This is a genomic window from Colwellia sp. SU-HH00943 (assembly GCF_057546125.1).
Genome location: NZ_BAAJLW010000001.1, coordinates 1 through 57,671 on the forward strand (window position 1 = coordinate 1; position 57,671 = coordinate 57,671).

A 57,671-nucleotide genomic window follows, 5' to 3' on the forward strand; every position below is an offset into this window, starting at 1 on the left:
AGCTTATTAGAAGGAAAATTTATCGCTTTAAACAAGGATAAAATCCCTCTTTCTAAATTTTAAAATATAAACATACGTTACTTATTTAAACAGTACAACACCTTACAACAAGTTCATTCTTGTTATTCATAATGAAATAAAGAAAATATCTTCTTTACTGGCAAAAGTTGGAAATAACACTACACTGTATTTATACACAGTATCAAGGAGGATTATTTTATGGGGCAATCTAACTCACCTTTCTTAACGTTAATCAAGGAAGATATGTGGACGAGAAGGTATGCAAAACGCACAATTGAGTCGTATTTATTTTGGATTAAAGCTTTTATCATTTTTAACGATAAACGACACCCAATTAACTGCCATAATGCTGAAGTTGAGGCATTTCTATCACATTTAGCCAACGTGGCAAATGTTGCCCCAAAAACTCAAGCATTGGCACTTAATGCGCTTGCCTTTATGTATAAATTCATCATAAAGAATGAATTAACGTTTGACCTCAATTTTAATAAAAGCCATATCCAGCAAAAACTTCCTGTTGTATTAACTACCAATGAAGTTGCAAAATTGCTTCCACAAATTAGCACAAACTATCAGTTAATTTGCCAACTTATGTATGGCAGTGGCTTGCGATTAATGGAAGCAGCGCGTTTACGGGTTCAAGATATCGACTTTGATTATCTCACCGTTAGGGTATGGCAAGGCAAAGGCTCAAAAAATCGTTGTGTCACGCTAGCTAAAGAGCTTATAGAGCCATTAAAATTGCAAATAAACTCTGTAGAATTGCTTTTTAGCATGGATATTAATAATGAACGCTATCAAGGCGTTTACTTGCCTTTTGCCTTAAGCAAAAAATATCCAAGTGCCAGAAAAGAGTTAGGTTGGCATTATTTATTTCCTTCCAAAAGGCTGAGTATTGATCCGGAAGTTAACGCCCTTAGACGGCATCATATAAACGAAACCGCCATCCGAAAAGCGGTAAAAAATGCCGCCGTGCTAGCGGGCATTGAAAAAAACGTAACCTGTCATACCCTACGTCATTCTTTCGCAACGCATTTATTGCAGCGCGGAGCAGATATACGCACAGTGCAAGAGCAACTAGGGCACAGTGATTTGCGTACTACACAAATATACACGCATGTCATTGAACACGGTGCTAATGGCGTACGCAGCCCACTATCCGATATTTTATAATCTAATAGTAACTAGCCTGAAGCTACTCTTCCGCGCCATTGAGTAGCTCAGCAAAGTTTTCAAGTTTCTCTAAAGCGAGTGCATGCACTGATTTTCGAGGGTATCTACCGGCACAATTTAAATCGCCAGACTTAGTTGCCATTAATATCTCTAATGCCTGATCTATACTTTCAACAGCGTATATAGCAAACTGCTTTTTAGCTACCGCTTCAATCACTTCACTATCAAGCATTAAGTTGATCACATTCGTTTTAGGAATGATCACCCCTTGTTTCCCTGTCAGACCTTTGTCTTTACATAGCTGAAAAAAGCCTTCAATTTTCTCATTAACACCACCAATAGATTGCACTTCACCATGCTGATTTATTGACCCCGTAATGGCGATACCTTGCTCAATAGGCAACAAAGTAATAGCAGAAATTAATGCACAAAGTTCGGCCATTGAAGCACTATCTCCGTCGATATGGCCATAAGATTGCTCTATTGCGATATTCGCAGAAACAGTTACAGGAAAGTTCTGACCATATTTATGGCCTAAATATCCTGTTAATAACAACACACCTTTCGAATGAATAGATTTACCTAAATCCACTTCTCTTTCTATATCCGTAACCCCTTGGCTTCCCGCATAAACAGTTGCGGTAATACGTGCTGGCGTACCAAAAACGCTATCGCCAATTTCTAAAACGGTTAAGCCATTTACTTTACCAACAAACTTGCCGTCAGTATGAATCAGCACTTGCTGCTCTTTTATTTCATCTAGCCAAGTTTCACTTAACCTGCCTGTGCGCCTTTTTTTAGCTGCCATAGCCAAGGCAATATGCTCAGCAGTTAATTTACCTTTTGCACCCGCTTTGCTCCAACAATAGTTAGCTTCATCTAGTAAATCATTCACTTGCACTATATTGGCTGAAATTTTGTGTTGATGTTCTGCGCGCCTTAAGGCGTAACGCACAAGTTCAAGTACCGCTTGATCTTCAATCTCTGGATAATTATGTTTAAAGGCCCGTTGACGAATTAAATTACCAAAAGCCACTAAATTTTTATCGGTTTTATTTAAGTGACGATCAAAATCTGCGAGTACGCGAAACAGCTCTGTAAACTCTTGATCGTAATCTTGCAGGGTATAATAAAGATCAGCATTACCAAGTAACACTACTTTGACTTGTAACGGAATTTTCTCAGGTTGTAAGCTGTAAGCACCCGGCTGGCTTAGTTCTGAGTATGGTGTTTCTATGGTAATTTGTCCGGTTTTTAATGCCAGCTTCAATCTGCTCCACACTAAAGGTTGCGACAGTAACTTATCTACATCAAGTAGCAAGTAACCACCATTAGCTTTATGCAAGGCTCCAGGGCGAATTAATCGATAACTAGTGTAGCTGCCACCTTGAAAACTTGAAAAATCGATATGACCAAATAAATTTTGATACGTTGGATTTTGCTCATAAACAACAGGCGCACCATCATTAATGTCTCGTGGTACTAATAAATTAGGTAGAAAACGTTCTACCATTAACTTACGTAAATCTTTATCGTTAACCGAGTCTTCTTCTTCGGTTACTAAAATTTCTAAAACCGCATCAACAATATGGGCTTTTACTTTCTCTAAATACTTTAAAACACCGTTATTGGTAGAAAATTCTTGCTCAAGCTCTTTTAGGTAAGGGGCAATTGCCTGCTCTGCAGTATCGTATTTAAGTTTGCGCATTTGATCTGATGAAGTGCGTTTCCATAACGGCAGTTCAAGTAATTGCTCCGATAACACATTCTCAAGCTCAGCAAGTAATTGATAAAACTTTGCGCGCTCAGTTTCGTCAACATTAGCAAATTCTTTATCGTTAAGAGGTTTGCCGTCAACCAAGGGTGAAAAACCAACTTCGCCTTTTTCTTCATATAAAGCGACATTATTTTTTAAAGCAATCTCTTCAACAGCAGCAATAGCTTGGTCATACTTTTCATTAAACTCACGATCAATGGCAGATTTTTGTCTCTGATAGCCGGGGTTATCAAATATTTCTGGAAATAAATCTAACAGTTCATCAATAAACTTATTGATGCGCGATAAAAGTTGCTTGCCATCGCCAGGGTTCACATACAGCTTAAAAGGGGCATGGCTTTCATCAAAGTTATTGATATAACACCATTCTGGTGGTGTTGGTTGCTCTTTAGCTAAACTGGTGAGCATTTGTTTAATGAGGGTTTGCCTCCCTGTGCCATGCTCACCCATGGCAAACACGTTAAAACCAATAGCCGACATGGCTAAGCCAAACTCTAGAGCCTCTTTTGCACGTTCATGGCCAACAAACTCTTGCTTTATATGGCTCGCACATTGCGATTGAGAAAATAACTGTGATGAAAGGGTTGAACTCAGTTGAGATGGGTTAAGTGTGCAATCTAAAATAGCCGTTGTGCTCATGAATATCCTTGAAGAAAAAATGCGTTAATAAAGCGACAATACTAGTGTACTCGTTAACGTCTTTGCTAACAATAAAAAGCCATAACAACAATACATTAGGGATTTAACGGCAAGCGAACAAAACGGTTTCCGCCACATTGTGCGCACACACCTAATTCACTGGCATGCATCACGGTAATTGTGGCTTGGCAATCCTGACAAGAAAGCTCTCCAAAGCCAATAATATCGCCAGCATGATAAATACCGTCATGCTCAAAATCATCTAACAACTCCGCCCATTCTACTTGCGACTTATCAGTTAATTGTGCAAGGTTCGCCCACATAGATTCATTTAACAAGCCTAAGTAAATTGAGTGCTTAGCTTGCGATTGTGTTTGCTGATAAAAATCATGTAAATCATAACGTAAATTGTCAACAAACTGTTTGAGCTTTTCCTCTGACATATCCTCAAGAGCTTTTGCATAGAGCTTACCTTGCGATAACAATTCTTTCACTTTAGGTTTTTGAATTTCCTTTACTTCATTAAGCCAAGCATTAAGGTTTTGATAAACTTCCATTAAATATTCTTTTTTCTGGTTCATCACCCACTCCTGTTTACTCTGTTTTTTGCTCTTTTTATCAGTATAGACAAAATCAGCAATTAAGCTTGTTGTTACAGGGTGAGATAAGGTATTCTATCGCGATAATTTAAACTCAAGTTTATTGCGTTTTTTTAGCTGATTTTCACACATATTAAAAAGCTAAAACCAACAAAATAAGACCCGAAAAATAGTGTTCGAGACCCCATTAATGGAAGCCATTTATAATCCCCAAGCAATTGAAGAAACAGTACAAAAATTTTGGACTGACAATAACACCTTTAAAGCGGTAGAAGATGAAAGCAAAGAGAAGTTCTACTGTTTAGCTATGTTCCCATACCCAAGTGGTCGTCTCCATATGGGTCATGTACGTAACTACAGTTTGGGTGATGTAATTTCACGTTACCAACGTATGCAAGGTAAAAATGTCATGCAACCTATGGGTTGGGATGCGTTTGGCTTGCCTGCTGAAAATGCCGCCATTAAAAATAAAAGCGCTCCAGGCAAGTGGACTTATCAAAATATTGATTACATGCGTAATCAGTTAAAATCACTGGGTTTTGGTTACGATTGGGACAGAGAATTAGCAACCTGTAAGCAAGATTATTACCGCTGGGAGCAGTGGTTTTTCACTAAGCTTTATGAAAAAGGCTTAGTGTATAAGAAAAATGCTACTGTTAACTGGGATCCTGTCGATCAAACCGTACTAGCAAACGAGCAAGTCATTGACGGTCGCGGCTGGCGTTCAGGTGCCATTGTTGAGAAAAAAGAAATTCCACAATGGTTTATTAAAATTACCGATTATGCACAAGAGTTACTTGACGATTTAGACCAACTAGACGACTGGCCTGAGCAAGTAAAAGCAATGCAACGTAACTGGATTGGCCGCTCACAAGGCGTTGAGATGACTTTCCAAGTTGACGGTTTGGTGGCTGGCAAGCAAGAAAGCTTTGATATTTATACTACTCGCCCTGACACCTTAATGGGTGTTACTTATGTTGCACTGGCAGCTGAGCACCCACTTGCACTAACTGCTGCTAAAGATAACCCAGAGTTAGCCGCTTTTATCGAAGAGTGTAAAAGTAATCAAACCACTGAAGCTGACATGGCTGCTATGGAGAAAAAAGGTGTAGATACAGGCCTTAAAGCTATTCACCCGATCACTGGCGAAACGGTTCCAGTTTGGGCTGCCAACTTTGTGTTAATGGATTACGGCTCTGGTGCAGTAATGTCAGTACCAGGTCATGATCAACGTGATTTTGAATTTGCCACTAAATACGGTTTAGATATTACTCAAGTCATTGCAGGGCAAGCTGAAGATGACATTAGCAAAGCGGCTATCACAGAAAAAAGCACCTTGATTAACTCTGGTGAGTTTGATGGCTTAGACTTTGAACAAGCGTTTAAAGCAATCAGCGATAAGCTGATTAGTGAAAATAAAGGCAAAGTTACCACTAATTTCCGCTTACGTGACTGGGGTGTTTCACGCCAGCGTTATTGGGGCACACCAATCCCAATGATTAACTTAGCAAATGGTGAGTCAGTACCCGTACCTGAAAACGAACTACCGGTAGTATTACCTGAAGATGTCGTGATGAACGGTGTTACTTCCCCAATTAAAGATGATCCACAATGGGCGAAAACCACTTATAACGGTGAAGAGGCTTTACGAGAAACTGATACCTTTGACACCTTTATGGAATCTTCATGGTATTACGCGCGTTACTGTTCACCAAATGATGATACCCAAATGCTTGATCCTGCAAAAGCCAACTACTGGTTACCCGTTGATCAATACATTGGCGGTATTGAACATGCCATTTTGCATCTACTTTACTCGCGCTTTTTCCACAAATTATTGCGTGATGTTGGCTTAGTTAAATCAGACGAGCCTTTTAAAAAGTTACTTTGCCAAGGCATGGTATTAGCAGATACCTATTATCGAGAAGCAGATAACGGTGCCCAAGACTGGATTGCGCCAAGCGATGTTAGCGTTGAGCGTGATGAGAAAGGTCAAATCACAGCAGCTGTTAGTAAACTTGATGGTGAAGCAGTTATTTCTGCAGGCATGAGTAAAATGTCTAAATCGAAAAATAACGGTATTGATCCACAAGAAGTAATCAATAAGTACGGTGCAGATACTGTTCGTTTATTTATTATGTTTACTTCACCACCAGAGCAAACTTTAGAGTGGTCTGATGCAGGAGTTGAAGGTGCTCACCGTTTTGTTAAGCGTGTTTATAAAATAGTGCATGACTTTACTGAAGCAACCCAAGGTGAGTCACTAACCACTGAAGGTTTAACATTAAATGCCGATCAGAAAAAACTTCGCCGCGAGTTACATAAAACCATCACGAAAGTGACTGATGATGTGGGTCGTCGTAATACGTTCAATACTGCCATTGCTGCCATCATGGAGTTAATGAATCACTTAAACAAAGCGCCACTGACAACAGCAGAAGATAAAGCAGTAATGCTTGAATCACTGCGTGCGGTAGTATTGATGCTAGCGCCAATTACGCCACACATGTGTCATTATTTATGGTCTCAAATTGGCTCAGGCGAGCAAGTTGAAGATGCCCAATGGCCAGCAGCTGATGCTAGCGCCCTTGTTGAAGATGAAAAACTGATCATTGTACAAGTCAACGGTAAGCTAAGAGCTAAAATCACTGTTGCAGCAGATGCAAGTAAAGAAACGGTTGAAGAAATTGGCTTGGCGGATAGCGGCGTTATCAAATTTACCGATGGCAAAACCATTCGCAAGGTAATTTATGTGCCTGGTAAGTTATTAAACATTGTGGCTAATTAAGGTGAACATGCACTTTTTAATGGCTCTGTTTAACACTAACAAATTGAGAAGGCTAACTTTGCTACTTTGCTTAACCAGCTTAGTAGCAAGTTGTGGTTTTCAACTTAGAGGTGATTACTTGCTCGATGATGAGCTGCAAACATTATATGTCAGCTCAAGCGATGTTCATGGTGAATTAACCCGTTTAGTTAAACAGCACTTAACACGTAATCAAGTGAAGGTACTTAAACAAAGCCAAGTTGATGCGCCTGAGCTGCGTATCATGCCTGATAAGCTTGATAGACGTACCTTGTCGGTTTTTCAAAATGGACAAGTGGCGGAATACGAGCTTATTTATTCTGTGCATTATCAGTTACGTTTTAATAACGAAGATCCGCAAGATTTTCGTTTTGAGCTTAATAGAGATTACCAAGACGATCCCAACTTAGCTCTGGCAAAATCCCGTGAATTATCATTACTTTTAAGCGAGTTAAGAAAATCAGCCGCTGATAAGATTTTACGCGATATGGCTAGTGTGCAACGCTAAAGGTAACGAATGAAAATTTATCATAACCAATTACCCCAAACATTGATGCAAGGTTATAAACCTGTTTGGTTAGTTTTTGGTGATGAGCCTTGGCAAAAAAACAATAGCTTAACCACAATAAAAAACCACGCAACCCAACAAGGCTTTAGTGAATTAATCCGCTTTAGTAGTGACAATAAATTTGATTGGCAACAGCTTATCGACGAATATCAATCGATGAGTTTGTTCGCCAACCAACGCATAATTGAAGTGGAATTCACCACGGTAAAAATTGGTGATAGCGGCAATAAATTTTTATTAGCATTAAGTGAAATCATTAAAAAAAATGCTGATTTACAAGATATTATTTTTATCTTCCATGGTCCTAAACTTGATGGCCCTACTGCCAATCGCAAATGGTTTAAAGCCTTAACACAACTTGGTTGCTATTTACCTTTATACGATATTGACGCGAAAACGCTACCACGTTGGCTACAAACGCAAGCCAAAAGCTTACAACTAAACTTATCTTCAGAATTATCATTGTTATTAATAGAGTTATTTGAAGGCAACTTACCAGCACTCGAGCAAGAGCTACAAAAACTCTCGTTATTATTCCCGCCAAATCAGGCAATTAATTTAGCAGATGCTGAACATTTAGTGATTAACCAAGCTAAATTTAACCCGTTTCATATTATTGATGCCTTATTACAAGGAAACTGCAAAAAGTGCATCACTATGCTAGATCAAATGCAGCAAGAAGGCACAGCCGCTGGACAGCTTATTTGGGTATTTCATAAAGAAATCAGCCAACTTTACGCTATGCTAACCAAACTCAACAGTGGCGCACAACTTAATGATATTTACAAAGAATATCGCATATGGGATAAACGTAAACCTTTATATCAGCATGCCCTAACGCATATTAGCCTGAGTAATGTAAAGCGAGCTTTATCTCGATTAGCTGACATTGATCTACTGGTAAAAACGAGCAGCGACTTTAATAGTTTTATTTTATTAGCCGATCTTTGTTTAACGCTTTATCAGGGTGAAACCACGCAGCAATTTTCGCTAAATTATGAATATAATTAATCAAAGAGAATTTCTTCTTGTCTAAGTTAATGCATTCAAATATTGGCATTTTAGGCGGTACATTCGACCCTATCCATATCGGTCACACTGAGCCCACTAAAATCGCCGCTGAATACTTATCGCTTGATAAGGTATTACTGATCCCTGCCAATGTTCCTTACCATAAAGAAAGTCCCAATATTAGCGCTCTAGAACGGGCAAAAATGGTCGAGTTAGTGTGTGAAGAAGAAGTGCTTTTCTCCTGTGATGTACGTGAGCTCGACCGCTCAGGAAACACCTACACTATTGATACGTTAACGTCATTAAAACAAAGCTACCCAGAGCAAGCGTTATATTTTATTATCGGCGTTGACTCTTTACTGACCTTCACCCAATGGCACCAGTATCAAGATATCCTTTCGTTGTGCCATCTAGTGGTCAACACTCGCCCTAATTATCTATTGAACAACCTAAATGAAGAAACCGAGCAATTAATTGTTAAACATAAGGTTCATGACTTATCACAGTTAACTTCTCAAAAAAGTGGCGGAATTATTTTCATCCCTAATAACGTAGAAGACTTACAGAAAAACATAAGCTTAATTGCTGCTGAAGAGATTAAAAATAAAATCGATCTGAACATTTCGTCCACCGACATTCGCTCGCGTATCGCTAACAAACAAAACTGCCAGCATTTGCTTAATGAACGCGTATTAGATTTTATCAACAAAAATCAGCTTTACCGTTAACCTATTGGCGAAATAATGTTAATATTTAACGATTGGGCTTTACTCATCGTTAAAACAACGACTCGAGCCTCAAGAGTACCCTCTTAACCCTTTGTAAAAAATATAGGAAGAACACTTTGCAAACCGAAGCACTTAACGCATTTGTAATAGAAAAAATTGAAGACATGAAAGGTCGAGATATTGTCTCCATTAACATCACTGACAAAGCCAGCTTTGCTGATTATATGATCATCTGCTCTGGTAACTCTAACCGACATGTAAAATCAATTGCACAATCAGTTGTTATCGAGTGTCGTGCACAGGGTTGTGAGCCAAAAGGTATTGAAGGTAATGATGTTGGTGAATGGTCTTTGGTCGATTTAGGCGATATTATTGTGCATGTGATGACAGATGAACAGCGCGATAAATATAACCTAGAACAATTATGGGCTGAAGATTAATTATCTCCATTCAAAAAGTCTTGAGAATAGGATTAATTTTACTTGCAATAGCAAGCCACTTCATAATTGTTAACTAAACTCCTGCAACTTTTTCCGGCATGATCACTCAAAGCATTGTAAAACGAATCCAGCTTAAGTAAATTGTAAGTTTATGTTGTTCCCACACAAGGCGTAATATATTTATTTATGAAATTAACGTTGTATGCCGTTGGTACAAAAATGCCTGCTTGGGTTACCCAAGGCTTTAGTGAATATGCCCGTCGCTTCCCACGTGATTTAAGTTTCGAATTAGTTGAAATTACCGCCGGTAAACGAGGTAAAAATGCTGACATTGCCCGCATTCTAGAAAAAGAAGGTGAGCTTATCCTTGGTGCAATTCCCAAAGGAAGCCGTATTGTCACGCTAGAAGTCACAGGTAAACCTTGGGATACTCCTCAACTTGCTAAACAGCTAGAGCGCTGGCAATTCGATGGTCGAGATGTCGCGTTACTTGTGGGTGGGCCTGAAGGCTTGGCGCCTGCTTGCATTAAAGCAAGCGAACAAAAATGGTCATTATCACCATTAACGCTACCACATCCTATGGTAAGAATTTTGATCGCTGAAAGTTTATACCGAGCATGGAGCGTTAATAATAACCATCCATACCATAGGGAGTAACCATTGGCTCCTCGTCGGGTAATTATCAGAAATCACAGCGCGGAAGCGAACCTTTTCGCCAGACGTACTTTTATCGCTTTTGCGGGCGTGTTGGCTTTAGTTATTCTTCTTTTTACAAACGTTTACAGCTTGCAAGTTAACTCGTTTGAAAAATATCAAACCCGCTCTAACTCTAACCGTATTAAACTATTACCTGTCGCACCAAACCGCGGTTTAATTTATGATCGCAATGGTGTAATACTCGCCGATAATAAGCCAGTATATAGTTTATCTGTTATCCCTGAAGATGTAGAAAACATTGAACAAAGCATTACGGCCGTTAGTGAGTTGTTATCGATCAGTAAAGACAGGCAAACTCGTTTTTTCAATGCAGCAAAACGCAAACGACGCTTCAAACAAGTTGATTTACATCCAAGGTTAAGTGAACAACAAGTTGCTTTATTCTCTGTGAATCAGCATAAATTTCCCGGTATTTTCGTCAGTGCCCGACTAAAGCGATATTACCCGTTTAGCGACTTAACCACTCACAGTTTAGGATACGTAGCGCGTATCAATCGAAAAGATGCAAACAAATTAGAATTAGACGGAAAATCAGAAAACTATGCCGCAACGCATGGTATTGGCAAACTGGGAATAGAGAAATATTACGAAGATATTTTACATGGCACCATAGGTCACCAAGAAGTTGAAATAAACAACCAAGGTCGAATTATTCGTACCTTAGACTATACACCCCCAACACCGGGTAAAGATTTAACCTTAACGCTTGATATTGAATTACAAATGATCGCCAAACGTGCGCTTTCAGGCAAGCGTGGTGCCGTAGTAGCTATGGACCCTCGCACGGGGGGGATTTTAGCCATGTATTCAAACCCGAGTTATGACGGTAATTTATTTGTGCATGGCATCAGTACAAAAAACTATAACAAATTACGTAACTCAAAAGACTCTCCTTTTATCAACCGTGGCGTGCGTGGTTATCCACCAGCCTCAACGGTAAAACCTTTTCTAGCACTTACAGGGTTAGAAGAAAAAATCATTTCTCCTAGCACTAAAGTTTGGGACCCAGGTTGGTATCAACTAGAGGGCTTACCTAATAAATATCGCGACTGGAAAAGATGGGGTCATGGCTGGGTTGATTTAAACAAAGCGATTGAGCAATCCTGTAATATTTATTTCTTTGATTTAGCGTTTAAATTGGGTATTACAAAAATTAATACCATGATGGAAAAATTTGGTTTTGGCGACTATACCGGCGTAGATATTCATGAGGAAAGCAGAGCTATTATGCCCAGTGTAAGTTGGAAACGTGCTCGTTATAACCAGTCATGGTATACCGGAGAAACCTTATCGGTTGGTATCGGGCAAAGTTATTGGACAGTAACACCACTACAATTAACGCAGGCTTTAACAACCTTAGTTAACCATGGTCATCGTAAAGTGCCGCACTTTTTACAAAAAACCAGTGAATTAATTACAACCCCAGAAGGTGAAACTAAAAGTACCTTTGTCAACGTTGATTATGAAGAACAAGCGCCGTTAGTGTTACAGCAAGAAAAAAACTGGGATACAGTTCTTAAGGCTATGCATAGAACAGTGCAAAGGCCTAGTGCTACCGGTTATCCAGCCTTTGAAGGGACTAAATACGATGCTGCCGGTAAAACTGGCTCTGCACAAGTTGCCCGTATCAAGCAAGATGAGAAGTACGATGCTGAGAGCATCCAAGAAAATAAGCGAGACAATGCAATGTTTATCGCTTTCGCTCCCTATAACAACCCTGAAATTGTGGTAGCAGTTGCCATAGAAAACGTTGCCAAAGGGGGCGGTGGTACCAATGCAGGCCCTGTTGCTCGACAAATAATGGATCAATACTTTGGCTCACGCGTAATTACTTCAAGTATCGACCAATCAGAAATAAAAACTGAAGACCTTACAGAGCATCAGCACCACCATGCTCAAACAAGTCCACTTATAGTTATGAATGAGGCAGATTAATGCGTAGCAGTGGCGAAGACCAACAAAAAGTACGCAGTTTTTGGCAAAAGCTTCATATTGACTTGCCATTATTGTTAGGCATTTTATCCTTAATGGCACTTGGATTATTCATTGTGTACAGTGCTGGCGGCCAAGATATGGCAATAGTTTACAGACAAGCTATTCGCTTAGGCGTGGCCCTAGCGATTATGCTTGTGATCGCCCAAATCCCTCCGTTATCTTACAGAAAATGGGCCGTTCCCGTGTTTGTGTTAGGTATTTTAATGCTAATTTCCGTACTGCTTTTCGGACATGTTGGCAAAGGTGCACAACGCTGGTTAGATTTAGGTTTTATGAAGTTTCAACCTTCTGAAATTATGAAACTTTTTGTACCTATTATGATTGCTTGGTTTATTAGCCAAGAAAACTTACCGGTAAAACTATCAACCATCATTCTTGCTTTTATTTTAGTATTGATACCAACATTACTGATTGCCAGACAACCAGATTTAGGAACTTCATTACTGATTGCTAGCTCAGGCATTTTTGTTATTTTTCTCGCGGGCGCCAGCTGGAAGCTGATCAGTATCTGCGCAGGCCTTGCTTCAGCCTTCGCGCCGATTTTATGGATTTTCTTAATGAAAGATTATCAAAAACAGCGGGTCATGACTTTCCTTAACCCTGAGCAAGATCCGCTTGGCTCTGGCTACCATATTATTCAATCTAAAATCGCTATTGGCTCAGGAGGACTAGAAGGTAAAGGCTACTTACAAGGTACTCAATCACAGCTGGAATTTTTACCAGAAAGGCATACTGACTTTATTTTTTCTGTGTTTAGCGAAGAGTTTGGCTTAGTCGGTGTTGGAGTTTTATTATCGGTTTATTTGTTTATTGTTATGCGCGGTTTGTGGATTTCAATCAATGCACAACATGCTTTCACTAAACTACTCGGTGGCAGTATCACCCTCACCTTTTTTGTTTATGTATTTGTGAATATTGGTATGGTATCAGGGCTATTACCTGTAGTTGGGGTTCCCTTACCTTTAGTAAGTTACGGCGGAACTTCTATGGTGACATTATTAGCAGGATTTGGCATGCTAATGGCAATTGGAACACATCGTAGGTTCCACGTTTAATAGCCAAACAAGTTGATGACGTTATTCTTTACGGAAGCATTAATGAAAACAAATAACTTAATATTATTAATTTTAATAATATCAACCTTAACAGCTTGCAGTAATAACGGACGTTATAAACAGGCTAAAGATAGCATTCCCAGCAGGTTACCGAATCAAGCTGAGTTAAAAGACGCATTAGCCCGCGCCGAGCCTCATAGTCGAGGTGGCAATAAACATTACAATGTTCGTGGTATAGATTATAAAGTACTAAAAACTGCTCATGGTTTTGAACAAGTGGGAATAGCTTCTTGGTATGGCAAAAAGTTTCACGGTCACCTAACTTCAAATGGTGAAATTTACGACATGTATGGCATGAGTGCAGCGCACAAAAACTTACCCTTACCTACCTATTTAAAAGTCACAAATCTCGCGAACAATAAAAGTGTCATTGTTCGTGTTAATGACCGTGGTCCATTTCATCAAGATAGAATTGTAGATTTATCCTATAGTGCCGCTTATAAGTTAGATATGTTAAAAACGGGCACAGCCAAGGTCAAAATTACCGCCATCACTGAGTTTGGTGAGAAAAAACAAGCACCGAATCAAGCTAACTCTCAAACTGCAACAGTCAGTCAAACCACTATTCAAGCAACGAGCAATTCAGGACCCCAAAAAATTATTCAAGTATTAGCCACCAGTAAACAATCACTGGCACAATCATTAGCAAAAAGTTTTGAAAAAAAATATTCTCAACCCGTTAATACCCCTGAAAAAAATGGTCTTTATCGTATTCAAATAGGGCCTATTGCCGATGAGCAATTACAAAATAGTTTATTAAAAAAATTACAAGAAAATGGCTATCCTCAAGCTTATTTAAGAACTTTATAAATTTTGAAACAATAAAACTACAAATTAGCTAACCCCTAGCATAACCAACGGCTATACAACGGCTATAGAAGTGATATACTTTCTTGAAGATTTTTTGTTCTGTTCACCTAACTTATAAAAATTACCTGATAAAAATTATGCCTAAAATATTTAATCGCTCTCCCCGTAAACTTATCAAATTTATCAGCACGACTATAGTGAGCTCTGTTATAGCTTTTGCGCCTTTAAGCCATGCCGTCACTATTATTCCCGATGCACCGCAAATTAATGCCAAAGGCTTTATATTAATTGACCACACCACAGGTAAGGTGATTGCTGAAGGTAATGCTGATATGCAGTTAGCGCCTGCGAGCTTAACTAAAATGATGACTAGCTACATCATTGGAAAAGAGCTAGAAAACGGCAATATATCTAATGATGATAAGGTGATGATAAGCGAAAATGCTTGGGCGAAAAACTTCCCGGAATCATCGAAAATGTTTATTGAAGTAGGTACCGAAGTATCTGTTGATTTGCTCAATCAAGGCATTATTGTTGCCTCTGGTAACGATGCCTGTGTTGCTATGGCAGAGCATATTGCTGGCAGTGAAAGTGCCTTTGCTGATTTAATGAATGCCCATGCAGAACAGTTAGGTATGTCGAGCTCTTTCTTTGAAAATAGCCATGGTTTAGACAGTTCATCGCATATGACAACACCTCGCGATATGGCCGTTCTTGCTTCGGCAATCATTAGAGAAGTGCCACAAGAATATGCGCTATATAAACAGAAATCTTTTACCTATAACAATATTAAGCAATATAACCGTAACTCGCTATTATGGGACAAAAGCTTAAACGTTGACGGTATGAAAACAGGTCATACTTCAAATGCAGGTTATAGTTTAGTCACCTCAGCAACTAAAGGTGATATGCGTTTAGTCACTGTCGTCATGGGAACAGAAAGTGAAAGAGCTCGTAAAATAGAAAGCAAAAAATTACTTAACTATGGCTTCCGTTTCTTTGAAACCATTACCCCTTATAAAGCGGGTGAAAAATTTGCCAGTAACCGTATTTGGTTTGGTGACAAAGAGCAAGTGAGCTTAGGTATCATTGAAGACACTCCTATCACTATCCCACGTGGTCAACGTAAAAACTTACAAGCGCACTTTGAGTTAACGCAAGAGCTCGAAGCACCTATTGCCAAAGGTACTGTGGTAGGAAAACTATTTTTACAACTTGATGGTGAAGATATCGCACAATACCCGTTAGTAACGTTAGAGGAAGTTAACGAAGGCAGTTTATTTTCTAAGTTACTTGACTATATCAAACAGTTATTTGCCCAATGGTTTGGCTAATAACTGATAGTAGCTAATCACCGGCAGTAGCTAGTCAAGGAAATAAATAAGGCGTAAGTTTAAAAAAATTTCTATACCAAAAAAGAACCATAAAAAACCAGTCAATCGACTGGTTTTTTTATGGCTATTTTTTAAGGCTGTAATTTAAGGTTATTTGTTATTGTTTATCATGATTACAATTAACACCAAAGTTAACTAAAACCATTAATTTTTAGTCAGCAGCAAAAATTTGACGGTTATTTTTCAAACAAAAATTGCACAGAAAAATCATAAAGTTTTTAGCAAAAATTTAAATTAAACAAATTTATAACAAGTTTATTTTTCACTTACTTTATAATGAGTTATTAAACATTAAGTCATTAACAATAGTGTCAAAAAATCAATTGGCATAACACTTGCCCTTTCACCTATATAAGAGATTTTTTTAGTTGTTTAGTTGTGAAGGTTCGTTATGTTTTCTATCAAAACCATAAGTTGTGTTGTACTTTGTTTTTCACTTTTTGCTTGTAGCAGTACTGAGCAAGCAAGTAATCAACAATTCTCAAGCAATGGTTACGCACAAGGTTATGTCAATAAGCATTATACTCAAACTCAATTCACACCGATTAATCAACACAGTGTGAAAAAAGTGCTTAACTCAGATCATGAATTAATGTTGTCACTATTAAACAGACCTATGACCGCAGATCAAGCCATGATGCTTAATTTTGCCAAGCAAAGAGAAAATTACTCTACCGTATACGCTAATAAAGGTGTCACGATTAAAGGGCCAAGAGCCAGTAAGAATAACACCCGAGCAGTTCATCTTTACGCCCACTTAATTGAAAAAGACATCAATGCTGTGACTATATCGGCTCCTCCTCAGTAACCTAGTAACACACCTTATATTTGCACACTAAAATGTGAGTAAAACCACTACTTTTTGGTGTTTAAATAAATCCCAAATACCACTTTAATCAATAAAAAACATGTAACTTATTGTTATACAAGTGTTAAATCCTGTTGGCATACCCTATGCTATTTTAACGTATATTAAAATAGTTTACTTTATGGACAAGTCCTATGCTAACCACAAAAAAAGCACTTATTATCACTACCTTAGTATTTAACGCACTGTTAATGAGTGCTTGTAGTGAAACAACCGCCAAAGTAGAAGAAAAAAAGGAAAAGGAGTTTGCCATCCCTGTTAGCGTTGCAAGTATTGAACGCGGTCGCATTTCTGCTAATTTCCATACCACAGCTACTTTAGAATCACGCACTGAAGCAGATATTATTACCCGTGTAACAGGTATTATTGAACAACTTGACGTTGAAGAAGGTGATTACGTTGAAAAGGGGCAAGTATTAGCAAAAATTGACCCTCGTCGTTATCAACTCGCTCTTGATAAAGCCAATGCTGAACTTGAAGGTATTAATCAAGAATTACAACGTTTATCATTAATGGCGAAAAAACAATTAGTAAGCGCGCAAGCTTCAGATAAATTAAAATATCAACATCAAGCAGCAGTTGCAGCGCAACAGCTAGCAGCGCTAGATCTACAAGATAGTCAAATCATAGCGCCTATGTCAGGCTATATTTCTCACCGTTACGTAAAGCCTGGACATTTTACTCAAGGTTATCAAAAACTATTTCATATTGTAGACCCAAGCAGTTTACAAGCGGTTGTATACTTACCTGAGCATCAACTCAGTAATGTTAAGCTAGAGCAGCAAGCCCTATTAAGCTTTAGCGCTCGTAAAAATAAAGTATACCAAGCAAAAATTCGCTCAATCTCCCCTGTTGTTGACCAACGCAGTGGCACATTCAAAGTTATATTATCTATTGATAACGCCATGCAACAGTTAAAACCGGGTATGTTTGCTCAAATAGCTTTAACATTCGCAACTCATGAAAATGCTTTAACTGTCGCCAGTAACGCTATTATCACCTTAGACAACACCAGTAAAGTTTACCTAGTTAGAGACAATAAAGCAGTAGAACTAACAGTGACTAAGGGCTTTGTAGAAGGTCAAATTACAGAAATTACTGGCAGTGCAAATGGAGAAATCAACGAAGGTGACTTGATTGTGGTTAATGGGCACCACAACCTTAAAGCCAATGCTCTGGTTGAAGTACTTAATGAAGGGCTAAATATGAGCAACCCTGATGAACTAACCAACACTGAAACCGCTATTGTAAAAGCGCACTAATAATTATAAATAAAAGCTACGTAGCTAAAGGATTTCTCATGAGTTTAGTTGATACTGCAATAAAACGCCCTGTTACTGTTTGGATGTTTACCTTTGCTGTTATTTTATTTGGTTTAGTTGGCCTGTCTCGTTTAGCGGTAAATTTACTGCCTGAGCTCACCTACCCAACCTTGACCGTTCGTACTAACTACACAGGCGCAGCCCCCGGTGAAATAGAGCAACTGATCACCAAACCCATTGAAGAAGCTGTAGGTGTAGTTAAAGGCCTTAGAAAAATAAGCTCCATTTCAAAAGCGGGTCAATCTGATGTGCTATTAGAGTTTGAATGGCAAACCGCAATGGACATTACCAGCTTAGAAGTACGAGAAAAGCTCGATTTAATCACCTTACCTCTAGATGTAGAAAAGCCATTAATTTTAAAGTTTAATCCATCACTTGATCCTATTATCCGATTAGGATTACAAAGTACTGACACCTCAATCACAGGGTTAACCAAACTAAGAACATTCGGTGAATACGATATAAAACGCCAGCTAGAATCCTTATTAGGTGTTGCCTCGGTGAAATTAGGTGGGGGCTTAGAACAAGAATACCAAGTTATTATTGATCAACATAAACTGGCACAACTAAACCTTACCAGCCAACAAATCATCAACCGTATTAATGCTGAAAACATTAACATTTCAGCCGGTAAACTTATTGAAGGCAATACGCAGTATTTAGTCCGTACACTTAATCAGTTTACCGACATAAAACAAATTGGTGAGTTGGTGGTGTACCGTGAAAATGACAAAATTATTTATCTTAATGACATTGCTACTATTGTTGACGGCTACAAAGAACGTACTGATGTTACCCGTATCAATGCTAAAGAAGCGGTTGAATTAGCAATATATAAAGAAGGCGATGCGAATACGGTACAGGTTGCAAACCTTATCAAAAACACCCTTGAAAACATTAGAGAAAAATCAGGTGATAATTATCAGCTTAGCGTGGTGTACGATCAATCAACCTTTATCAGTAATGCGATTAGCGAAGTAAAATCAGCCGCTATTATCGGTGGTTTACTTGCCATGCTTGTGCTGTATTTATTTTTACGCAGTATTGTACCCACTCTGATTATTTCCTTATCCATTCCTGTCTCCGTTATTGCTACTTTCAATATGATGTATGGCAATGACATTAGCTTAAATATTATGTCATTAGGTGGTATTGCCCTCGCTACAGGCTTATTAGTTGATAATGCCATTGTAGTGCTTGAAAATATCTCTCGCTATAAAGAGCAAGGTTTGAGTGTTATAGAAGCTGCTAGAAAAGGTACTAAAGAAGTGAGTGGTGCTATTATCGCGTCAACGCTGACCACATTGGCGGTTTTTGTGCCATTGATCTTTATCGAAGGTGTTGCAGGTCAGTTATTTGCAGATCAAGCCATGACGGTAGCCTTCGCACTGATAGCCTCTTTAGTTGTCGCCTTAACACTTATCCCAATGTTAGCGTCAAGAGAAGTGGCTTTACCTCCTCAAGAAGATACACAAGCAAACAACAACACCCTAACCTTTAAGCAACTCACCATGTTACAAAAGATTAACTGGTTATTTGCACTGCCCTTTAAAGTCGTTTTTATCTATGCTCCTATGTTAGTCATGCGTATGCTGCTACTTGTTTTTCACGCAATTAAAAAAACACTGGCATTGATAATGAAGCCAATTACCACTGGCTTTAACAAGGCTTTTGATTTACTAGCCATTGGCTATCAAAAACTCCTTAATTTAGCCTTAAATCATGGCATTAAAACCTTGATTGTTAGTGTATTATTTGCAGGCTCTGCAAGTATCATTTTACCTAAAATAGGAGTTGAATTACTGCCACCACTATCTCAAGGTGAATTTTATTTTGATTTAGAATTAGCCCCCGGCACACCACTGGCTAAAACTGATCAGGCAATCAATTTAGTGGCTAAATCACTTCAAAATGATGACAGAGTAAAAAGCACCTACTCTTTAACTGGTCGTGGTAGTTTAATGACCAGTAGTACCGACAAAGGCGGGGAACATCAAGCTCGATTGCAAGTGATTTTACACAATAGTGCCGATGAACAAGCCGTCATGGCAAAAATTAGAAAAAGCGCCCGAAATATTGTTGGCGCAACAACATCAGTAAATCGTCCAGAGCTCTTTACTTTTAGTAAACCAATCAGCATTGAACTTGCTGGCTATAATCTCGAAGAGCTAAAAACATATTCGAAAGCATTAACGAGCGCAATGGAGCAAGATCCACAATTTGTTGATGTTGCCAATAGTCAACGTAAAGGCCAACCAGAATTAGCCATACATTTTAATCAACAAAAAATAGCTCAACTTGGCCTAAACCCCCCTGATATAGCTCGTTTACTTGCCATCAAAATTGGCGGCAATATCGCCAGCAAATACACCTTGCAAGATCGAAAAATTGATATTTTAGTACGTAGCAATTTAACTGAGCGTGATTCTATCAACGATTTACAAGCCTTGGTGATAAACCCAAGTGATGAATTCCCAATCACATTGGCCAGTGTAAGTGACATCGTAGAAACAGTCGGTCCAGCCCAAATAAACCGTATTAATCAACAACGAGTTGCAGTGGTCAGTGCCAATATTGCAATGGGAGATCAAAACTCAGCCATTGCTAGTGCTACTAAACATATTGACGATTTGAACTTACCTTTTTCTGTTATTGCCACTTTTGGTGGTCAGAGCGAAGAAATGCAAAACTCTTTTGATTCGATGCTGATGGCGCTTATCTTGGCAGTATTTTTAGTTTACTTAGTCATGGCCTCACAGTTTGAATCCTTACTACACCCATTACTTATATTGTTTAGTATACCGTTAGCTGGGGTAGGCTCTATTTATGGATTGTTCCTCACTGGTACAAATATTAGTGTTATCGTTTTTATCGGTTTAATCATGCTTGCCGGTATTGTAGTCAACAATGCGATAGTACTGGTTGATCGTATTAACCAAATACGCTCACAAGGTACAGACAAAATAGACGCCATCAAAGAAGCAGCGTTTTCTCGATTACGCCCTATTATCATGACAACACTCACCACAACATTAGGTTTAGTTCCTATGGCGATAGGATTAGGTGAAGGTGCTGAATTGAGAGCACCAATGGCTATTACCGTGATCAGTGGATTACTGTCATCCACTTTGCTCACTTTGGTGGTAATTCCTGTGCTGTATCAACTATTCGATTATAAAACCTTTGATAAGCATGCTTCACAACAAAACAGCCATGATGCACTTGTGGAGGCAACCAATGTCTAAGCAAGCAACACATCAAGTTGAAAAGCTCAATTTAACGGCACTCGCCTTAAAAAAACCCGTTACAACCTTTATGTTGTGCTTAACCATGTTGTTAACTGGTTTTGCAGCAACACAGTTGCTACCGTTAGAAAAATGGCCCGGCATTGATATCCCAGAAATGATGATTAATGCCCCTTACCAAGCATCAACTCCAGCTGAAGTAGAGCGCTTGGTAACTAAACCTTTAGAAGAAGCTTTATCGACGATGGGAGGAATAATTCGCCTAAACTCAAACTCGACTGAGCATGGCGCACAAATAGGCATTGAAGTGGAATGGGAAAGCAGCCTCACGGGTAAAGCCATTGAAGCCAGAGAAAAAATAGATGCTATTCGTCACTTATTGCCTGAAGATTTACACCGAATCTTTGTTTATCAATTTTCCACTGCAGATATGCCTATTTTAACACTTAGAATTTCCAGTGAACGGGAATTAAAAAATAGCTATCAGTTATTGAATAATTACTTAAAAAAACCGCTTGAGCGACTCAATGGTGTTTCTAAAGTAGAGCTGTATGGTGTCGATCCTCGTCAGATTTCAATTCGCTTACTCAGCGACAGAATGGCTAGCCACCACATAGACATCAGAGCCTTAACCATGATGTTACAAAAAGAAAACTTCACCATAAATGCTGGCTCTTTAAAAACGGAACATGAAAGTATACGCATCAGCCCTAAAGGTGAATTCACCAGTTTGCGTGATATTCGAAACTTAAGAATAAGTGACAATGTATATCTTGGTGATATTGCTGAAATAAACTTTGAGCAACCTGAATTAACAGATGGTCGCCACCTTGATAGAAATTACGCTATTGGTGTCAATGTCTTTAAAGAGTCCAGTGCTAATTTAGTTGAAGTAGCAAACCGTGTTGTTGAAACGGTAGAAAATATTCGTGGTAGTCGCCAATTTGATGGCGTGAATATTTTCATGATGGAAGATCAGGCCAAAGGTGTGACTGATTCGCTGTCTGACTTATTAACCGCGGGGGCTATCGGCGCATTACTTTCGTTTGCTGTATTGTATTTATTTATGCGAAATACTACCGCAACCTTGCTGGTTGTTGCTTCTGTACCTTTTTCAATTTGCATTACGTTAGCTGTGATGTACTTACTCGATTACTCTTTGAATGTCCTTTCAATGATGGGCTTATTACTTGCGGTAGGTATGTTAGTCGATAATTCAGTGGTGATTACAGAATCTATTTCCTCTCAACATAAAAAATCACCTAATGCGAGTAAGGTTACCAACATTTTAAATGGAGTTGATAAAGTGTCATTGGCGGTAATGACAGGCACTTTAACAACCATGATTGTATTTTTACCCAACATTATAGGTGAGAAAGTACAACTTACCGTTTTTTTAGAGCATGTTGCCATTGCAATATGTATTTCATTAGCTGCCTCTTTACTGATTGCAAAAACGTTATTACCGCTACTGTTAAGTAAAATTTCATTAAATAAGCTGATTAAAAATAAAGGTGCGCAAACAAATAACCAGCCTAGTCGTATGCAGTCACGGTACAAAACCAGTTTAACTTGGGTATTAGCGCATCCTAAAATTACTGCTGTCATTGCATTAATTATATTAGTGAGCACGGCGTTACCAATGGGAGCTGTTACCTCTGATAACGTAGATAACCAAGACGGTACGCGTTTATTTATGCGCTACCATATTGAGGGTCAATTTCCAGTTGAGCACGTAGAATCTATTGTTGATCGTTTCGAGCAATACTTATACGACAACCAAGAAGCTTTTTATATTGAATCGGTTTATAGCTACTACAGTGGTGAACGTGCTTCTTCTACTTTACTGCTGCGAGAAGATCGTGATATCTCAATGACGGAGTTAAAAGCCCGTATTCGTGAAAAAATGCCTAATTTTGCCGAAGCGAAACCTGACTTTGGTTGGCGTAGCGCAAAAACTGGAGGTGTGAGTATCAGTTTAATGGGGCCTTCAACAGACCTGTTAGTAGATCTATCAAACCAAATAGTTCCCGTACTCAGTCACATTGATGGTTTAGCTGATGTTCGCAGTGATGTCTCACAGCACCAAAAAGAAATGGTGATAATTATCGATAGAATAAAAGCTAGCCAAATGGGTTTAAACTCCAATGAAGTCGCTCAAATTATTGGCACAGCGTTACGTGGTTTAGAATTAAGAAGCTTTAGACATGATCCTAATGGCGAAGTGAAGATACGCTTGCTCTATGATGAGCGATTAAAGTACTCATTAAACCAACTGAAAAAACTCCCTATTAGCCAAATTGATGGTCAAAGTATTAGCTTAGAAAATGTTGCCCATTTTAAAGTGCAGCCTAGGTTAACTACTATTTATCGAGAAAACAGACAAACAGCTTTAACCATAGGAAGTAATTTAAATGACATTACCATGGAGCAGGCACAAGAGCGTATTACGTCAGCCATGAATGCCATTGAACTGCCTGAAGGCTATAGCTGGAAATTAGGCCAAGGCTTTAATCGCCAACAAGCAGATCAACAAATTATGGTGACAAACATGCTTTTAGCCTTAATCATGATTTATATTGTCATGGCAGCGTTATTTGAATCCCTATTATTACCTGCGGCAATTATCAGTTCAATTATCTACTCAATTGTTGGCGTATTTTGGTTTTTCTTTATTACTAATACCAGTATGTCAGTAATGGGGATGATAGGGATTTTGATATTAATGGGAATAGTGGTGAATAATGGCATTGTACTCATTGATCAAATCAATCAAATGTCGCCTAAAGTCGCTGAATTAGAGCAAGTTATTTGCGATATTTGTATTACACGATTGCGTCCCGTATTAATGACGGTTGCCACCACGGTATTGGGGATGATCCCACTCGCGTTAGGCTCAACACAAATTGGCGGAGATGGACCATCATACTCCCCTTTAGCCATTGCAATTATTGGTGGCCTGACTTTCTCTACAATAACAAGTTTGTTTTTAGTGCCTTGGTGTTATTTGATTTTTACTAAAATGGCCCGAAATACCAGTATTGGTTTTTACCGCGCGAACACCTTTGCTAAGCGATTAACGAGAAGCTAATGCTACTTAAAAGTCTGCCTTATTCAACGCGCCAGCCAAGGGTATGAAACACCTGTTGCCACTGCTGATCAAATTCAGCAGAAATGGTGTTCATTTCTTTGGTTACAGGGTGTTTAAAGCATAGCGACTTAGCAATAAGCATTAATCGTTTAAAGCCAAAGTGCTGTATAAAGAAAGGGTTTTGCTTGTTATCACCATAATTAATGTCCCCGATTATGGGGTGCCTTAAGTGGGCTAAATGTCGGCGAATTTGATGGCGCCTTCCAGTAACAGGCATAAGTTTGACTAGTGAATAGCGCACACTATTAAACTTGCCTAAGGCAATGGGTAAACTTGCTTGTTTTAGTACTTGATAATGTGTTTGAGCTGATTGTGGGGCTTTATCCTGATTTACATATTTATCACCTAACTTATCGAGTTTTTCTTTAAGGGGATAATCAATTAGCTCAGTTTCCTCATTCATCGCTAAGTGCCCTCGCACTAACGCATAATAAGTTTTAGTGAGGGGTTCATGACTATTAGCGGGTTCAATTTTATTCGATTTATTAGCAAAGGCTTCATTTAACTGTTGAGCAACTTCTTTGGTTAACGCAAACAGCAACACACCTGATGTTGGTCTATCTAAACGGTGAATGGGATAAACATATTTGCCAATTTGATCACGTACCAACTGCAAAGCAAAATAGATTTCATTTTTATCCATGAAGCTTCGATGTACAAACAGGCCAGCAGGCTTGTCAACAGCCACCAAATAGTCATCTTGATATAAAATGGTTAATACTGGCTTTTCATCTACAGGAGATTCTTCACTACTCATTACTGTATTTCCAACGAGTTTTTACTAGGTTAATGGCGCTATTATCCTTATAATGACTAGCAAAGACAAATGCACTTTATTGACAATTTTTACGGTTATTATGGATACTATTGATACAATTTCACAACTTTTACAGTCTTCAAATTCACAATATCGACTTTATGATATTGGCCGGAAAATAGATAAAATATCTAAAGAGCAGTTTGAAAAAATAGAGCAAAATCAACTTCCTTATCCAACTCCATCTCAAGGTCACGCTTGTATTGCGATTGCTTTTTGGCAAAAACAATCACCACAACCTTTTTTATGGCTATTAAAGTTACCGCTTGATGAGCGAGGTTTATTAAATCAAGGGGCAAGGAATCATTTTATTGCCATTATCGTCGAAGCGCTTGGCTCTGATTTAACACAAGATCCTAATGAAAAACAGGAAGAGCTTTTAAAGTCAAACCCCTATTTATTTACCCCTGCGCAATATAAATTGGCGTCATTAAATAGCAAAATCAGATCAGAATTAAAACAAGGCGCCAGCGAGCATTTAGCGCCTTTTATAACTTACCTTTCAGGTGAATCAGGCTGGGATAATTGGCAAACTATCGGCGTTCAAGGAATAACTGACTTCGCGGTAAAAATCGATGCAAACAATGCTGAATTGCTCGCCAATGCATTACCCCATTTGCCTAATGAAGTGCTATTCCCTTTATGTACTGCTTTAGAAAATGAGCCGTTACCGTTAGTCTTAGTTGAAGCTTTAATAAACTTATTAAAAGACAACCTGGCAGCGAAGTCTGAGGCTAATGAAGAAGCAGTGAATGTACAGCAACATCTGCTACGTAGCTTAGCCAGTAATTGCCAACACCCTCATGTAAAACAGTTAATTAAATTGCTTTTACAACAAAGCAGCCTTGCTACTAATTTACTGATTACTTTATCAGGACGATGTTGGGAAGCCTTAGATGATACAGAGAACTTAATGGCCTTATTTGAGCAATTAATCAAGAATGACGAACCCTCACTATTTACCAGTATATTTAAAGATCTTGTGGCAATACCGACACTAAGACCCATAGTATTTCAATGTATTCGCTCTCCTGAGCGTAGCAATGCGCTATCAAGTGCTATTGGTCAGTTATTTCAACAAGCTTAATACCACTACCCCATGTATATGTAAGGTAAAACAAGAAACTATGGAAAATATTTATTATTTATTGCTCTTTTGTTTAATTTGTTGGTACTTTATTTACCTAAGAAAATTAGCAGAGGCTGCTCGTAAACATGCTATTCGTTATTGCGAACAAAATAAATTACAATTTATTGCTATCGCAAGGCGCTCAAGCCGTTTAACCTTCACTAAAAAACATGGGCTAATTTGGCTCAGCTTATTTGATGTAGAATTTAGTGGTGATGGTGAGTCGAGTAATAGTGCTACATTAACCTTAGTTGGTTTAAAGTTAGATGATATTGATATTCCCCCTTATCGAGTTCATTAATTTCAATATTACTTATAGTCCATTTCAGTATTTCATGGAGACACTGTGCAGTTATTAAAGTCACTTTTTTGTTTGCAAGGTTTTGATAATAGAACCCGATTTTTTGCGATATGCAGCGCTATTTATATTGTTTTTATAATGCTGGCCTCGGCTTTTACTGGCAAAATATTTATCTCATTAATACTCAGTGTTTTATTTAGTGCCGCACTGGGCTTAACAAGTTTACGTAGACTCAATGATGCCAAACTTAATCGTAATTGGCTTTTTGCCCCAAGCATTAGTTTTTTAATTATTGCACTTATTATTGTATTTTCAGAGCAACACAGTAGTTACTATTTACTATTACTACCAGCATTAAGCTCTGCCTTATTACTTACTTACCCAAGTAAAGTTGAGACTCAAGCATCTTATACATTAGGTTATATTGGCCCTGTCGATATGTCTGAGTATCAACAAACCCTTCACCAAGGAAAATCAGCTAAATATAGAATTGAGCCCAGTATCGCTGGTGAAAATGCTATTCCTATTGAAGCCCAACATATTGAGCAACAAGCAAATGCTGCCTACGCTTACCAAACTCATCAAACGGCACCGCGAGGTAATGAACAGGCTGATATTGGTGAGCTTATCCGATTGAAACTATTAAGTAATAAAAAAGCGCAAATTGCCATTGTTGCAACAGTGATTGTTATTTTAATAGCGGTACTAACGTCTTGGCTGGTCACATTTTTGACCAGTGAAAGTGAAGCTGAAGTAGAGCAAGTTATACCAAAACAAACTGCAGCTATTAATAACCAAATCATACGAAGCTTCCCATTGACCATGCCTGATAATTTCACTTTATACTTGTCGCAACATCAGGGCTTAATAATACATTGGCAGGCCGATGAAGTGGCTACAACGCAATTATGGTCTCAATTTAGCGGTCAAGGTGATGAAAGTTGTGAAAAAATTAGTTTCAATAAAGGTACACCAATACGTACGCTAACGGTTGATGTAGAAAGCGGCGATGGTGCAAATACAGAGTATTTTGCCAGCTTTTCACCGTTAGATACTCAAGTACTTATTCAGGCACTTGCCTTTAGAGGGAACTTCTCTTTGTGTGGTTATGATTTTTCGCTAAAAGGCAGTCAATCAGCATTAGGTAAAAATGATAATTACGCTCATTGGGTGAATTATTAATTTTTCGTGATTTTTGATTACTAAAATTATAATTACAAGCGAAGTAATTACGAACGTACTCTAAAAGAGATGTATGAATTGAGTGAGTACAGATAATCTTGTCATCAGCTTTTTTGACTTGGGCTTAGAATAAACTAAAGCCCAATTTAAAACTCAAGAAGCGATTACTCAAAAACGACTACACAAATGAGACTAATAAAAGGTTCAATGACGTAAGGCAACTTACTTCAGGGTTTGAAAACCAATGCCTTGTTCAAATAATTGGTCGTAAATATTTTTCATAGCAATAGTATTTTCAGTGAGCGAATCATTCCATTTATCGCGTTTTTCAAAACCTAAATCACTAATTTGATAATAGTAATCCGCATGTAAACCACTGGCCTCAAGACAGCTTTTCGTGCAAGATAAACTGCAACCGTCTATAGCAATAATCGGTCTCCCAGATCTCGCTAATTCCATGATAGGTGCAACGTTACCAACAATACCAGACACACAAGACATTTCCGCAATACCATCACCATCAAGGTTTAATGAAATATTATGTGCCATTTGCGCTAAGTTTGAACAACCTGAGCATGAATAAACAATGGGTTTTTGTTGAGCTGGTTCATTCTTTTGATTCTTGACCACGACTAACTCTCTCTTTAATTAGATATGTCACAACAATATAAAATTGCCATTGTTTAATTCTAACAAGTTAAAGCAAGTAGGGGTTGATTTGCATCAAGGTTTAAGCTATTGCAAGCAAGTGATTTTTAACGATACCAACTTTCGAGCACATCATTAATTTTATCCATATCTAAATACCGCTCACATGCATCACTGATACGATTAATAGCGATATCTTCAAGCGCTTCGATACTGATGTTTTCTTCTATTTGTGCGCCGACCCAGCTCATTATTAATTGTATTGCTCTAGGTGTGTCAAACAAACCATGTAAATAACAACCTGCAACTTGCTCATCTTCACTAATATAACCATGAATCTGAGAATTTATAGTCATTAAAGGCGTAACCTTCATTGGCGAATTCGCAATTAACTCACTGATTCCAGCATGAATTTCATATCCCTTTACATCGGCATTTTGTTGGTTCAAATGCAGCTGCCCTTGTACATTGGTTAATGTCTTCTCAGCATGTAATTCACTGGTAATAGGCAAGTAATCTAAACCATCACAATTGAGCGTATCGCCTTCAATCGATAGCGGGTCATAAATGTGTTTACCTAACATTTGATAGCCACCACAAATACCTAGTACCTTTCCTCCATAGCGAAGGTGCTTAGCGATATCTCGCTGCCAACCTTGAGCTTGTAAAAACTGTAGATCTGAAATGACGTTTTTACTTCCTGGCAGAATAATTAAATCACAGGCAGGAATAACCGCTTTAACTTGCGGGTTTTTAGCGAAAAGAAATTGACAATCAATACTGTCATGATGACGTAAAGCATCGAAATCAGTATGGTTACTCATATGAGGGTAAACTAATACAACAACACGTACTTTATGCGCTTTATCAGTGCTACTTTGTTGGGTGACTAATGCATCTTCTGAGGAAATATCTAAACCATGTAAGTAAGGTAATACACCAAAAACCGGTTTATTGGTTTTTTTCTCTAACCACGCAAGACCCGACTCTAACAAACTAAAGTCACCGCGAAAACGATTGATCACAAACCCAACAACCCGATCTTGCTCTGATTGAGCAAGTAACATTAACGTACCAACCAATTGCGCAAAAACGCCACCTTTATCAATGTCGGCAACAATAATCACTGGGCAATCTACCGCTTCTGCAAAACCCATATTAGCAATATCACCTTCACGCAAATTGATTTCTGCCGGACTACCTGCCCCTTCAACCACAGTAAGTTGATACTGCTCAGATAACCTTTGGTGAGATTCAAGCACAGCATTCATGGCAACCTTTTTATAATCTTGATACTGGGCGGCCTCCATTCTTGATATGGCTTTACCATGAATAATAACCTGTGCGCCAGTATCTGAATTAGGTTTGAGAAGTATTGGATTAAAATCAACATCAAGCGCTACATTGGCAGCTTTTGCTTGTAAAGCTTGTGCTCTACCTATTTCGCCGCCACAAGGGGTTACAGCACTGTTTAAGGCCATATTTTGTGGTTTAAATGGCGCTACTTGGATTGCTTTCTTTGCAAATAATCGACATAAACCCGCAACTAACGTGGTTTTACCGGCATCAGAGGTAGTGCCTTGCACCATTAAGGTTTTCATTATGCCACTCTTTTAGATTTAAATTTGGTAGATTAACAGCTTATTAGACATGCTCGCTTTTAAAAAACTGTTGATTGGCTATTGTCCTGCAGATTAGGGTTTTAACTTGAGCTTTTTACGTGCTGCTTTATTTGACGTATTTGCATCTAAGTTAGGATTTGTATATATAGCACTGGCATTTGGCCTAGCACCATCAACTGTAGGCTTTTGGCCTTTATTTTTATCTTTCCATTTGCCTTGGTGAGTCCCTTTATTATCTACTTTTTCTTTAACAAACTTTGTTGTTCTAGCAACATGATACTTTTTATCAATAGCTTGTAATAAATTCCTTAACACTTGATCTTTACACTGTCGGTAATTTTTATGCTCTGGTTTTCTAGAAAATGCCGATAATTCAGGCTTACTTAAACGAAAATCAACACTGTCGAGTAAGGCGATCAGATCCTCTGCTTTTAGGTTTAAAGCAATTTTTATCTTAGTTAAAACAATATTGTTAGTGAGTTTTTTCTCTGCTGGTGCAGGTGAACCCTCTTTTTTTCCACGCTTGTCATTGATAAAACCATTGAGAAAACTTGCTAACACTTCATCTGAACAGCTGACAAAATCACTATCATTATCTTTTTTCAGCCATTGACTTACCTGTTCTCGACTGACTGTCGTATTGGTAGAAGAAAATATAGCTATCATTTGCTTATCGTTATAGTTAAAAGTATAACGTAAGCGACGCATTACATCGTTATTATTCAAAGGAATTCCTAGTAGAGGACATTAGTTCAAGATTTGATATATCGAGATTTTAACAGTTTTTAAGCACTATTAAAATCATCTATAATTTTGTATGATCGTTAACATAACAATCCTAAGTAGCAGGAAGCTATTTTGATGAATAACTTAACCAAAATATCCATAATACTGTCAGGCATATTGCTAACTGCTTGTGTAAATCAAAACAAACTAGCACAAAAACAACTTACACCTGTGACAAATCCTTGTCCTAAAATATCAGCACTACTTAACAGCTATGAAAGTGGTTTTGATACCATTAAAACCACTAAAATCAAAGCTAAGTCGAGTAATACATGGAAGGCTAAATACAACCTTTTTGGTGAAAATTGTCATATTTGGTCTTGGGGACAGGGCAAAACAACCTATGCTTGTAATATATCGGCAAGTGATGAAGAGACTGCACAGGGGTACTATCAAAGTGCCATTAATACTACTCAGCAATGTTTAACTGACGATTGGCAAATCAATGAAGAGCCAAGATCGAATGATAACGGCAAAAAAGCAACCTTTACTAAAGTAAACAGTAAAGCTAGCATTTCAACCCATTTAGTTCCTTCCAATAGCCTATTAAGTAAAAGCTGGACCGTATATTATTACGTTGGAAAGCCTAAGCTATAAGCTCTAAAAACACGTAGAATAAGACATAAAAAAACGAGCTAATTGCTCGTTTTTTTATGTTGCTAAATTGACTTATTCACCGCATTTGCTTTTTTTGGCTTTTCCTTCACCGCATTTTCCTTCGCCACACTTACCTTTTTTGGCTTTAGCTTCTCCGCATTTTCCTTCGCCACACTTGCTTTTTTTGGCTTTGGCTTCACCGCATTTCCCTTCGCCACATTTGCTTTTTTTGGCTTTGGCTTCACCACATTTACCTTCACCGCATTTACCTTCGCCACACTTGCTTTTTTTGGCTTTAGCTTCTCCGCATTTACCTTCACCACACTTGCTTTTTTTGGCTTTGGCTTCACCGCATTTTCCTTCGCCACACTTAGATTTCTCATCAGATGATGTAGCTGTAACTAATTCTGAACTTGTAAAAGGATTACTTTCTGCTTTAACAATATTACTCGTAAATACTGTAAAAGCTAATAACCCTACAACAGCAGCTAGACCCGATTTTTTAAGTAAACTCATGATTTATTTCCCTTGTTGTTCAAATTATAAATATCTAATACCAATTGAATACAAAATAAAACTCAACTTTTAATTATTCATTTAGCCTTAACACATTAGTTATATGACTTTTAACATAGACCATCAAGGACTAAATAAAATTTCAAACTATTTATATTGCTTATCCTATTTAACCAATTAATGACTACTTCATAAATTACTGGATTTATGAACTAATACTTATGAACTAATACTTATGAACTAATACTTATTAATTAATCACAGATATAAAAAAACCAGCTATAAGCTGGTTTTTTAAAGTTTAATCGATAAGCATAAATGACACTAACTAAATTGAAACGTTTTTGCGTCGAGCTGTGTCTGCAATAAAGCTTTTCCAACTCCTAGCTGCTTTACGCGCTTTAGGATCTTCCATTGCTTTATTAATAGCAGTATAAGCTTGCTTATACTTTTCAAGATAGAAATAAGATTCTGCAATACTCATATAGAGTCGGCCTTTATTTTTCTCGCCAAGCTCTATAGCTTTTTCCAATGCAGGAATCGCTTTACTAAATTGCTCATCTTGTTTTAACAACATGCCTTGTTTACGATAATGTCTCGATTCATTAGTTAATTTAGCAAGTTCGCCATAATACTTCGCTGCTGTAGCTATATGCTGCGCAGAGTGCCATGCATTTGCTAACGTTGAAATATTAGTTTCATCACGTGTTATTTCGCCTGATGCAATATGCTTTTCTAATAGCAATGCTGCTTTGTAAGGCGAGTCAGATGATGAATATAAGTTTGCTAAAGTTTTAAACTGAGACTCTTTATCAAGAAACCCTTGCTTATAAGCTAAATCAAGTGTTTGTACAGCTTTAGAGTAATCTTCAACTAACAAGTAAAACATAGGTAATTGCGTCCACCATGTTTTCTTATCAGGGAAAATTAAAATAACTGTTTCCAAAACATCAATAGCTTCTTTATACATTTTTCTTTCGTAATAAGAAGTTAGCTTTAAAACGTATGGATTCTGATTAGGTTTATCACCAAATGCAGCAATAGCTTTATCAGCAGGAACAATCATTTTATCTAATTGTTTTAGCTCATAATTAGCTTGAGCAACTTTAACCCAAGTATTACCATCGCTTTTACCAGTAAACTCCATCCATGCATAAAAGTTTTTCAATGCATTTTTGTAGTCTTTGATTTGCATTTGTAAGTCACCTAGTAACTTTAATGCTTCACCATGATCGACTTCATTTAAGATGTCTGGCTCAACAGCAAGTTTTAAGTACTTAATGGCTTCCTTTTCTTGATTACCTTTAGTGGCATACATCACCGCAATAAAACGAGCAACATAGGCTTTATCATAATCTTTCTTTGCATTGATATCGTGCAAGATTACCAAAGCGCCATCAATATCAGACTCAATGCCCTTCTTATCGTCACCAGCATATAGTTCAAAAGCTTGTTGAATCTTTTTACCTACTGATGGACCAACAAGTTGCGTTGGACGTTTTTTCTTTTCTTCTTTCTTAGCAGCGGCAGCATAAGCACTATCCGCAAACGGTGCCTGAGCTACTAATAGAGAAGCGACAACGACTAGCGATGTCGAAAGTTTCTTAAGGGTAAATTGTTTCATCATAACTACTTCCCTCCGTCCATTTTAAAGTCTAATTGTACAGTTAAACCTTCTTGTTTTAATGGTTTACCATCAACAACTTTCGGTTTGTATTTCCACTTTCTAAGCGCACGCTTTGCTTCTTTATCAAATATACGTTTAGGTTGTGCTTCAATAACTTGAACATCTTCAACACCACCAATTTCGTTGATAGTAAATGAAAGTTTTACCCAACCTTCTTTACCATCACGCGCTGCTTGAATAGGGTACTTAGGCTCTATTCGTACAATTGGCGTTGCATCACCATCTCGTCCAAACCCTGCGCCAGGAGCTGATAAACCAGTTGACGCACCAGATAACTGAACGCCAGGCATATTAAACTGCAAACCACCAGTGTCATTACTGGCTTCAGGCTCTGGTGGAGCCTGTTTAGGTGGCGCTTTAGGCGGCGGAGGCGGAGGCGGCGGTACTCGACGGCGCGTCTCTGCAGAAGACTCTGGTGGCGTAGTATTAACTTCTACGATTATATTCTCTTGTGCTTCTTCCTTGTTTCTATCACCTGATGAAACAAGGAAAGCCATAAAAGCGAATAAACCAAAGGTAACTGCAGCGCCTAGTAGTATTGATACTAAAAAGCGTCCCATAATCTACCCCTTAGCTGCAGCAATCGAGATTCTAAGACCACTTCCTGCTTCTTTAATTGCATCCATAACTTTAACAACAACGCCATGCTTAGCATCTTTGTCGGCTTGGATAATTATTACGTCAGTCGGTTGTTCTGCAAGTAATTTTTCAATCCTTGCGCCAACACGTTCAACGTCAACACGGCCTTTATCTAACCAGATTTCACCATTATCTTTAATTGCAACAAAGATGTTAGCGTTTTTCTGTTTAGTTTGTTGTGCTGCTTTTGGTTTATTTACTTCAATACCTGCTTCTTTTACGAAAGAAGTGGTTACAATGAAGAAGATCAGCATGATAAATACGATGTCAAGCATCGGTGTCATATCAATTACTGCTTCTTCGTCCTCACGAATCTTTTTACGTGCCATGAAAATATCTCTCTAGTGATGAGGTAAACTGTCAACCAGTTTAGCCTTTGCTAGTTTAACTTGAGCGTCTAATCTTGTACTAAAGAACACGCCAGATAATGCTGCTACCATTCCCGCCATAGTAGGAATAGTTGCTTGCGAAATACCTGCGGCCATTAAACGCGGGTTACCTGTACCTTGCTGTGCCATTGTTTCAAACACGCCAATCATACCGGTTACTGTTCCCAACAAACCAATTAATGGACACATTGCCACTAAGGTTTTGATGGTGAACATGCGTTGTTCAAGCAGCTCATTTGCTTCGGAAATCCAAGTCTCTCTAATACGATGTGCATACCATGATGTTGTGTCTGTACGCGCATCCCAACGAGAAATAATGTTATCTCTCACTTGAGGGTATACAGATGACAAGAACCAATAACGTTCAATCATCATAATCCACATTAATAAGAGTGCAAAGGCAACAACGTATAGTACGTTACCGCCAGTCGCAATAAACCCCCTGACAGATTCCCAAAGCTCTATCAGGAATAACATTATTTAGACTCCTTCTCTGCAATCGCTGCGATTAAGCCTGCGCTTTGCTCGTCTAATTTTTGTAAAACAGATTTCGCTTTACCAGCTACAACACTGTGAACTAGGATTAGTGGTAATGCACAGATCAAACCTAATGCAGTTGTTACTAACGCTAGTGAGATGTTACCAGCCATAATTTTCGGGTCACCAGTACCAAACAAGGTAATTGTTTGGAAAGTCATAATCATACCGATTACTGTACCTAATAGACCCATTAATGGAGCAATAGCAGCAAACATTTTGATTAGATTGATACCACGATCTACTTTAGGTGTTTCGCGTAAAATACCTTCATCAAGTTTTAACTCTAAGGTTTCAGCATCAACAGTTTTGTTGTCATGGTAGATTTGTAATAAACGACCTAATGGGTTGTTAGCATTTGGTGTTTCGATGTTTTTCTCTTGTGCTTTAATTTTTGCACTAGTTGCTGTTAAGTCAATATAACGAACAAGAGCAATAATTAAACCAATGATAAGTAATACTGTGATTGCATAACCAACTTCTTTACCTTCATGGAAAAATTCTTCTAACGTTTTCTTACGTGTTTCTAGTGATAAGATACCACCACGTGAAGGATCCACATAAACACCTGCATAACCTGAAGAAGTATTAAAGAAGCTAGAAGCGGTACCTGAAATATAACCAGCTGGTTGCTTAGGTAACGGCTGAACTTGACCTACTTCATCATTATAAGTTAAGTAACCTGAATCTGATACTAAGTTAAAAGTACCTAGGCGAGTAATTGTTTCTGTTGATTTAGAACCATCTAAGTTTGTCACTTCAGAAGTAAACTTAGATACTTTACCTGATTGAGTCATTTCAGTTTGTAATGCAAACCATAACTCTTCTAAATCTTCTAGTGCAGGAATTTCTTTCGCATTAGCTATACGGTTTAACGCTTCGCCACGACCTGGGAATTCAGCACTTACAATAGACGTTGAAATTTGACCGTATGCTGCTGCTGCAGCTGCACGAGAAACACCAAACATTTCACCTAAAGTACCAGTAGCGTTATCTAACTCTACTTCTTTTTGTGCTAGCGAAATTTCGTTAGCAGCATATTCTTTAGTTAAACGCTTGTTGCGCGCATTTTGGTTAGCTAATTCTTTTTTAGCTTTGTTTAAAAGTGCTTGTTTGTCAGCACGGTCAGAAAGAAACTCAGCTTCACGTTTTTTATCTAGCTTAGCTTCTGAAATACGATCTGCTTTAACTTGTTTTAATAAGTCATCTAGCTGATTTGCTTGTGATGTTGCAACAAAACCAGCTGTCATCATTGCCGCTAGCGTTACAAAATTAATAACTTTCTTCATTATTCTGCTCCTGCCGCAAATACTGGTAATTTAGTTAAATCCATAGGAAGTTGCTTACGCGCCATAGCGATAGCATCTTTAACAGGCTTGATATACTCATCACCTAACTCTTCCCATGCACGGTTTTGGTTATTCCACAACCATGAACGTTTACCATCTAAAGATTGTGCAACAAAAGCGATACGTCCCATATGAACGAAATCAGCAGTCAATGTCGTACCACCAAAGTCCATTTCTGCTTGGTAAGCATCAAAAATAGTACCGTAACCAGCTTCAATTTCGTAAGCTTCAAGTACTAAACGGAATTGCTCAGACGTTGTAACGTTTGAACTTGACATAACGTCACGTAAGTTAGCAAGACGCTCTTTACGACGTTCGATATTCATTGGAACATCTAATTCGATAAACTTCTCTAAAGTGTCAATCATTTTGTACATCAAAGGTACAACACCTTGTTTGATCTTATCGATACCGTCAATTTGGTTTTGCAAAGAGGCGATATTAGCCTTTTGGTCATCTACCATACGTTGTACGTGATCGTTATAACCACGAAGAACGTCAGCTTCATCAACAGTATTACGGTACTCAGCAAGAAGGTCTTGCGTTTGCTCGTATATTGAGTTGATTTTCACTTGTGATTTAGCTGATTGCTTAAAAATTTGAGCTTCAGCCTTTTGAAGGTCTGTTAATGCATTTGCAGAAGCAACATTGCTACCTGCTAACGCTAATGCGCCAACCATCGCTGTTGCGATGAGGCTTTTCTTACTTACTTTGGACATAGTTCCCAACCAATTGCTATTTAAATTTTGATAACAAAGATTTTTGTTACCGCAAATATAAAAATCTATCGTTTTTTATGTGTAACTTTTTATGTGTAACTTTTTATGAATACAACCAATCAATAATCCCAAATGACAAACTTGCTGTCAAGGTGCGAGTTATTTTCTTCTATTGATTGCCTGCAAAATAGCCTACTTTTCAGACGCGCTTATTTTGCCAGCGTATGTTTTACTAATTTCTTCGTAGCAAGTCAAATTTATTTATGCAGGTTTCCCTGCATAAATAATCAAAATATCTTGTAAGGTGTTGTCTGTAGAGAGGTTATGGGATATCAAAATATTCTTTTAATATCCCGTATAAATAACTCTAATAGGGAGAGGGTTATCTTTAAATTAGGGTGCGACTATATGTAATTGATAATCTAATAAGTCTACGGTAACGATAAAGTGCTTTAAAATATCAAATCCCATTATTCCTTTAGGCTTAATACCACGACTTATTCTACTATTATTGGCTGTTGACGTTTCTCTTGAGCTTTTACCAACATTAGTATTTTCACCTTCACTGGGCACTTGAATAGGCACATTATCTAATTCATAAGGACCAATTTTCAATGAATCCACTTTAAATATATCCACTTTTGCAGCTCTGGCAATACCTGAAACTTGCCCCTTCTCAACTTGTGTATCACTACTTAACCAACCATTATCTATGGCTAAACTTCTTTTCAAATAAATAGCGCCACTATTTCCTGTATCAAAGGTTAGCCAGACTTTCTCCCCATTAATTTTTACTTGAATAGCGGGTAAACTTGTACTCCTTGACCTTTTCATAGGTACATTTTCATATTTATCCATATCAACAGCATTTTTGGGGAATAGTTGCAGTCGAGAGTTTGGAAAATCTATTTGTAAAATCACATTGGAAAAAAAAGTCGAACCAAGTAATAAAGTGGTATCCCCCAACTCCCCTGCAGCGACATCATCTAAATCAAACTCACCACCAAACATATTTACAGGGACATTATTATAAAGTTGAACATAGGAGCTACCATTTACCCCTTTGACTCGAATTTTATCTGTTTTTTTAAAATCCTGACCATGTTTGTCTATAAACTCTTGGTTAATCATATTTACATTTGAGCCACTATCTAGCATTGCGGTAGCAGGCTGCCCATTGACTTCAACTTCAATAGTTATATGATTGTTATGAAAAGTAAAAGGAACCCAATCTGCTAATGATTTAGTACTTACTAATAAAAAAAGCGTAATTAAAATAATCTGCAAAAATCGCATTATTCATCCTTGTATTTAATTCTTATTATAAAAATATTATTATGACTCAAATTGAACATTGAGTTGCACTGTCTATCAAGCATTTAATTGTCATAAAAAAACACATGATTATTAAAGCAATAACGTAACATAAATTTTATCTATGAAAAACACCCAAAATCAACTTAGACAAGCAATGAGTTTTTTCCAAAGTAGAAACTTTTCTGCAACCATTGCTTTATGTAAAAAAATATTAATTGAAGAACCGCAGCAACATGACGCTCTTCATATGCTTGCTTTAGTCTATAAATTACAACATCAGTACGATTTAGCTGAAGAGTATTTTTTAGCAAGCCTTAAGCACGGTAAACAAGCTAACTTTTATTTAAATGTTGCAAATTTTTTTGCACAAACTAATCGACACTCAAAAGCAGAACAATATTATGAACAAGCATACCAGCTTGGTAAGACTAATTTAGATGTGCTCTATAACTGGTCATTAGTACTCAACACATTAAGTAAGTATGAATTAGCCATAAAAACTATCAAAAAAGCCATTGATTTAAATGGCAAAGAGGCTCCATTTTATAATGTCCTTGGGAATGCACAAAAAAACTTAAAAAATTATGACCAAGCAATAACTGCTTTTAATCAAGCAATCAATATTAGCCCTTCTGATTTTTTTGCATGGCATAATTTAGGTGTTACCTACCGAATTATCGGAAACCCTAAATCAGCTTTAAATTGCTACAATAAGATAATTGAACCTGGTAAGGAGGTCCCCGAACTACATTTCAATATAGGTTGTGCATATTACGATTTAAATGAGTTTGAGAAAGCAGAGAAATCATTAAATACTGCAATAGCGTTGAGGCCTGATTATGTACTTGCCCATGAAGCGCTTAACAACTTGTACTGGGAGAATAATGGTAACAGTAAATTTCTATCTAGCTACAATGGATACTTGAAAAGTAACCAACAATCTACGCCTAGCATGAGTTACTCTTTTGCAGCTCAGTTAATATTGTCTAATCAACTACTCAAAGCTGAAGAAGTACTTAAAAAGGCTATTAGTCAATTTGGGGATCAAGCTAACCTTCTCCACGCATTGGCGACTATTTATTTGAAAAACAATTCCCAAGCTAGCAAATCACATGAACTGATTCAAAGTGCTATATCAATTGATCCAAGCAATACGCGATATCGTATTGATATGGCCAATATATTAATAAAGCAGCAAGAGTATAAATCAGCATTATCACATTTAGAGGTAGCGTCTAAAGTGTCACCTCTAAACCAAGAAGTTTGGGCTTATAAAGGTATTTGTTGGCGGTTACTAAACGATGAGAGAGAACTCTGGCTTAATAACTACAATGAATTGGTGGTTGTGAAAAAGATTATTCCACCCTCACATTATGACAACTTAGAACACTTTATGAGTGAGCTGAAACTATTTTTAACTGAGCTCCATAACTCTACTCAACAACCCTTGGATCAAAGTGTAATGGGGGGCAGTCAAACCAAAGGAAACCTGTTATTAAATACTTCACCGATTATTCAAGAGTTAAAGTCAGCAATTAATTTCAATGTAAAGCAATATTTAGACAACCTCCCCTCTGATCCCTCTCATCCTTTCTTATCACGCATAAAGTCAGACTTCACTTTTACAGGCTGCTGGTCTGTATTATTAAAGGAGCAAGGTTTTCATACAAATCATGTTCACCCTGAAGGCTGGCTTTCAGGGCCAACTTATATCAGTATACCTAAAGGTGTGAATAAAGGTGATCCTGAAAAGGCAGGTTGGGTTCACTTTGGAGAAACGTCATTAAAGTTAGGTGATAAAGAAGTTAAAGCAGTTGAACATTGCCCAGAGCAAGGGGACTGCGTATTCTTCCCTAGTTATATGTGGCACGGGACTAATCCTACAGTAACTGATGAACCGAGAATGACCACCCCTTGCGACATTCAACCAAAAGCATAAATATTGCCATTAACTTTCTTAATGGCTCTTTTTCTTAATCAGGCTTATTAAATCTTCTATATTAGCTTGATAGTTTTTCCAGCGACCTGATGAACTTGAGTAAAAAGGTTGTCTAACCTGCCAAACACTAGCGGTTTTAACCTTATTTTTAATGTTATAAAAATTCAAGCAGCCTTCATCCCACTCAAGATTTAAAAAATTAAGTAAAGACTTTATTTCATTTTGTGGCTGTTCTATTAAATTATCGTAATTGACTGTACAAATCGAATCGCCATATTTTTGTTGCCAAAAAGTAGTTAACTTTTCCTGTTGCTCATAATAATGCGCAATAGTGTTTAACTTCATGGAGTAATTCATTTTATTACCAAGACGCAAGAAATAAACTGATAAACAATTATCAAGTATGTTCCTCTGAGTAAAAATGAATTTTGCATTTGGGAATAACACTTTAATTAAGCCAACAAACAAGTAATTTTCAGGCCTTTTATCAATTACACACCCGGCATTAGGAAACGCCTTTGCAATATCTTTTAAGTAATCCTGAGCAATCTTATTGAGCTGTTTAAACTTAACCTGAACTAAAGATGCTGGAAAAGGTGATAAAGTATTTTCTACTAGCCGTATAAAGAACTCTCTCTCACCACCAGATGTCAATTTTGGGTGAGCTGAAAGTATCTGTTCTACCAACGTAGAGCCGGATCTAAACATACCACAGATAAATACAGGTGAAGCAGTACTTATGGCCTTAAACTCTTTAAAAACCTCACCATTAAATACTTCGATAATACTATCGATATATTGCTCATGTAGTGCTGCGTCATAAGGAGGTGTAATTTTTTCTGCCAGTAAATTTGCTTGTTGATAATACTTAAAGGCTTGTTCAAAACTTTTACAGTCATCAAGCGCCTTACCTAAGGCAAAGTTAACATTAATTTTTGTAGATAAATCTATTCGTATATCGTCATTGGCTTTTTTTAATTGTGTGATTAATTCATCATCTATATCAGAAAAAGCTTTAATGTGAGCAAGCCTAGCGAAAGCGTCATAATATTGAGGAGCATACTTCACTACTTTTTGAAATAACTGCTCTGCCTTAAGCTTATCACCAGCATCTTCATAAAGGTTAGCTAAATTATATAGTGCAGGAATATAACTACTGTTTAAGCTTAACGCTTTTTCAAGGGCACCTTTAGCCTTATCCTCATCATTTAAGTGATCAGCATAAATAACAGCAATATTTAAGTACACTTCTTCTGGTTGAGAGATATTCAGGTTTAACGACTTTTCATATTGAGCAATAGCTAATTCATATTGCTCTGCAAACCTTAAATTATATGCATAATTAAAATAAGCTTCTGCATCTTGAGGTTTTAACTTGAGATAATGTGCATAACATTGACTAGCCTTTTGCCACTCTCTTAATCTTGCATACTCATTGGCCAATTGCTCAACATAATACTTTGTTGAAGGGTTTGTTTTTATTTTGTCTTCAAGTTGGTTAATTATACTATTGGTCATATTTACTAATTACAGTAGATTGATTTTCATTATGTAGAAATAAAAACGGTGAGCCTAAGCTCACCGTTTATTTAATCCTAAGAGGTTATCTTAGAATTTAAGAGTTACACTCGCGTGTAAGTAACGACCTAATGTGTCGTAGAAACCAGCGATAGCATTACCGTTTGTAGATAGTGTACCACCAACCATTGGCGGCTCTTTATCTAAAACGTTGTTAACACCAACTAAAACACCAACATTATCAGTTACGTCGAAAGCAGCTTTCAAGTCAATATAACTTTGTGCGCTAATTCCGTCACCAACTAATTCATCAGTTTCTTCTGTGTACTCTACTTCACCGTAGTATCTCCAGTGAATAGAAGCCGTCCAGAAAGTATCCATATCGTAACTTAACTTAGCAGTATGACGCCATTCTGGTTGTGCAAAACAACCGTTATCGATATTACCAACACAATCAAATGTTGCATCAGGGAAACCTGGAAGTTGCTCATACTCTTTCTTAACCATTTGAGTACCGATAAAGCTCGCTGTCCAAGTACCTGCTAAAGCTTCAAGTACGTAGTTAGCTGAAACATCAACACCTGTCCAGTGACGGTTTGCTAAGTTAACATTAGTTGCAGTTACATAACCTGCTGTACCTAACCATAAGCTACCTGCACCAGAACGATTAACATTATCACAGTATGCAGCATCACCTGTTAAACCACATTGTTCAACAGTTAGCTCAGCACCTACAGTACCGATAACATCTTCTAACTGAATATCCCAATAATCGATTGAGAAGTTAAAGTTATCAAATGGGTTAGCTACAACACCGAATGAAACGGTATCAGCAATTTCTGGTTGTAGATCTGGGTTACCACCAAATAAACCATTATATTGGCTTGCAGGGCTAGCAGTAATATTACCGTATTGTGCTGCAGTTACACCTGAGTTAGCACATTGTGCTGCTGTTTGAGCAGGGTTTGCACCAGCACATGGATCAGTACCACCCCATAAACCTTGACTTTGTGGAGCAAATAACTCGCCAACATTCGGAGCACGAACAGCACGGTTATAACTAGCACGTAGTTTCCAGTCTTCAACTGGAGACCAGTCAACAGCTACTTTATACGTTGGCTCGCCACCTGAAGTAGAATAGTCTGAATAACGACCACCTAATTCTAATGTTAAGCTTTCAGCCATAAATGCATCTTGAACAAGTGGAATACTAACTTCACCAAAGATTTCTGTTACATCGTAGCCACCCATGATACTAGTAGTTGGACCACCTTGACCTAATAAAAGACCATTTTCAAAAACTTCATCAGATAAACGTTCGAATTTCTCTTCACGGTATTCAACACCAACAACAACTGCAATTGAAGAATCAGCAGTTGGAAGTGTTATGTCTAAATCACCGCTTGCAAATGCGTTGAATACCATTTGAGTTGCGTGACCACTTAAGATAGCTGTACCAGTTAAAGCACCAGCAGCTTCTTCTGTTACACCGTTATATGTGAATACTTCATAAGGGATACAGTCAGCATCTGCAGCACAAGCTGCTGAGTCAACAGCAGTTGCAATACGTGGAGCAAAGAAATCGTTCAAGTATGCTGCAGAAGAATCTGAAGCACCAAACTGGAATGAAGCATCATAATACCAGTTATCATTGATATCGCCTTTAACACCAGCAACAACACGGTAAGAGCTATGTGTTAAGTTACTAGAACGTGGACCACCTTCAACATTACGCTTACCAATATAAGTAGCAAATTCATCTGTTGGACCTAAGCCTAGGTTATCCATTACATATTGTTGTTGGTCAGCATTCAACTGAGAAACAGGTAAAATATAAGTCTCTGCGAAGAAAGTACCTGACTCAGCAATTTGAGCAACTGTACGGTCATTCATGTAGCTAGCTTCTAAATAAGTAGTTGCATGTTCATTAATTTCATAATCAATGAAAGTACCAAAAGTTACACGCTCATCTGGACGCATAAAGTGGTTTACAGGTGCGTAGTTATAAACATTACCAGAAGAAGGTTGGAAGTTACTACCTTCAGTTAATGTTAAATAATCCCAATTATCCCAATCAAAAGCACCATCAGCAACGCCACCTAAGTAGAAGTTAGGAATAATCGCATTACCTGAACCACCACAACCAGTACCAGCTGAGTTTAAAGCACATGAAGAGTAATCACGTGATTCTTGACGTAATTCATTAACTTTACGGTAAGTAGCATATGCAACAGCATGACCTTTATCACCTGCAAAATCACCACCAATGGCAATATCGAAGTTATAAGTTCTACCATCAATACCGCTACTGCCGTCAGGGTATTCAAAACCACGCTCATCCATTAAACCTTGGATATAGCTGTTATCATTATCATGTTGATAGCCTGAAGCACCTACGGTAAATTCAAAACCTTCAAAGTCAGTATCCATAATAAAGTTAACAACACCGGCTACAGCATCAGCACCGTATGTTGAAGAACCACCACCAGTTAACACTTCAACACGTTTAACTAATGCCGCTGGAATTTGGTTAATATCAGGTGCTTGAGAATAAACACCACCTGGTTGCATACGACGACCGTTAACTAATACTAACGTACGACTTGTACCCATACCACGTAAGTCAACAGATGCTGTACCTGTTGCGCCGTTTGAATCAAAAGCAGTATTTGATGCTTCAATTTGCGGTAAACTGTTTAATAAATCTTCTACACGGGTAAAACCAGATAATTTAATATCTGCAGCACTTGTTACAGAAACAGGGCTTGATGTTTCCATATCGGTACGCTTAATACGCGAACCTGTTACTTCAATTCTTTCTACACTTTCTACACTTTCTTCTGCTTCTTCAGCAAAAGCCATTGTCGGCACAGCTAAAGCTGTAGTAGTTACACCAGCTGCGAGTGCTAGGCGAACAGCTTTAGTAAGCTCGTTATTTTGATACATGTTTACTCCCTGGATCACATTCGTGATTGGTTGTTATTTATTGTTTAGTTTCAAGACTATGCTGCCTCGTAAACTTTTTTGAACGGGTCATTAGACCTGATCTGTCCTCTACGATATTAAACGGGTTTGGCGTACAGCGTCAACACCATTTATAACCATTTGGTAAACTTTTTAACATTTAGACATATCGAGTTACAATAAGACAAACAAAGTAAAACCCTAAACAAAAACCAGTAAACAATTGAATAATAAAAAGAAAAACACAAGAAAACATCAAGTTACTTAATTAAACATTAATGAATATAAAGTTTAATTTCTAACCAAAAGAAAGTATGTTTGAACAAATGAAAAACCCAGCCAAAAAAATACATTATAACTACAAATCAAATACTTAAAATAAAATCACATAATTCAACATACTATCCATTTTTATAGTTCACAAAAAACAACAACAATTAAAACACCTGATTATCAACAACTTAATTAGAAAAACAAAACCTTCGTAAAGATAACATGACAAACAATCAATTTTCCTTGTTATCAATTTGTAACTTTCAAGAGAAATGCAAGGTTCATCGAAACTATATCAAGAAGTATTAGAAACCTACCATCAGATAGAGGATACTAGCCAGATAAAAGAACCACCTAGTTAATTTAATAATTTATGAGTCAATTAGAGCGCCTATCTTCTTTGCTAACACAATTAGCCACAAAAGCAGAAAAAATTGATAAAAAAAATGCGGCAGAAAAAGCACATCGCTTAATTGAAAATAATGATCTATTTTCAGCAAATCTTTTTATTACCCGAAGTGATACGTTTGGTCCATATATCAAAGAAATTCAAAAAAAACTTCCCGAGTATTCTCGATTAATTAACTCGAACAAAATCATCTATTCCACAGAGCTATTACAGCAAATAGAGCAACAAATAATTGCAATAGCTACCGCCTTAAATGCCAACGCCACACTACATCAAGCGGCTAAACTAAGCTTTGACGCCCATAAAAAAGTAAAAATTAAAAAATCTAAAACACAAAATAAATATAAGAGCATGACAAAAAGCCTCACTCTTTCTAGTCATCAGCTCTATCAAAAATTAGCTGAACACCACGAGTTTGAAAGAAGATTAATGGATATGGTCTCAGAGCGAGAGTCACAACACCTAAATTGTAAAGCCAGTGACAATGTAAAATTATCAGCCGAAGTATTAGCATTACATCAGCGCTTAGGTAGATGTAGAAAAGCGATTTCAATGATAGAAAGGGATATTGAGCTTGCAGAGAAACGCGGCTAGTAAACCCACTAAGTACAAGCTATGAAACTATAGTTTAACTGCCCAACGAACATAAAGTCACAAGCCTATGTACTCTATCTGAAGGCTAAGTACTTAAATAGACAATCAAAAGAAGTTAAAAATACCTTCAAATAACCCATTAATGAATTAGCATTTTACTCAAACACAGGTTAATCTTTGAATATACAGACTGACTTAAAGTGAAATAACATATGAAAATTTCTGACGACATTCATAATTATTATGAAAAATTAGTAATGGATCATTTCTCTGTAGGGAAATTTGACGAAAAATATGATGAAGACTTTATTGCTGATTTAACTTGTGTAGTGCTCAACCAACTACCAACCCGTTATATTCGCCATGAAGTTGATATGGCATTTTATTTGCCAGCTTCAGAACGCTTTGAAATGGAAACAAAAGTTAAAAAAGCAATAAGCAAAGCTGTAGAGTTTATGAAGGCACATAAAGCGGCTTCTTAAAACAGCAACCCAATTACGTAATCACGATAGAAGGCACTGTAAATAGAGTTACTGCCTTCTATCACTATCTCAATTACCAATCTAATTCACTCCCCTAAAGTTTTCAGAACCTCTGCCTAAGTTGATTCATATACCCTGCAACTTGCTTGTGCTTAACCGCATAAACACACAGCTTAAAAGAAGCCTAATATAAAAATTTATAAAAATTATTTGCAAAAAATAAATTAGCTTCTATCTTTAATAAAGTTAGCAATAACAACTGAGCAGGAGCTCTTTATAGGGACACTTCAGGATGAAGTTATGTGATAGGAGATCACAATAGGATGACTAAAACAGGGATGTGTAATCAAGGACGGTTACCTCTGTTTTATTCCCTCACTTAAATGTCGTATTAAACTTCAACTACATTACGTACAATGCAGTCAGATGTACTTGTTCCATTCACACAGAAGTTACAATCCTTTTTTCTGCCTTAATCCGATTTCCATCTTAAGCCTTTTACATACTAAGCCTTTTACATACTAAGCCTTGTACATACTAAGCCTTGTACATCTTTAGCACTTTGCCCCTATATCCGTTCGCCCTGAGCTTGTCGAAGGGTTATAAAACATATTAGAAGGGGCAACAAAAAGCTAAATCAAAATTACTTAAAAAAATTACTTAAGAAAATCCTGTAGAAACTCTTTAAAGTCTTCGCCTAACTCACTATGACGTAAAGCATATTCAACATTAGCTTTCATATAACCTAATTTAGAGCCACAATCATGTGATTTACCTGACATATGAAAAGCTTCAACCATTTCAAGCTTCATTAAGCTTGCAATCGCATCTGTTAGCTGTATTTCATCACCTGCACCTGGTGGTGTAAACTCCAGTAAATCCCAAATTTTCTCAGACAATACATAACGACCAACAACCGCTAAATTAGAAGGAGCTTCATCAACAGGAGGTTTTTCAACAACTGCAGTCATTGGCTGAGACTCGCCTTCAGATAGCGCTACCCCTCCACAGTCTACAACACCATAACTACTCACTAGCTCCATAGGCACAGGTTCAACCATAACTTGGCTATACCCTCCTACTTTGTCATATCGTGCAAGCATGGCGGCTAGGTTTTCAGTTTTTAAATCTGCAGAAGCGTCATCTAAAATAACATCTGGTAATACCACAGCAAACGGCTCATTGCCAATAATTGGACGCGCTTTTAAAACCGCGTGACCTAACCCTTTAGCTTCCCCTTGACGTACATGTAAAATAGTCACATCTTTAGGACAAATAGCTTGAATTTCTTCTAACAACTGACGCTTAACACGTTTTTCAAGCGTAGTTTCAAGCTCAAAGGATTTATCAAAATGGTTTTCGATGGCATTTTTAGAAGAATGCGTAACTAAAACAATTTCTTTTATACCTGCATCAATACACTCATTGACTATGTATTGAATCAAAGGTTTATCAACAATTGGAAGCATTTCTTTAGGGATAGCTTTAGTTGCTGGTAACATACGTGTACCTAGTCCAGCAACGGGAATAACGGCTTTGGTGATTTGTTTAGACATTTTCATCCTTAATATATTTTGTTTAACTTCATTCTATATGAGTAAATAACTGGAATAAAGGGCTTATTAATACTTATTCATATAAGGTAGAGTATGAATTTGAAAGAAGGATTGCTTTTTGTGAAAACTGTTATGATAAGTTAAATTTACTGACTCTTCGATAAGCTCAGAGTTAACTGTAATTACCATTTACCCTGAGTAAGAAAAATGAGAAGTTGAAGAGCGTCAAACTAGCTAGAATACATTCAAAAGAAAACATAGGTGCAACCAACTACGACCGCTCTGACCCCGTTGTAAGAAGTAATTCAATTCGCCCTAAGCCAATCAATAGAGTCAATCCTCTTCGCCCTAAGGCTAACGAAAAAATCAGTGCCGCTTGCTCTGAAACTAACGAATAAATTTGTTGAGTTAGCCCTGAGCTTGTCGAAATACTTCACGCTGTTCGCCCTGAACTTGTAGAAATACTCCAAGCGGCTCGCTCTGAAACCATCAAAAGAATCAATCCTATTAGCCCTATGTCTAACGAAGAAACCATTGCCGCTTGCTCTGAAACTAACGAATAAATTTTCCCCGTTCGCCCTAAGCTTGTCGAAATACTCTACGCCGTTCGCCATGAGTCTAACGAATAAATTTGTCCCGTTCGCCCTGAGCTTGTCGAAGGGTATTACCTATGAGTATATTCAAAAAAAGAGTTGTACTACTTCAGCAAAAATCTAATCAGTGGTTGCTGTTGCATTCCACACTAGATCACAGATTCCATCTTTAGGTACAAAGCCAGTAGGTGCTTGTAACATCAAACGTCTAATTTCTTCATGGGCAAATTGATGACAAGCTTCATCAAGCTTAACTAATATTTTTTCAAGTTCAGGCCATGAAAGCCAAACTTCATGAGCCGACATAATACGACGATGCTCTGTTTGTGTAATATCATCACCAATGAGCAGTTCTTCAAAAAGTTTTTCGCCTGGACGTAATCCAGTAAACTCGATAGCAATATCACCATCAGGGTTGGTAGCATCCATCACAGTCATGCCACTTAAACGGATCATCTTAGCTGCAAGATCGGCTATTTTAACGGGATCACCCATATCCAACACAAAAACATCTCCGCCTTTCCCCATTGCACCAGCTTGAATAACTAACTGAGAAGCTTCAGGAATTGTCATAAAGTAGCGTATTATTTCAGGATGTGTAACCGTAACTGGGCCACCACTTTTGATTTGCTCTCTAAATAACGGAACAACTGATCCAGAAGAGCCTAGTACATTACCAAAGCGCACCATACAAAAACGTGTTTTTCCTTTAGCTTTCATCGTTTTGTCAGCTAAGGCTTGTAACACCAACTCAGCCATACGTTTTGTGGTACCCATTACATTTGTTGGGCGTACCGCTTTATCTGTTGAGATAAGTACAAAGGTTTCTACTTGTGCTTCTATAGCGGCTTCTGCAACAAAAAGCGTTCCAAATATATTATTTCTGACACCTTCAATAACATTATGCTCAACTACAGGTACATGTTTGTATGCAGCCGCATGGTAAATAGTTTGCACATTAAAGGTGCGCATAACCGTTAATAAACGATTTTTATGTTGAACAGAGCCTAAGAGGGGAATAATAGGTAAATCATAATCAAGCTTACTAGCTAGCTTTTGCAACTCACCATTTATTTTATATAAAGCGAATTCCGACAGTTCCATCAATACAATTTTTTTAGGGCGTTGTTTTAAAATTTGACGACAAAGCTCTGAGCCGATAGAGCCACCAGCCCCCGTAATCATTACCGACTTATGTTTTATATTAGCCTGAAGTAATTCTTCATTAGGATTTACTGAATCACGACCTAATAAATCATCAATTGACACTTCATGTAATTCATCAATTTTAGCATTACCACTGACTAAATCAGCAGAGCCAGGAATAGATAATATTTCTACGGATAAATTTTCTAATCGACTTAAAACCTTAGCAATACGCTTTTTATTATCTCGAGGCATAGCGAGTAGAATTCGTTTTACAGAATGCTTCTTTATTAATTTATGTAATTCACTACGGTTAAAAACAGCAATGCTTTGAATAATACTTTTTTGTATAGCCTTATCATCATCAATAAAAGCCACAGGCGTATATTCATTCCCTTGAATAAGTGATTGCGCTAACTGTCGCCCAGACGAGCCTGCACCATAAATAATTACAGGCTCTTTTTTCACTCCATGCTGTTTTGATACCATAGCTCTAACAACAAAGCGGCTACCACCAACCAGTATCATTAAAAAAGCTGCAAAAACAACAGGTACTGTTCTAGGAAGAGATACGTGTAGATAAAAAGAAAGTAAAATCAGCGACAAGGTGGTAAGTAAAACAGCGATACTAATCGTTGCAGCGGCTTTACTACTGATAAATCGAATTATTGCTCTATAAAGACCTAACTTAATATTAATAATAAGCGCAAAAGGAATTAATGAGAATAGTAACAACCACGATTTTGAATCATTAAAAATAGCGGGATTATCGAGTCTGACAAGCATTGCAGTCCAAAAAGCTGTCCCAACAAAAAATAAATCAGCAAAAACACTTATTAAGCGCTTAATTGGGCGAGGGGCTCTAAACAAAACATCCATAGAAGAATTAGATTCACTCATATTTTTATTGTAAATTCCTGAAAGGCATAAGCAGAATTGCATGATAAAAAATATGCAATACATATGGTGTAATTTCAAACATAAGCGTCATTATACATAATATAAATAGATAACACCTCTATTTATTAACTCAATCAAGCTGGCATTTAAAGCTGGTGATTACAAAAATCGTATCACTGGGTCTATTTATTCCAATTATTTTTTAAAGAACTTAAAAAACTTTCTCTAAAACGATTTTAATAAATTTAGCTCAATTAACACAATAGTTTTTCAATAACTTGCTCTATATTAGTAATCGCTAATCCGTTATAAAGATAAGTATTATTTACATTTTTATCAAGTTCAGATTTTATCGCACTTTCTAATTGCTCTTCTCCCCAAACTCCAGTAGATAACCCTATCTCTTCATAAGAACCCAACTCTCTGTACACACTCCCTTCAATTGAAACAAGCCCTATACCTAAAGCTCTCCCCTCAAGACCAACTGTACTAATAGCCGTGATGATAACATCGACATTAATAAGTAATTCATGGAGGGAATCCCCTTGATGTGAAACAGTTATGTTTTTAAACTCATTATAGTTACAATCTTGAGTAGGATGAGACCTGAAGATAACATTCCATTTATTTGAATATGCTAATTCATTTAATTTACACCTTATTTTATAACCTAAATGCTCATCTGCTTTTACATTCGGATAAAATGGAGAGTATGCAGGAAGCTCGCAATCAGCTAAGAGTATTGTTAAATCCTTTTTATTTTTTTTAGGCGTAACATTTAACTTTTTTAAGTTATCAAAAACAGGTGTTCCGGTAACAATGATTCTTTCTTCAGGAAAAGAAGAAGCTGCGATAAGAGCAGTTTTTACCTCATCTGATAAGACACAAATAACATCAGCACAATTTAAGTCTGCTACATCCTTTATTCCATTTCTAATCCAAGCATTATCATTAATACATATAGTTGGTATAGACTGGTTTTTAGCTGATATCAGTGCCGCCCTTTCTCCTCTAGGGGCATTAGTTGCCAACACTAAATCTGGAGATAAACTCTTAATAATATATTGAAATGTTTTTACTGGCAAAAAGCATGAACGGCCTAGTTTATTAAATTTTTCAAGAGCTTTAGATTGTGAAGTTTCTCTTTCAATTAAGTCCTTGAATGATAAACCATGATAAACAATACTTTCTTTCAATGGAACGGTTTGATGATTATCTGTATTATTAACAAGCATTTCGCCATAAGCTATAACTTCATCTGTAATAAGTTCGTCAATATCACTCAGCCTTATAAAAGGGATTTTAAATTGCTCTAAATACTTACCAGATGCTGTAAGTGCCAAAATAGTCACATTGAATTTATCTTTAAGCGCTAGATAAAGTGGTGCAATAATTTTGACATGCCCACCACCATAACAAACCATTAATAATTTTTTCATCTAATCAAGAAATTCCCTGCACCAATACTCAAAAGCCATTAAAGCGCGTATCTCTCGAGTATTATTTCTTTTTCCTACACAATGTTCATCGAGTAAATTCTCTACATAAGAGTAGTTGAAAAAACCTCTAGTTTTTGTCCTTTTACTGAAAAGCAACTCTTCACATAATTCTTTAAGCGAATTTTTAAACCATTCTCCAACTGGGACTGTAAACATCTGCTTTTTTCTATAGGCCAAATCTTCACCTATTAAACTTGACACAGCTTTTTTATAAATATATTTAGTTTCACCTTCTTTAATTTTCAAATTTCCTGGCATCGAAAAAGCCAACTCAATTAACCTATAATCAAGGAAAGGAGCCCTATTTTCAATCGAAACGGCCATTCCCATTCTGTCAGGCTTAACTAAATTGTTTCCGGATAATAACAACTGAGTGTCAAGATATAATGCTTGATTAATACGATCCATATGCGAAACCTCACTGATAGTGTCTTCCACTTTTGACAAATAGTTACTCTTATTCGTAAGGTTATTTTTAACATTTTCACTCAAAAGTAAGTCAATTCTTTCAGGTGCAAACAACTCAATACTTTTTGAATACTTTAACTGAAAGCTAGGATTACTGCACTTGAAGTGTTCCTCATTTGAGAAAAACTCCTTATATTTATCATACCCTGCAAATAATTCATCGGCACCATCTCCGGTTAAGACCATCTTCACATCTGTAGAAGCCAATTTAGCAACACGGTATGTAGGTAGGAAGGAAACATCACCATGAGGTTGATCACAGTGATAGGTTGCCATAGGCCAAAGAGATAATAAATTTGGTTCTACTTTTTCAGATTTATGATCCGTATTAAATCTCTGAGCAGCTTTTAATGCAAAAGGTGATTCATCATACTTAGGATCATCAAAGCCTATACAATACGTTTTCACTGGTGAATCCAGGTGCTTTGCCATTAAACCAACAACACTGCTCGAGTCAACCCCGCCAGAAAGAAATGCACCAAACGGAACATCGGAGCGTAACCTTAACATAACTGCATCATCTAAAACTTTATTAAAATCTTCAATCCACTCTGTCTCGGATTTATCATTATTACTTTTTATCTTCGACAAGTCCCACCATTTCACTTCTTCAAATTCTGTCCTTGTAACCTTAATATAGTGACCAGGTTTCACATGATAAATCCCTTTAAACATAGTTTCAGGCATGGGGACATAATTAAAAGAGAGAAATTGATTTAAAGAATCGTAGTTTATTTTAGGCTGAAATAAAGTCAAAATTGATTTTATTTCAGAACCAAAAATTAATCTCTCTTTTTCAAATGAGTAATGAAATGGTTTTTCTCCAACTCTATCTCTTACAAGATAAACAGCGTCAATATTCTCATCATAAATTGCAATCGCAAACATCCCATTGAGATGTTTTATTCCTTCAATTCCATCTTTTTCATATAAACGAAGTATAACTTCTGTATCGCAATGAGTTACGCATGGGTAACCTGCTTTAGAGAGCTCTGCTGCCAACTCAACATGGTTAAATATCTCTCCGTTTTGTACAACTGTAATACTACCATCGGCTGAAAAAAAAGGTTGGTCGCCATGAGCTAGATCTAAGATGGCAAGTCTCTGATTACCTAAAGCGACACCCAAAGCACTGTTACTATATATCCCTTGTCCATCTGGGCCTCTATAGTCAATTATATTCCCCATTTCTTTAATTTCCTGCTCAGAAATAGATTGTTTAGTCTGGTCATAATAACCAAAAATTCCACACATAAATTAATGTCCGCCTTTAAATAACACTTGCTTAAATGTTAAAAAAATAATCTTTAAATCTAACATAAATGACTTATTTTCAACATATTCCATATCCATATCAAACCGTTCTTGCCAAGTTGCATTTGACCTATTTCTTGATTGTGCAATCCCGGTAATTCCTGGCAAAACACTATTTCTTTTATTCCATTGAAGTTCTGTATACTCTTCTCTTTGTGCGAAGACATTTGGCCTTGGGCCAACAAGGCTCATATCCCCTATAATAACATTCACCAATTGTGGAAGCTCATCAATACTCGTTTTACGAATAATTTTACCTATTGTTGTTACTCGTTTATCACCGGGTAAAGTTGAATGCCCCCCTATTTGATCTGCATTAATAACCATACTTCTAAATTTATATATCCCAAATTTTTTACCGTTCAAGCCGACTCTTATTTGTCTATAGATAATAGGGCCTCCATCAAGCTTTATAAAAACTGAAACAACCAACAGTACTGGCAATATCAAGCACAAACTAAAAAAAGAAACTAATAAATCAAATAATCGCTTCATCATTATGCAACCACTTTTGCAACAGAATGTTTAAAAGAGAGTAAACGTTCCTCTCTTTTATCATCAGACTCTAAAAGAAGTTTATTTCTTACTTCATTAAGCAAGGCTATTTCTTTTTCAAGATCTATTTTATTTTTTAAATCAGCTAAAGAAGAAGCCCTTAGATGGAAAGCTCGAGATAATATCACCCCCGTCGAATTTAACCGGATATGTTGTGCCATAACCGATTCCCCACTCACTTCTCCTTGATTTACTCTTGCTATACCACCGATACCAAATGGCTTAGTCAATCTAGAAACCATATTGTCAACGTAGCCATTAGTGATTAATTCAAACATAAAATTTAGGCCAAACTCTAAATGTAGATCATTCAAGCCTATATGTAGTTCATCTACACACTCTAAGTTATCAATATCATTAACAATTTCTGCTGATGCTATAGTCTCTATTAAAGGGATAAATTTTGCTCTTCCATTAATAAAAGTTCCCATTTCAATAACTTGCTCGATATTCTTAATCATTGGGAGCATAATAATATCTGCTCCTTTAGAAATAGCCCTTTCAACTTCTAATTCGGAGCCTTCATGAAAAGGGTTTAACCTTACTAATAATTCAGATGTACAAAGAACTTTTTTTATACTTTCAATATCATCAAAACTATGTTCACTAATTACTGTATCGAGATGACCTTGCCGCTCTAATTTTCCTTGTGTTTCCAAATCAACAAAAATTCTTGTAACGCCACAAGACTCAGCAAATACAGCAATCTCTGGGGTGTTAGTGATAAAAAGATAATTAAACATATTTACAAACTAAACCTTATTAAAAAATTTCTATACAAATTTAAATCAACTTAAGTCTAAAAGCTCCCCAAATTGATATAATATAATCATGAATTGATAAAACTGGGTGTGCTTAACTCTTTCTAGTTCTTCTTACATAAAAAGTACCATTAATGATTATTACAAATGAAATAGAAATTAGAATACTAATATCTTGATAATTACCGGGCATGGCGACAAAAACCAACATCACTAATAGGTTAACTATAGATTGAGCATATAAATGCCCATAAAATGATTCTTTACACCTCCTTTGATTTTTCAAAATTAACCAAAGAAAAAAGAAAAAGTATAGAAACATTGCAACAACACCAAACGAAAGTCCCTGATATAATAAAAAATTATGAGGGTTTTTCATATCAATAAATAGAATCCCCCAGTTTTCAATTCCATAGCCTAACCAAAGATTATCTATTATTTTATTATATGATTTAACATAAAGAACATCCCGATACGAAAATAAAAATCTATATGTATCAAAATTTGTGCTTATGAGGTGGATAATACTTAAGATACTTATCAATATACATATAATGATTATTACTTTTAAAAAAAAATTTGTTCGCAAATAAAGTAAAATCGATAAATATGCAGCTATGCAAACATACGCAGTTAAAACAGGAGGAATAAAGGCTAAGCTCAATAAATAAAAGATAGTTAAAAACATATATCTCTTGGCTTTAAAGTGACTATATAAAAATATAGAAAAAGAAAAGCCCACATAAACCAAATAACCAATAGCATTAGGGTTAGATAATATAGGAATATATTCAAATTTTGGTAAAAAGAATCCTCCCCTAACATATAAACCTGCATTTGATAGAATAAAAAAACCTATTAGCAAAAAAACAATAATATTAATAGCTCTTATAACTTCTATTAAATTACTTTTACTTTTATTAAGTGATGGTAAGTTAACTAAAAATAGTAGTATCAAATTAAAGTACATCAAACTATGTAAAAAAGAACTCGGATTTACTAGAACAGAAAGGATAACGATAAGGAAATAAACACAAAAACCAATAAGAAATATTGAAGGCCACTTTGATATAAATAGCTTAGGAAAAATTAAAATATTAATAATAGTTAATATTATAATAAGAAATTCAAAACCAAAAAAAGTTGAATAAACTTTTTCGCTTATTAGAAGAATCGTAAAAAAAAATAATGAAACTATTACTCTACGAAACAACACTTCATGAAAATCTAAAGCCATCAAATACTCATTAATAAATAATCAATATAGCCAGAATAAAAGCGAGTTTAAATATCACTCCATATCCTGGTTTAAATAAATGTCTGGAAATAAATAGGACTTATAGAGCCTTATATATTATTTTTCTCTTCTAAATATATTTCATATTTTTTCTGTAATTCTTCTTGAGTATAAAAGTGTTTATAGAAATCATTATCATACATCTTATCTAAAGTGTTTTTTTCAATTTTTATATTAGCCCTGAAGTCTTTATATAAATCACTATACCATTTTTTATTACTTCTATTAGTAGAACTAATCACAAAGTTTTCTTTACCACAAAACTCACCAATAACAGATTCTAAATCATTTAATAATTCAAACTTTAAGAATAAAACCTTCTTTTTACCTAATTGTCCATACCCATAGCCCTTTTCCTTATTAAAAGAGCACTTCTTAAAATCCCCACCTAGGCATTTATTAAACTCTTTTTCCATCCACTCTTCTGCATATTTTAAATTAACATCTTGATAAAGAATTTCTTTAAATAAAGAGTTTGCATCTATTTCCTTTCTTGAGTTTGATTTATTATGAGAATAAATTAACAAATCAATATGATGGAACATTTGCGATATAGTTCGATCAATAGGGTCCCTAACAATTGTGATAACTTTAAAAGACTTTAACTTAAAAACTAAATGCATGATAAAAAACAAAATTGTTGCTCTTATTTTTTTTAAAGGATCAATTAAGCCTAAATCATAAAAATAAATATTAGATGTCGTTACTTTATGTATATGTAAAGCATGTATACCCTGCTCTTTCAAAGACTTCTCTATAGATGAAGAGCCAACTTTCCCCATTTGATAT

The 57,671-nt window shown here is 36.8% G+C and carries 46 protein-coding genes (1 of these 46 running past the window's edge); 22 read left to right on the forward strand and 24 right to left on the reverse strand.

The features are described from left to right. Positions 1-219: 219 nt before the first annotated feature. Positions 220-1,194, forward strand: a complete 975-nt coding sequence (locus tag AC27GZ_RS00005) for an integron integrase (protein WP_487092817.1) — start codon at positions 220-222, stop codon at positions 1,192-1,194. Positions 1,195-1,216: 22 nt separating this feature from the next. Here the strand turns inward: AC27GZ_RS00005 and AC27GZ_RS00010 are convergent, their stop codons facing one another. Together AC27GZ_RS00010 and AC27GZ_RS00015 are read right to left on the reverse strand one after the other, a co-directional pair. Then, entirely contained in the window at positions 1,217-3,610 is a 2,394-nt protein-coding gene (locus AC27GZ_RS00010; RefSeq protein WP_487092818.1) for a Lon protease family protein, read from the reverse strand. Positions 3,611-3,705: 95 nt separating this feature from the next. Then, positions 3,706-4,191: a zinc ribbon-containing protein gene (locus AC27GZ_RS00015; RefSeq protein ID WP_487092819.1), complete on the reverse strand. Its 486-nt coding sequence runs from the start codon at positions 4,189-4,191 to the stop codon at positions 3,706-3,708. Between the two features lie 208 nt (positions 4,192-4,399). Here AC27GZ_RS00015 and leuS point away from each other — a divergent pair, with 208 nt between their 5' ends. The 14 genes from leuS to AC27GZ_RS00085 all read left to right on the forward strand — a co-directional run bounded on the left by leuS (position 4,400) and on the right by AC27GZ_RS00085 (position 24,319). Next, on the forward strand, positions 4,400-6,997 hold the full coding sequence (leuS, locus tag AC27GZ_RS00020) for a leucine--tRNA ligase (protein WP_487092820.1): 2,598 nt from the start codon (positions 4,400-4,402) through the stop codon (positions 6,995-6,997). 58 nt (positions 6,998-7,055) lie between these two features. Further along, positions 7,056-7,523 carry an LPS-assembly lipoprotein LptE gene (locus AC27GZ_RS00025; protein WP_487092821.1) on the forward strand — a complete coding sequence of 156 codons (468 nt, stop codon included), beginning with the start codon at positions 7,056-7,058 and terminating at the stop codon, positions 7,521-7,523. 9 nt (positions 7,524-7,532) lie between these two features. Continuing rightward, positions 7,533-8,594, forward strand: a complete 1,062-nt coding sequence (holA, locus tag AC27GZ_RS00030; protein ID WP_487092822.1) for a DNA polymerase III subunit delta — start codon at positions 7,533-7,535, stop codon at positions 8,592-8,594. 17 nt (positions 8,595-8,611) lie between these two features. After that, the gene (gene nadD / locus AC27GZ_RS00035; RefSeq protein ID WP_487092823.1) at positions 8,612-9,322 is read left to right on the forward strand and encodes a nicotinate-nucleotide adenylyltransferase; all 711 of its coding nucleotides are present in this window, start codon (positions 8,612-8,614) and stop codon (positions 9,320-9,322) included. A gap of 116 nt (positions 9,323-9,438) precedes the next feature. Further along, positions 9,439-9,762 (forward strand): ribosome silencing factor, encoded by a 324-nt coding sequence (gene rsfS, locus AC27GZ_RS00040; protein ID WP_487092824.1) that lies wholly within the window; start codon positions 9,439-9,441, stop codon positions 9,760-9,762. A 186-nt stretch (positions 9,763-9,948) separates the two neighbouring features. Beyond that, positions 9,949-10,419: a 23S rRNA (pseudouridine(1915)-N(3))-methyltransferase RlmH gene (gene rlmH / locus AC27GZ_RS00045; protein WP_487092825.1), complete on the forward strand. Its 471-nt coding sequence runs from the start codon at positions 9,949-9,951 to the stop codon at positions 10,417-10,419. Between the two features lie 3 nt (positions 10,420-10,422). Beyond that, a complete protein-coding gene (gene mrdA, locus AC27GZ_RS00050; RefSeq protein ID WP_487092826.1) occupies positions 10,423-12,414 on the forward strand; it encodes a penicillin-binding protein 2 in 1,992 nt (663 codons plus the stop codon). Next, a complete protein-coding gene (gene rodA / locus AC27GZ_RS00055) occupies positions 12,414-13,529 on the forward strand; it encodes a rod shape-determining protein RodA (RefSeq protein ID WP_487092827.1) in 1,116 nt (371 codons plus the stop codon). Before mrdA ends, rodA begins: the two co-directional genes overlap by 1 nt. A gap of 42 nt (positions 13,530-13,571) precedes the next feature. After that, positions 13,572-14,399, forward strand: coding sequence for a septal ring lytic transglycosylase RlpA family protein (locus AC27GZ_RS00060; protein ID WP_487092828.1), 828 nt, complete (start codon positions 13,572-13,574; stop codon positions 14,397-14,399). Between the two features lie 137 nt (positions 14,400-14,536). After that, positions 14,537-15,733 carry a serine hydrolase gene (locus tag AC27GZ_RS00065; RefSeq protein WP_487092829.1) on the forward strand — a complete coding sequence of 399 codons (1,197 nt, stop codon included), beginning with the start codon at positions 14,537-14,539 and terminating at the stop codon, positions 15,731-15,733. A 451-nt stretch (positions 15,734-16,184) separates the two neighbouring features. Then, a complete protein-coding gene (locus tag AC27GZ_RS00070) occupies positions 16,185-16,601 on the forward strand; it encodes a hypothetical protein (protein ID WP_487092830.1) in 417 nt (138 codons plus the stop codon). Between the two features lie 194 nt (positions 16,602-16,795). Beyond that, positions 16,796-17,923 (forward strand): efflux RND transporter periplasmic adaptor subunit, encoded by a 1,128-nt coding sequence (locus tag AC27GZ_RS00075; protein ID WP_487092831.1) that lies wholly within the window; start codon positions 16,796-16,798, stop codon positions 17,921-17,923. Positions 17,924-17,961: 38 nt separating this feature from the next. Next, positions 17,962-21,228 carry an efflux RND transporter permease subunit gene (locus AC27GZ_RS00080; RefSeq protein ID WP_487092832.1) on the forward strand — a complete coding sequence of 1,089 codons (3,267 nt, stop codon included), beginning with the start codon at positions 17,962-17,964 and terminating at the stop codon, positions 21,226-21,228. Next, complete coding sequence (locus AC27GZ_RS00085; protein ID WP_487092833.1) at positions 21,221-24,319, forward strand: efflux RND transporter permease subunit; 3,099 nt, start codon at positions 21,221-21,223, stop codon at positions 24,317-24,319. Before AC27GZ_RS00080 ends, AC27GZ_RS00085 begins: the two co-directional genes overlap by 8 nt. A 19-nt stretch (positions 24,320-24,338) precedes the next feature. Here the strand turns inward: AC27GZ_RS00085 and truC are convergent, their stop codons facing one another. Then, positions 24,339-25,136, reverse strand: coding sequence for a tRNA pseudouridine(65) synthase TruC (gene truC / locus AC27GZ_RS00090; RefSeq protein ID WP_487092834.1), 798 nt, complete (start codon positions 25,134-25,136; stop codon positions 24,339-24,341). Positions 25,137-25,236: 100 nt separating this feature from the next. On the opposite strand from truC, the gene AC27GZ_RS00095 reads away from it, so the two are divergent. From AC27GZ_RS00095 to AC27GZ_RS00105, 3 genes are read left to right on the forward strand one after another with little or no spacing between them, the layout of a single operon-like run. Then, entirely contained in the window at positions 25,237-26,283 is a 1,047-nt protein-coding gene (locus AC27GZ_RS00095; RefSeq protein ID WP_487092835.1) for a DUF3549 family protein, read from the forward strand. A gap of 40 nt (positions 26,284-26,323) precedes the next feature. Then, positions 26,324-26,626 (forward strand): DUF3301 domain-containing protein, encoded by a 303-nt coding sequence (locus AC27GZ_RS00100; protein WP_487092836.1) that lies wholly within the window; start codon positions 26,324-26,326, stop codon positions 26,624-26,626. Between the two features lie 45 nt (positions 26,627-26,671). After that, positions 26,672-27,808 (forward strand): hypothetical protein, encoded by a 1,137-nt coding sequence (locus tag AC27GZ_RS00105; protein WP_487092837.1) that lies wholly within the window; start codon positions 26,672-26,674, stop codon positions 27,806-27,808. A gap of 222 nt (positions 27,809-28,030) precedes the next feature. Here AC27GZ_RS00105 and AC27GZ_RS00110 read toward each other — a convergent pair whose 3' ends face one another. The 3 genes from AC27GZ_RS00110 to AC27GZ_RS00120 all read right to left on the reverse strand — a co-directional run bounded on the left by AC27GZ_RS00110 (position 28,031) and on the right by AC27GZ_RS00120 (position 30,804). After that, positions 28,031-28,438, reverse strand: a complete 408-nt coding sequence (locus AC27GZ_RS00110; protein ID WP_487092838.1) for a putative zinc-binding protein — start codon at positions 28,436-28,438, stop codon at positions 28,031-28,033. Positions 28,439-28,563: 125 nt separating this feature from the next. Continuing rightward, the gene (locus tag AC27GZ_RS00115; RefSeq protein ID WP_487092839.1) at positions 28,564-30,057 is read right to left on the reverse strand and encodes a cobyric acid synthase; all 1,494 of its coding nucleotides are present in this window, start codon (positions 30,055-30,057) and stop codon (positions 28,564-28,566) included. A 93-nt stretch (positions 30,058-30,150) separates the two neighbouring features. Beyond that, on the reverse strand, positions 30,151-30,804 hold the full coding sequence (locus tag AC27GZ_RS00120; RefSeq protein WP_487092840.1) for a YehS family protein: 654 nt from the start codon (positions 30,802-30,804) through the stop codon (positions 30,151-30,153). Between the two features lie 135 nt (positions 30,805-30,939). On the opposite strand from AC27GZ_RS00120, the gene AC27GZ_RS00125 reads away from it, so the two are divergent. Continuing rightward, positions 30,940-31,461: a hypothetical protein gene (locus tag AC27GZ_RS00125; RefSeq protein WP_487092841.1), complete on the forward strand. Its 522-nt coding sequence runs from the start codon at positions 30,940-30,942 to the stop codon at positions 31,459-31,461. A 72-nt stretch (positions 31,462-31,533) separates the two neighbouring features. Here the strand turns inward: AC27GZ_RS00125 and AC27GZ_RS00130 are convergent, their stop codons facing one another. The 8 genes from AC27GZ_RS00130 to AC27GZ_RS00165 all read right to left on the reverse strand — a co-directional run bounded on the left by AC27GZ_RS00130 (position 31,534) and on the right by AC27GZ_RS00165 (position 38,593). After that, positions 31,534-31,977, reverse strand: coding sequence for an HvfA family oxazolone/thioamide-modified RiPP metallophore (locus tag AC27GZ_RS00130; RefSeq protein ID WP_487092842.1), 444 nt, complete (start codon positions 31,975-31,977; stop codon positions 31,534-31,536). A gap of 328 nt (positions 31,978-32,305) precedes the next feature. After that, entirely contained in the window at positions 32,306-33,604 is a 1,299-nt protein-coding gene (locus AC27GZ_RS00135) for a tetratricopeptide repeat protein (RefSeq protein WP_487092843.1), read from the reverse strand. 2 nt (positions 33,605-33,606) lie between these two features. Further along, entirely contained in the window at positions 33,607-34,224 is a 618-nt protein-coding gene (locus AC27GZ_RS00140; RefSeq protein ID WP_487092844.1) for an energy transducer TonB, read from the reverse strand. Between the two features lie 3 nt (positions 34,225-34,227). Then, complete coding sequence (locus tag AC27GZ_RS00145) at positions 34,228-34,632, reverse strand: ExbD/TolR family protein (protein ID WP_487092845.1); 405 nt, start codon at positions 34,630-34,632, stop codon at positions 34,228-34,230. Positions 34,633-34,644: 12 nt separating this feature from the next. Then, entirely contained in the window at positions 34,645-35,169 is a 525-nt protein-coding gene (locus tag AC27GZ_RS00150; protein ID WP_487092846.1) for a MotA/TolQ/ExbB proton channel family protein, read from the reverse strand. Continuing rightward, positions 35,169-36,518 (reverse strand): MotA/TolQ/ExbB proton channel family protein, encoded by a 1,350-nt coding sequence (locus AC27GZ_RS00155; RefSeq protein ID WP_487092847.1) that lies wholly within the window; start codon positions 36,516-36,518, stop codon positions 35,169-35,171. Before AC27GZ_RS00155 ends, AC27GZ_RS00150 begins: the two co-directional genes overlap by 1 nt. Beyond that, complete coding sequence (locus tag AC27GZ_RS00160) at positions 36,518-37,297, reverse strand: DUF3450 domain-containing protein (protein WP_487092848.1); 780 nt, start codon at positions 37,295-37,297, stop codon at positions 36,518-36,520. Before AC27GZ_RS00160 ends, AC27GZ_RS00155 begins: the two co-directional genes overlap by 1 nt. Before the next feature lie 393 nt (positions 37,298-37,690). Beyond that, entirely contained in the window at positions 37,691-38,593 is a 903-nt protein-coding gene (locus tag AC27GZ_RS00165) for an aspartyl protease family protein (RefSeq protein WP_487092849.1), read from the reverse strand. A 142-nt stretch (positions 38,594-38,735) separates the two neighbouring features. On the opposite strand from AC27GZ_RS00165, the gene AC27GZ_RS00170 reads away from it, so the two are divergent. Then, positions 38,736-40,553 (forward strand): 2OG-Fe(II) oxygenase family protein, encoded by a 1,818-nt coding sequence (locus tag AC27GZ_RS00170; protein ID WP_487092850.1) that lies wholly within the window; start codon positions 38,736-38,738, stop codon positions 40,551-40,553. Between the two features lie 18 nt (positions 40,554-40,571). On the opposite strand, the gene AC27GZ_RS00175 is transcribed toward AC27GZ_RS00170, so the two are convergent. After that, positions 40,572-42,071, reverse strand: coding sequence for a tetratricopeptide repeat-containing sulfotransferase family protein (locus tag AC27GZ_RS00175; protein ID WP_487092851.1), 1,500 nt, complete (start codon positions 42,069-42,071; stop codon positions 40,572-40,574). 90 nt (positions 42,072-42,161) lie between these two features. After that, entirely contained in the window at positions 42,162-45,017 is a 2,856-nt protein-coding gene (locus AC27GZ_RS00180) for a TonB-dependent receptor plug domain-containing protein (RefSeq protein ID WP_487092852.1), read from the reverse strand. Between the two features lie 664 nt (positions 45,018-45,681). On the opposite strand from AC27GZ_RS00180, the gene priC reads away from it, so the two are divergent. Beyond that, a complete protein-coding gene (gene priC / locus AC27GZ_RS00185) occupies positions 45,682-46,311 on the forward strand; it encodes a primosomal replication protein PriC (RefSeq protein ID WP_487092853.1) in 630 nt (209 codons plus the stop codon). 212 nt (positions 46,312-46,523) lie between these two features. After that, positions 46,524-46,793: a late competence development ComFB family protein gene (locus tag AC27GZ_RS00190; protein WP_487092854.1), complete on the forward strand. Its 270-nt coding sequence runs from the start codon at positions 46,524-46,526 to the stop codon at positions 46,791-46,793. Positions 46,794-47,449: 656 nt separating this feature from the next. Here AC27GZ_RS00190 and galU read toward each other — a convergent pair. From galU to AC27GZ_RS00230, 8 genes are all read right to left on the reverse strand, one after another. After that, a complete protein-coding gene (gene galU, locus AC27GZ_RS00195; protein ID WP_487092855.1) occupies positions 47,450-48,349 on the reverse strand; it encodes a UTP--glucose-1-phosphate uridylyltransferase GalU in 900 nt (299 codons plus the stop codon). Positions 48,350-49,062: 713 nt separating this feature from the next. Then, complete coding sequence (locus AC27GZ_RS00200; RefSeq protein WP_487092856.1) at positions 49,063-50,988, reverse strand: polysaccharide biosynthesis protein; 1,926 nt, start codon at positions 50,986-50,988, stop codon at positions 49,063-49,065. A 254-nt stretch (positions 50,989-51,242) separates the two neighbouring features. Beyond that, positions 51,243-52,427, reverse strand: coding sequence for a CDP-glycerol glycerophosphotransferase family protein (locus AC27GZ_RS00205; RefSeq protein ID WP_487092857.1), 1,185 nt, complete (start codon positions 52,425-52,427; stop codon positions 51,243-51,245). Then, positions 52,428-54,209 carry an asparagine synthase (glutamine-hydrolyzing) gene (asnB, locus tag AC27GZ_RS00210; protein WP_487092858.1) on the reverse strand — a complete coding sequence of 594 codons (1,782 nt, stop codon included), beginning with the start codon at positions 54,207-54,209 and terminating at the stop codon, positions 52,428-52,430. 3 nt (positions 54,210-54,212) lie between these two features. Continuing rightward, positions 54,213-54,767, reverse strand: a complete 555-nt coding sequence (locus tag AC27GZ_RS00215; protein ID WP_487092859.1) for a sugar transferase — start codon at positions 54,765-54,767, stop codon at positions 54,213-54,215. Then, a complete protein-coding gene (locus AC27GZ_RS00220; RefSeq protein WP_487092860.1) occupies positions 54,767-55,567 on the reverse strand; it encodes an aldolase/citrate lyase family protein in 801 nt (266 codons plus the stop codon). The genes AC27GZ_RS00215 and AC27GZ_RS00220 overlap by 1 nt, the downstream gene beginning before the upstream one ends. 112 nt (positions 55,568-55,679) lie before the next feature. Then, positions 55,680-56,822: a hypothetical protein gene (locus tag AC27GZ_RS00225; RefSeq protein ID WP_487092861.1), complete on the reverse strand. Its 1,143-nt coding sequence runs from the start codon at positions 56,820-56,822 to the stop codon at positions 55,680-55,682. 110 nt (positions 56,823-56,932) lie between these two features. Continuing rightward, positions 56,933-57,671, reverse strand: partial view of a putative capsular polysaccharide synthesis family protein gene (locus tag AC27GZ_RS00230; RefSeq protein ID WP_487092862.1) — the 3' portion only. The gene runs 71 nt beyond the window's last position; 739 of the gene's 810 nt are visible here — the last part of the coding sequence; its start codon lies beyond the right edge, outside the window; its stop codon occupies positions 56,933-56,935.

Excerpts from the sequence above, each read along its gene's own strand:
- AC27GZ_RS00005 (WP_487092817.1), top strand. The coding sequence starts at position 220 with ATGGGGCAATCTAACTCACCTTTCTTAACGTTAATCAAGGAAGATATG.
- AC27GZ_RS00010 (WP_487092818.1), bottom strand. The coding sequence starts at position 3,610 with ATGAGCACAACGGCTATTTTAGATTGCACACTTAACCCATCTCAACTG.
- AC27GZ_RS00015 (WP_487092819.1), bottom strand. The coding sequence starts at position 4,191 with ATGAACCAGAAAAAAGAATATTTAATGGAAGTTTATCAAAACCTTAAT.
- leuS (WP_487092820.1), top strand. The coding sequence starts at position 4,400 with ATGGAAGCCATTTATAATCCCCAAGCAATTGAAGAAACAGTACAAAAA.
- holA (WP_487092822.1), top strand. The coding sequence starts at position 7,533 with ATGAAAATTTATCATAACCAATTACCCCAAACATTGATGCAAGGTTAT.
- rlmH (WP_487092825.1), top strand. The coding sequence starts at position 9,949 with ATGAAATTAACGTTGTATGCCGTTGGTACAAAAATGCCTGCTTGGGTT.
- rodA (WP_487092827.1), top strand. The coding sequence starts at position 12,414 with ATGCGTAGCAGTGGCGAAGACCAACAAAAAGTACGCAGTTTTTGGCAA.
- AC27GZ_RS00060 (WP_487092828.1), top strand. The coding sequence starts at position 13,572 with ATGAAAACAAATAACTTAATATTATTAATTTTAATAATATCAACCTTA.
- AC27GZ_RS00065 (WP_487092829.1), top strand. The coding sequence starts at position 14,537 with ATGCCTAAAATATTTAATCGCTCTCCCCGTAAACTTATCAAATTTATC.
- AC27GZ_RS00070 (WP_487092830.1), top strand. The coding sequence starts at position 16,185 with ATGTTTTCTATCAAAACCATAAGTTGTGTTGTACTTTGTTTTTCACTT.
- AC27GZ_RS00075 (WP_487092831.1), top strand. The coding sequence starts at position 16,796 with ATGCTAACCACAAAAAAAGCACTTATTATCACTACCTTAGTATTTAAC.
- AC27GZ_RS00080 (WP_487092832.1), top strand. The coding sequence starts at position 17,962 with ATGAGTTTAGTTGATACTGCAATAAAACGCCCTGTTACTGTTTGGATG.
- AC27GZ_RS00085 (WP_487092833.1), top strand. The coding sequence starts at position 21,221 with ATGTCTAAGCAAGCAACACATCAAGTTGAAAAGCTCAATTTAACGGCA.
- truC (WP_487092834.1), bottom strand. The coding sequence starts at position 25,136 with ATGAGTAGTGAAGAATCTCCTGTAGATGAAAAGCCAGTATTAACCATT.
- AC27GZ_RS00095 (WP_487092835.1), top strand. The coding sequence starts at position 25,237 with ATGGATACTATTGATACAATTTCACAACTTTTACAGTCTTCAAATTCA.
- AC27GZ_RS00100 (WP_487092836.1), top strand. The coding sequence starts at position 26,324 with ATGGAAAATATTTATTATTTATTGCTCTTTTGTTTAATTTGTTGGTAC.
- AC27GZ_RS00115 (WP_487092839.1), bottom strand. The coding sequence starts at position 30,057 with ATGAAAACCTTAATGGTGCAAGGCACTACCTCTGATGCCGGTAAAACC.
- AC27GZ_RS00125 (WP_487092841.1), top strand. The coding sequence starts at position 30,940 with ATGAATAACTTAACCAAAATATCCATAATACTGTCAGGCATATTGCTA.
- AC27GZ_RS00130 (WP_487092842.1), bottom strand. The coding sequence starts at position 31,977 with ATGAGTTTACTTAAAAAATCGGGTCTAGCTGCTGTTGTAGGGTTATTA.
- AC27GZ_RS00135 (WP_487092843.1), bottom strand. The coding sequence starts at position 33,604 with ATGATGAAACAATTTACCCTTAAGAAACTTTCGACATCGCTAGTCGTT.
- AC27GZ_RS00140 (WP_487092844.1), bottom strand. The coding sequence starts at position 34,224 with ATGGGACGCTTTTTAGTATCAATACTACTAGGCGCTGCAGTTACCTTT.
- AC27GZ_RS00145 (WP_487092845.1), bottom strand. The coding sequence starts at position 34,632 with ATGGCACGTAAAAAGATTCGTGAGGACGAAGAAGCAGTAATTGATATG.
- AC27GZ_RS00150 (WP_487092846.1), bottom strand. The coding sequence starts at position 35,169 with ATGTTATTCCTGATAGAGCTTTGGGAATCTGTCAGGGGGTTTATTGCG.
- AC27GZ_RS00155 (WP_487092847.1), bottom strand. The coding sequence starts at position 36,518 with ATGAAGAAAGTTATTAATTTTGTAACGCTAGCGGCAATGATGACAGCT.
- AC27GZ_RS00160 (WP_487092848.1), bottom strand. The coding sequence starts at position 37,297 with ATGTCCAAAGTAAGTAAGAAAAGCCTCATCGCAACAGCGATGGTTGGC.
- AC27GZ_RS00165 (WP_487092849.1), bottom strand. The coding sequence starts at position 38,593 with ATGCGATTTTTGCAGATTATTTTAATTACGCTTTTTTTATTAGTAAGT.
- AC27GZ_RS00170 (WP_487092850.1), top strand. The coding sequence starts at position 38,736 with ATGAAAAACACCCAAAATCAACTTAGACAAGCAATGAGTTTTTTCCAA.
- AC27GZ_RS00175 (WP_487092851.1), bottom strand. The coding sequence starts at position 42,071 with ATGACCAATAGTATAATTAACCAACTTGAAGACAAAATAAAAACAAAC.
- AC27GZ_RS00180 (WP_487092852.1), bottom strand. The coding sequence starts at position 45,017 with ATGTATCAAAATAACGAGCTTACTAAAGCTGTTCGCCTAGCACTCGCA.
- priC (WP_487092853.1), top strand. The coding sequence starts at position 45,682 with ATGAGTCAATTAGAGCGCCTATCTTCTTTGCTAACACAATTAGCCACA.
- AC27GZ_RS00190 (WP_487092854.1), top strand. The coding sequence starts at position 46,524 with ATGAAAATTTCTGACGACATTCATAATTATTATGAAAAATTAGTAATG.
- galU (WP_487092855.1), bottom strand. The coding sequence starts at position 48,349 with ATGTCTAAACAAATCACCAAAGCCGTTATTCCCGTTGCTGGACTAGGT.
- AC27GZ_RS00200 (WP_487092856.1), bottom strand. The coding sequence starts at position 50,988 with ATGAGTGAATCTAATTCTTCTATGGATGTTTTGTTTAGAGCCCCTCGC.
- AC27GZ_RS00205 (WP_487092857.1), bottom strand. The coding sequence starts at position 52,427 with ATGAAAAAATTATTAATGGTTTGTTATGGTGGTGGGCATGTCAAAATT.
- asnB (WP_487092858.1), bottom strand. The coding sequence starts at position 54,209 with ATGTGTGGAATTTTTGGTTATTATGACCAGACTAAACAATCTATTTCT.
- AC27GZ_RS00215 (WP_487092859.1), bottom strand. The coding sequence starts at position 54,767 with ATGATGAAGCGATTATTTGATTTATTAGTTTCTTTTTTTAGTTTGTGC.
- AC27GZ_RS00220 (WP_487092860.1), bottom strand. The coding sequence starts at position 55,567 with ATGTTTAATTATCTTTTTATCACTAACACCCCAGAGATTGCTGTATTT.
- AC27GZ_RS00225 (WP_487092861.1), bottom strand. The coding sequence starts at position 56,822 with ATGGCTTTAGATTTTCATGAAGTGTTGTTTCGTAGAGTAATAGTTTCA.